39 protein-coding genes and 7 pseudogenes (1 of these 46 running past the window's edge) are annotated in these 57,671 nt (G+C 68.9%); 24 read left to right on the top strand and 22 right to left on the bottom strand.

Features of this window, described 5'->3' with window-relative positions; translation table 11 throughout:
• From Q8A52_RS43535 to Q8A52_RS43525, 3 genes are all read left to right on the top strand, one after another.
• Positions 1-437, top strand: the 3' portion of a protein-coding gene (locus Q8A52_RS43535; protein ID WP_316762904.1) for an AfsR/SARP family transcriptional regulator. 2,230 nt of this gene lie to the left of the window's left edge; only the last 437 of its 2,667 coding nucleotides appear in the window; its start codon lies off the left edge, out of view; its stop codon occupies positions 435-437.
• 136 nt (positions 438-573) lie between these two features.
• Positions 574-1,905: a DUF2637 domain-containing protein gene (locus Q8A52_RS43530; RefSeq protein ID WP_316762983.1), complete on the top strand. Its 1,332-nt coding sequence runs from the start codon at positions 574-576 to the stop codon at positions 1,903-1,905.
• Positions 1,906-2,133: 228 nt separating this feature from the next.
• On the top strand, positions 2,134-5,139 hold the full coding sequence (locus Q8A52_RS43525; protein ID WP_316762902.1) for an AfsR/SARP family transcriptional regulator: 3,006 nt from the start codon (positions 2,134-2,136) through the stop codon (positions 5,137-5,139).
• Between the two features lie 334 nt (positions 5,140-5,473).
• On the opposite strand, the pseudogene Q8A52_RS43520 reads toward Q8A52_RS43525, so the two are convergent.
• From Q8A52_RS43520 to Q8A52_RS43510, 3 genes and pseudogenes are all read right to left on the bottom strand, one after another.
• A pseudogene (locus Q8A52_RS43520) lies at positions 5,474-6,672 on the bottom strand (RNA-guided endonuclease InsQ/TnpB family protein).
• A 345-nt stretch (positions 6,673-7,017) separates the two neighbouring features.
• Positions 7,018-8,019, bottom strand: coding sequence for an alpha/beta hydrolase (locus Q8A52_RS43515; protein WP_316762980.1), 1,002 nt, complete (start codon positions 8,017-8,019; stop codon positions 7,018-7,020).
• A 182-nt stretch (positions 8,020-8,201) separates the two neighbouring features.
• Positions 8,202-10,850 carry a penicillin acylase family protein gene (locus tag Q8A52_RS43510; RefSeq protein ID WP_450825180.1) on the bottom strand — a complete coding sequence of 883 codons (2,649 nt, stop codon included), beginning with the start codon at positions 10,848-10,850 and terminating at the stop codon, positions 8,202-8,204.
• Positions 10,851-11,472: 622 nt separating this feature from the next.
• On the opposite strand from Q8A52_RS43510, the gene Q8A52_RS43505 reads away from it, so the two are divergent.
• The 3 genes from Q8A52_RS43505 (at position 11,473) to Q8A52_RS43495 (ending at position 13,740) form a co-directional block, all read left to right on the top strand.
• Positions 11,473-12,663, top strand: coding sequence for a DUF4185 domain-containing protein (locus Q8A52_RS43505; RefSeq protein WP_316762900.1), 1,191 nt, complete (start codon positions 11,473-11,475; stop codon positions 12,661-12,663).
• 203 nt (positions 12,664-12,866) lie between these two features.
• Positions 12,867-13,580: an LGFP repeat-containing protein gene (locus Q8A52_RS43500; protein ID WP_316762898.1), complete on the top strand. Its 714-nt coding sequence runs from the start codon at positions 12,867-12,869 to the stop codon at positions 13,578-13,580.
• Complete coding sequence (locus tag Q8A52_RS43495; protein ID WP_316762896.1) at positions 13,492-13,740, top strand: LGFP repeat-containing protein; 249 nt, start codon at positions 13,492-13,494, stop codon at positions 13,738-13,740. Before Q8A52_RS43500 ends, Q8A52_RS43495 begins: the two co-directional genes overlap by 89 nt.
• Before the next feature lie 627 nt (positions 13,741-14,367).
• On the opposite strand, the gene Q8A52_RS43490 is transcribed toward Q8A52_RS43495, so the two are convergent.
• The 5 genes from Q8A52_RS43490 to Q8A52_RS43470 form a co-directional block, all read right to left on the bottom strand.
• Entirely contained in the window at positions 14,368-14,709 is a 342-nt protein-coding gene (locus Q8A52_RS43490; RefSeq protein WP_316762893.1) for a YbaY family lipoprotein, read from the bottom strand.
• A 391-nt stretch (positions 14,710-15,100) separates the two neighbouring features.
• Positions 15,101-16,294: a Dot/Icm T4SS effector Zinc-dependent metalloprotease LegP gene (gene legP, locus Q8A52_RS43485; RefSeq protein WP_316762890.1), complete on the bottom strand. Its 1,194-nt coding sequence runs from the start codon at positions 16,292-16,294 to the stop codon at positions 15,101-15,103.
• Between the two features lie 342 nt (positions 16,295-16,636).
• Positions 16,637-17,866: a beta-ketoacyl-[acyl-carrier-protein] synthase family protein gene (locus Q8A52_RS43480; protein WP_316762887.1), complete on the bottom strand. Its 1,230-nt coding sequence runs from the start codon at positions 17,864-17,866 to the stop codon at positions 16,637-16,639.
• Positions 17,866-18,135: an acyl carrier protein gene (locus Q8A52_RS43475; protein ID WP_316762885.1), complete on the bottom strand. Its 270-nt coding sequence runs from the start codon at positions 18,133-18,135 to the stop codon at positions 17,866-17,868. Before Q8A52_RS43475 ends, Q8A52_RS43480 begins: the two co-directional genes overlap by 1 nt.
• Positions 18,136-18,175: 40 nt before the next feature.
• A complete protein-coding gene (locus Q8A52_RS43470) occupies positions 18,176-19,015 on the bottom strand; it encodes a class I SAM-dependent methyltransferase (protein ID WP_316762882.1) in 840 nt (279 codons plus the stop codon).
• A gap of 258 nt (positions 19,016-19,273) precedes the next feature.
• On the opposite strand from Q8A52_RS43470, the gene Q8A52_RS43465 reads away from it, so the two are divergent.
• Both Q8A52_RS43465 and Q8A52_RS43460 read left to right on the top strand, forming a co-directional pair.
• Positions 19,274-20,632 carry a condensation domain-containing protein gene (locus Q8A52_RS43465; protein WP_316762879.1) on the top strand — a complete coding sequence of 453 codons (1,359 nt, stop codon included), beginning with the start codon at positions 19,274-19,276 and terminating at the stop codon, positions 20,630-20,632.
• A gap of 37 nt (positions 20,633-20,669) precedes the next feature.
• Entirely contained in the window at positions 20,670-22,034 is a 1,365-nt protein-coding gene (locus Q8A52_RS43460; RefSeq protein WP_316762976.1) for a condensation domain-containing protein, read from the top strand.
• A 428-nt stretch (positions 22,035-22,462) separates the two neighbouring features.
• Here the strand turns inward: Q8A52_RS43460 and Q8A52_RS49505 are convergent.
• The 3 genes and pseudogenes from Q8A52_RS49505 to Q8A52_RS43445 all read right to left on the bottom strand — a co-directional run bounded on the left by Q8A52_RS49505 (position 22,463) and on the right by Q8A52_RS43445 (position 24,929).
• Positions 22,463-23,539, bottom strand: a pseudogene (locus tag Q8A52_RS49505) (IS630 family transposase).
• 73 nt (positions 23,540-23,612) lie between these two features.
• A pseudogene (locus tag Q8A52_RS49500) lies at positions 23,613-23,851 on the bottom strand (ATP-binding protein); the annotation flags it as partial.
• A gap of 604 nt (positions 23,852-24,455) precedes the next feature.
• Positions 24,456-24,929, bottom strand: a complete 474-nt coding sequence (locus tag Q8A52_RS43445) for a hypothetical protein (protein WP_316762875.1) — start codon at positions 24,927-24,929, stop codon at positions 24,456-24,458.
• A gap of 263 nt (positions 24,930-25,192) precedes the next feature.
• Between Q8A52_RS43445 and Q8A52_RS43440 the strand changes: the two genes are divergently transcribed.
• The 5 genes from Q8A52_RS43440 (at position 25,193) to Q8A52_RS43415 (ending at position 31,081) form a co-directional block, all read left to right on the top strand.
• On the top strand, positions 25,193-26,401 hold the full coding sequence (locus tag Q8A52_RS43440) for a M20 family metallopeptidase (protein ID WP_316762872.1): 1,209 nt from the start codon (positions 25,193-25,195) through the stop codon (positions 26,399-26,401).
• A gap of 27 nt (positions 26,402-26,428) precedes the next feature.
• The gene (locus tag Q8A52_RS43435; RefSeq protein ID WP_316762870.1) at positions 26,429-27,475 is read left to right on the top strand and encodes a DUF5937 family protein; all 1,047 of its coding nucleotides are present in this window, start codon (positions 26,429-26,431) and stop codon (positions 27,473-27,475) included.
• A gap of 13 nt (positions 27,476-27,488) precedes the next feature.
• Entirely contained in the window at positions 27,489-28,016 is a 528-nt protein-coding gene (locus Q8A52_RS43430) for a hypothetical protein (protein ID WP_316762868.1), read from the top strand.
• A gap of 1,539 nt (positions 28,017-29,555) precedes the next feature.
• Complete coding sequence (locus Q8A52_RS43420; RefSeq protein WP_316762865.1) at positions 29,556-30,431, top strand: sensor histidine kinase; 876 nt, start codon at positions 29,556-29,558, stop codon at positions 30,429-30,431.
• Positions 30,428-31,081 carry a response regulator transcription factor gene (locus Q8A52_RS43415; RefSeq protein ID WP_316762863.1) on the top strand — a complete coding sequence of 218 codons (654 nt, stop codon included), beginning with the start codon at positions 30,428-30,430 and terminating at the stop codon, positions 31,079-31,081. The genes Q8A52_RS43420 and Q8A52_RS43415 overlap by 4 nt, the downstream gene beginning before the upstream one ends.
• A gap of 138 nt (positions 31,082-31,219) precedes the next feature.
• On the opposite strand, the gene Q8A52_RS43410 is transcribed toward Q8A52_RS43415, so the two are convergent.
• The gene (locus Q8A52_RS43410) at positions 31,220-32,017 is read right to left on the bottom strand and encodes an ATP-dependent nuclease (RefSeq protein WP_316762861.1); all 798 of its coding nucleotides are present in this window, start codon (positions 32,015-32,017) and stop codon (positions 31,220-31,222) included.
• A 49-nt stretch (positions 32,018-32,066) separates the two neighbouring features.
• Here Q8A52_RS43410 and Q8A52_RS43405 point away from each other — a divergent pair, with 49 nt between their 5' ends.
• The 4 genes from Q8A52_RS43405 to Q8A52_RS43390 all read left to right on the top strand — a co-directional run bounded on the left by Q8A52_RS43405 (position 32,067) and on the right by Q8A52_RS43390 (position 35,527).
• Positions 32,067-32,288 carry an IS3 family transposase gene (locus Q8A52_RS43405; RefSeq protein ID WP_316762858.1) on the top strand — a complete coding sequence of 74 codons (222 nt, stop codon included), beginning with the start codon at positions 32,067-32,069 and terminating at the stop codon, positions 32,286-32,288.
• 318 nt (positions 32,289-32,606) lie between these two features.
• On the top strand, positions 32,607-33,287 hold the full coding sequence (locus Q8A52_RS43400; RefSeq protein WP_316762855.1) for a hypothetical protein: 681 nt from the start codon (positions 32,607-32,609) through the stop codon (positions 33,285-33,287).
• Between the two features lie 414 nt (positions 33,288-33,701).
• Entirely contained in the window at positions 33,702-34,769 is a 1,068-nt protein-coding gene (locus tag Q8A52_RS43395) for a hypothetical protein (RefSeq protein WP_316762852.1), read from the top strand.
• A gap of 248 nt (positions 34,770-35,017) precedes the next feature.
• Positions 35,018-35,527, top strand: a complete 510-nt coding sequence (locus tag Q8A52_RS43390; RefSeq protein WP_316762851.1) for a GNAT family N-acetyltransferase — start codon at positions 35,018-35,020, stop codon at positions 35,525-35,527.
• A 326-nt stretch (positions 35,528-35,853) separates the two neighbouring features.
• On the opposite strand, the gene Q8A52_RS43385 is transcribed toward Q8A52_RS43390, so the two are convergent.
• Positions 35,854-36,138, bottom strand: a complete 285-nt coding sequence (locus tag Q8A52_RS43385) for a hypothetical protein (protein WP_316762849.1) — start codon at positions 36,136-36,138, stop codon at positions 35,854-35,856.
• A gap of 60 nt (positions 36,139-36,198) precedes the next feature.
• On the opposite strand from Q8A52_RS43385, the pseudogene Q8A52_RS43380 reads away from it, so the two are divergent.
• Positions 36,199-37,038 (top strand): annotated as a pseudogene (locus Q8A52_RS43380) (IS701 family transposase); the annotation flags it as partial.
• A gap of 136 nt (positions 37,039-37,174) precedes the next feature.
• Here the strand turns inward: Q8A52_RS43380 and Q8A52_RS49495 are convergent.
• A pseudogene (locus tag Q8A52_RS49495) lies at positions 37,175-37,417 on the bottom strand (helix-turn-helix domain-containing protein); the annotation flags it as partial.
• Here Q8A52_RS49495 and Q8A52_RS43375 point away from each other — a divergent pair.
• A complete protein-coding gene (locus tag Q8A52_RS43375; RefSeq protein ID WP_316762848.1) occupies positions 37,378-37,749 on the top strand; it encodes a MerR family transcriptional regulator in 372 nt (123 codons plus the stop codon). The pseudogene Q8A52_RS49495 and the gene Q8A52_RS43375 sit on opposite strands and share 40 nt — an antisense overlap.
• Before the next feature lie 461 nt (positions 37,750-38,210).
• Here Q8A52_RS43375 and Q8A52_RS43370 read toward each other — a convergent pair whose 3' ends face one another.
• The 6 genes from Q8A52_RS43370 to Q8A52_RS43345 form a co-directional block, all read right to left on the bottom strand.
• Positions 38,211-38,894: a TetR/AcrR family transcriptional regulator gene (locus tag Q8A52_RS43370; protein WP_316762846.1), complete on the bottom strand. Its 684-nt coding sequence runs from the start codon at positions 38,892-38,894 to the stop codon at positions 38,211-38,213.
• 73 nt (positions 38,895-38,967) lie between these two features.
• Positions 38,968-40,671 (bottom strand): allophanate hydrolase, encoded by a 1,704-nt coding sequence (locus Q8A52_RS43365; RefSeq protein WP_316762973.1) that lies wholly within the window; start codon positions 40,669-40,671, stop codon positions 38,968-38,970.
• Between the two features lie 5 nt (positions 40,672-40,676).
• Positions 40,677-44,267, bottom strand: a complete 3,591-nt coding sequence (gene uca, locus Q8A52_RS43360) for an urea carboxylase (RefSeq protein WP_316762844.1) — start codon at positions 44,265-44,267, stop codon at positions 40,677-40,679.
• Positions 44,264-45,082, bottom strand: coding sequence for an urea amidolyase associated protein UAAP2 (locus Q8A52_RS43355; protein ID WP_316762842.1), 819 nt, complete (start codon positions 45,080-45,082; stop codon positions 44,264-44,266). The genes uca and Q8A52_RS43355 overlap by 4 nt, the downstream gene beginning before the upstream one ends.
• A gap of 1 nt (position 45,083) precedes the next feature.
• Positions 45,084-45,995, bottom strand: coding sequence for an urea amidolyase associated protein UAAP1 (locus Q8A52_RS43350; protein WP_316762839.1), 912 nt, complete (start codon positions 45,993-45,995; stop codon positions 45,084-45,086).
• A 71-nt stretch (positions 45,996-46,066) separates the two neighbouring features.
• Positions 46,067-47,662: an amino acid permease gene (locus tag Q8A52_RS43345; protein ID WP_316762838.1), complete on the bottom strand. Its 1,596-nt coding sequence runs from the start codon at positions 47,660-47,662 to the stop codon at positions 46,067-46,069.
• Positions 47,663-48,705: 1,043 nt separating this feature from the next.
• Here Q8A52_RS43345 and Q8A52_RS43340 point away from each other — a divergent pair.
• The 4 genes and pseudogenes from Q8A52_RS43340 to Q8A52_RS43325 all read left to right on the top strand — a co-directional run bounded on the left by Q8A52_RS43340 (position 48,706) and on the right by Q8A52_RS43325 (position 55,784).
• Positions 48,706-50,916, top strand: coding sequence for an NACHT domain-containing protein (locus Q8A52_RS43340; protein ID WP_316762835.1), 2,211 nt, complete (start codon positions 48,706-48,708; stop codon positions 50,914-50,916).
• Positions 50,917-51,106: 190 nt separating this feature from the next.
• Positions 51,107-51,643, top strand: a complete 537-nt coding sequence (locus tag Q8A52_RS43335) for a hypothetical protein (protein ID WP_316762832.1) — start codon at positions 51,107-51,109, stop codon at positions 51,641-51,643.
• Positions 51,644-52,038: 395 nt separating this feature from the next.
• A pseudogene (locus Q8A52_RS43330) lies at positions 52,039-54,633 on the top strand (Helicase associated domain protein).
• 533 nt (positions 54,634-55,166) lie between these two features.
• Positions 55,167-55,784 carry a class I SAM-dependent methyltransferase gene (locus Q8A52_RS43325; RefSeq protein WP_316762830.1) on the top strand — a complete coding sequence of 206 codons (618 nt, stop codon included), beginning with the start codon at positions 55,167-55,169 and terminating at the stop codon, positions 55,782-55,784.
• A gap of 187 nt (positions 55,785-55,971) precedes the next feature.
• On the opposite strand, the pseudogene Q8A52_RS43320 reads toward Q8A52_RS43325, so the two are convergent.
• Both Q8A52_RS43320 and Q8A52_RS43315 read right to left on the bottom strand, forming a co-directional pair.
• A pseudogene (locus tag Q8A52_RS43320) lies at positions 55,972-56,493 on the bottom strand (transposase); the annotation flags it as partial.
• A gap of 225 nt (positions 56,494-56,718) precedes the next feature.
• Positions 56,719-56,925 carry a hypothetical protein gene (locus Q8A52_RS43315; protein WP_316762826.1) on the bottom strand — a complete coding sequence of 69 codons (207 nt, stop codon included), beginning with the start codon at positions 56,923-56,925 and terminating at the stop codon, positions 56,719-56,721.
• Positions 56,926-57,091: 166 nt separating this feature from the next.
• On the opposite strand from Q8A52_RS43315, the gene Q8A52_RS43310 reads away from it, so the two are divergent.
• Positions 57,092-57,671 (top strand): IS701 family transposase (locus Q8A52_RS43310; protein ID WP_316762823.1); only part of this gene is annotated, 580 nt, incomplete at its 3' end.

Here is a 57,671-nt window from a genome sequence, read left to right as displayed (position 1 = left end):
ACCTCACCCAACACGCCCTGCCGGAAGAAGAGAATCTGCCCCAGCTGGAAACGGCACTCCAGCTCGTCCGCGGCCGCCCCTTCGACGACCGCCCCCTGCCCTGGGCCGAACCCCACCAACAGGAAATGACCACCTCAATCGTCGACGTTGCCCATACCGTCGCCACCCAGCGCACCCCACCGGGCCCCCACCACAACCTCAGCCTCGCCCGCCAGGCCATCGCCACCGGACTCGATGTCGACCCAAGCGCCGAAAAGCTCTACCGCGCCTGGATGCTCATCGAACACACGGCCGGGAACCGGTCGGGCCTCCACATGGCGATCTCCCGCCTGCAGCAGGTCAACGCCAGCCTGGGCTGCCCCCTGGAGACGGAAACCACACACCTCGTCAACGAGCTGCTCCACGACAGCGGTCCGAAACGGGCCAACCACGAATGACCCCCAAGGGAGCACCACGCGCCGAACCAGCGCCGCGGCGCACACCAGTTACCCGCCACAGCCTGACTGGGCACGACACGCCCACGCACACCGAGAAAGAAGGCAACGATCCCCTGCAAGGCATGGCACTCCCCGAATCCTCAGCCGCGCCCAGCGCGTTGTCGCCTGCACGGTCATCACCGGCACCGTCACCATCGCCAGCATCGGGTTCACCGGCTCCTACCAAGCCATCCGCGAACTGGCCGGCAAGAAGAGCTTCGGAACCTTCTCCTACCTCTTCCCGATCGGCATCGACGCGGGCATCTGCGTCCTGCTCGCCCTTGACCTGCTCCTGACCTGGATCCGCATCCCCTTCCCGCTCCTGCGCCAGACGGCCTGGGTCCTGACGGCTGCCACCATCGCCTTCAACGGCGCGGCCGCCTGGCCGAACCCACTGGGTATGGGCATGCACGCGGTGATCCCGGTCCTGTTCGTGGTCGCCGTCGAGGCGGCCCGGCACGCGATCGGCCGGATCGCCGACATCACCGCCGACAAGCACATGGAGAGCATCCGACCCGCCCGCTGGCTGCTCTCCCCGGTGCCCACCTTCCTCCTGTGGCGCCGTATGAAACTGTGGGAGCTCCGCTCCTACCAGCAAGTCATCAAGCTCGAGCAGGAACGCCTCGTCTACCAGGCCCGGCTCCACGCCCGCTACGGCCGCGCCTGGCGCCGCAAGGCCCCCATCGAGTCCCTGATGCCCCTGAGGCTGGCGAGGCACGGCGTCCCCCTGACGGAAACGGCCCCGGCAGGCCTGGCACCGGGCATCGATTCCGCCTCCCTGCCCCCGGCACCGGAACCGCCCGAGCTCGCCGCGGCGCGCACACGGGAGCCGACCTCAGCCGATCATCCGGCGCCATCGCGCATCGGCACCCAGCAACCCGAAGCACCCCCACAAGATCGCAAACGCCTCCAGCCACCACCCGCGGCAAGGAAACATCCCAGGCCGTCGGCTCATACGCCCCAACCGGCCACCGTGGACCGGTACTACGCAGGCTGGCACCACTTCACACAGCAACACGGCCGAGAACCAGACACCACCGAACTCTCAACCCACCTCGCCCACCACCGCGTACTCACCAGGCAAGGCCAACCCATCAAAGCAAAAACACTCGCCCGCTACCTGCTGGGCTTCCGCATCTACACCGTCTGGGCCCAGCACCGATCCACCACACCAAACCCGCACCTCGGCCACGTCGCAGCGGAACTCGCACAATCCGCATCACCGGCCAATACCACCAACCATCACCGAAACAGACCTCAAACAACACCACGACACCTTCGAACGCCGCTGGCTGGCACTCGAACACAGCTGATGCCGCACCAGGCAACGCCTGCCAGCCACGCCTTGACGGACTGCGCGGAGCCGGTGCAGCGCAAGGAACTGCCTGCGTGGACCTGTGCTGTGGGTGTGATGCCGGAATTGGTGTAGGCCCGGCCGGTCACGTCGTCCGCCCCGCCGGGGGATGTCCGTTGACGGCGGTCGCCGTCGACGGACATCCCTCACCATCCGGACACATCCGCAGCCCGGCGGAACGTACCTGGCTTCCTGACCGGCCTGCGCGATGTGCCCGGCGCGGTCGCACGAACGAGAGAAGGGCCGTCCACTTGACGACCATGTCCCCGGGGAACGGGGGATCCTGGGCCTATACTCCCCTGCGTGTCATCGAAGGGGGAGTTATCAACGGGCGGCAGCCAGCTGCGGTTCGCTGTGCTCGGTCCGCTCCGGGCCTGGCGCGGCAACGTGCAGCTGGAGCTCGGTCCGGTTCGCCAGCAGGCTCTGCTGACGGCGCTGCTGCTGCGGCCCGGCACGACCGTCAGCCGGCAGCAGCTGCTCGACGGAGTATGGGGTCCGGAGCCGCCGGGCACGGGCGCCAAGGTGATCCCGGTCTATGTGCACCAGCTGCGCAGACGTCTGGGCACTGAGGGAGCGAGCCCCTCCGGCTCCGTGATCGTCACCGACCGGAGCGGCTACCGGTTCGACCCCCAGAATGTCTCGATGGACGTGGCTCGGCTGAAGGAGATCGTCGCCGAGGCACACGCCGCGCGGGCCTCCGGTGACCTGGACGCCGCGGTGAGCGCGTGGTCCACCGCCCTGGAGCTGTTCCTGGGCGATCCCCTGGCCGAGATCCCCGGCCCGTTCGCCCAGGGAGAGCGCTTCCGGCTGGCGGAACACAGGCTCGCGTTGGTGCAGGACAAGGTGGAGTGCCAGCTGCAGCTGGGCCGCCACGCCGAGGTCGTGGGAGAGCTGTTCGCTCTGACCGAGACGCATCCGCACAACGAGTCCCTGGCCGCCCTGTTGATGCGTGCCCTCTACGCCGGTAACCGGCAGGCCGATGCGCTGGCTGTCTTCGCCACGGCGCGCCGCCGTCTGGTGAGGGAGCAGGGGGCGGAGCCGGGCGGTGAACTACGGCGGGTGCACGAAGCGGTGCTGCGCGCTGACGAAACGTTCCTCATCGGTGCGTCGCCGGGGCCGAGCCGGTCGGCGGACGGCTCATCGCCACGGCCACGCCGATCAACGGACCGGCGGCCCTCAGCCGCTCGCCCACTCCGACGCGCGCGTTATGAACTGCCAGTGGATGTCGGCGGCTTCACGGGGCGGGACCGTGAACTCGACCTGCTCCGCGCGTCGGCCGATGAGCAGGTGGTGACGGTCCGCGCGGTGGACGGCATGGCCGGGGTCGGCAAGACCGCGCTCGTGGTGCGCGCCGCGCGTGCGATGCGGGAGCGCTATCCGGACGGCTGCTTGTTCGTGGACCTCCACGGTCACCGCGAGGGGCGGGAGGCAGCGGTCCCGCACCGCGTGCTGCGCCGATTGCTGCGGGCAGTCGGCGACGCCGGAGAAGGCGACGACGAGTCATTATCGGAGGACCTCGACGGGCTGGCCGCGTCATGGAGGGCCGCGACCGCCGCCCTGCGGCTGATCGTGGTGGTCGATGACGCATCCGCTGCAGAACAGGTGCGCCCCCTGCTGCCCGCCGGTCCCGGCAGCCTCGTGCTGGTGACCAGCCGTCAGCGGCTGACCGGGCTAGACGCCGACCGCAGGATCTCGCTGGCGCCGCTTCACATCGACGAGGCCGTAGCCCTGCTGACCCGCATTGTCGGCGGTCCGGGCTCCGACCCCGAGCGTGCGGCGGTGCGCGAGCTGGCGCGCCTCTGCGACCGGCTACCGCTGGCCCTGCGCGTCGTCGGGGCTCGCATACAGAGCCGCCCGTCGTGGGCGCTGGAGCGCATGGCGGCGCGGCTGGCTGACGACGAGCAGCGGCTCGGCGAGCTCGCTGTGGAGGACCGCAGCGTGGAGGCGGCCTTCCGGGTCTCCTACGAGCAGCTTCCGGACGCCGAACGGCGCGCGTTCCGCGCGTTGGGCCTGTCGCCGACCGTAGAGTTCGACCGGCTGACGCTGGCCGCCATGGTCGACCTCACACCACCGAACGCCGAGCGTGCCCTGGAGAGCCTGGTCGAGGCAAGTCTCGTGCAGCAGGCGGGCACGGGCCGCTACCGCCTGCACGACCTGGTCGCGGTCTACGCCCGGCGCGTCGTCGGCGCGTACCCCGCGGAAGTCGTGGCGGCCCGGACCGGGGTGTTCCGGCTCTACGTGCTCGCCGCCCGTCGCGCAAGCGATTGGGGCCCCTCTGCCTTCCCGACCGGCCCGCGGCCGGACACCGCGCCCTTCGCGGACTGGGAGGAGGCGTCGGCCTGGTTGGACGCGGTGGGCGGCGAGCTGGTCGACGTGGTCGGTCACGCCGCGGCCATGGGGCAGGTGGACGACGCCTGCTGGCTCGCCGAGGGACTGTGCGACTACCTCACCCGACAAGGCCGGTACCACGAGTGCCGTGCCGCCATCGAGATCGCGCTGCCGCTCACGGAGCAGGCCACCGACCAGCGGATGGTCTCCGAACTGCGCACCTGTATGGGCATAGCGCACGGCCTGCAGGGACACTACGAGCAGGCGCGCCGCTGGCTGAGGGATGCCCTGGAGATCAGCCGCCGGACCGGAGACCTGATCGAGCAGGCCCGGGCCGTGGGTTCGCTCGGGATCTTCGCCAACGCGGCGGGGGAACCGGCCGAGGCCGCCGCGCTCCTGGCCGAATCCGCGGGCCTTGCCCAGGCAGCGGAGGACGACTGGCTCACCGTCATGTACCTGGCCAACGTCGGCGCCGTCCACCATCAGGTGGGGCAGTATGAAACGGCGCACGACTGCTACGCGGAATCGGTCATCGTCGCCGAGAAGATCGGCAGCCCCAGAATCCTGAGCAAGACGCTGTTCCGCATGGGAACGCTCCAGCTCGACCGTGGGCGGTGCGCGGAGGCTGCGGACGCGCTCCGCAGGGCCGCCGGACTCGCCGAGCGCGTGGGGGACATCCCGTTGTACGCCGCGGTCCTCGGCAGACTGGCCACCGCCGAGGAGCGCCTGGGCAACCTGGCCGAGGCAACGGAACTCCATAACCGGGCAGTCGCGGCGGTCGGCGAACGGTCCGGTACCAGGCTGGAGGCCGAGATCCGCAACCGGCTGGGCTGGCACCACGCAGCGACGGAAGACCTCATCCAGGCGCGCGACCGATTCGAGCGGGCCGTCGCCCGCTCCCGCACCGACCCCGGGGAACTCGCCCGCACCGTCGACGCCCCGGACCATCGCGGGAATAAGCCGGGCCCCCGGCGGTTCTAGCCTCCCGAAGGCGCCGACCGTGTTCGACCGTGCCCGCCGCCGCCTGCCCGACGACGTGAGGATTCCTCCGAGCCGGATGCTGCCACGCACCAGATGATCCTGCGCGGAAACCAAGCCGGCCTCGGTCTTACGGTCGTCACACAGGCGCCGGCCCAGGTGAAGGTGTTTTGTTGCTGCGTGTGTGCGAGCACCCGCCGCAGGTGCCGTCGGATCAGGGCGCCGCCAGGGCCCGGCGGCGAAAGCCTGGGCGACGAGGCGGTCCGACATGCGGTGGCGGGTGCACGGTCTGCATGGCCAGGGTGACTCCTCCCCTCATGAATGAGGCGGCTTCTCGCTATGCCGGTGCGGCTTTGCGACGGACCAGCCCGGCCCGTAGAACGTTCAGGGCGCCCACCGTGTCCGCGTGCGCGTTGTGGCCGCACGAGACGCAGTGGAACTTTGCCTGTGTGGGCCGGTTCTCCTTGGCGGTGTGCCCGCATGCGGGGCACTGTCGAGAGGTGTTGCGGGGGTTGACGGCCATCACTTCCCGTCCGGCGCATTCTGCCTTGGCGGTGAGGATCTGAAGGAACACCCCCATCCGGCATCGGTTATCGAGCGGTTCAGCCCGGCCTTTGCGGCTGCCCCGTTGGGCAGGAAGCTGCCCGGCCTCTCGGGGGCCGGCCTGGCCTCGGGTACCCGGCTCATGTTGCGGATCTTCAGGGCTTCGTACGCGATGAAGTCGTGTGCGCGTACAAGACCAAGCGCGGTCTTGTACGCGTGATCGAGCCGCTGACGGCGCACCTTGCGGTGCAGCCGGGCCACCACCTCCACGGCCTTGCGACGACGCTTACTGCCGCGCTTGCACCGAGAGAGGGCCTGTTGCGCGGCTTCGAGTTTCGCGGCGGCCTTCGCCCCGTGCCGGGGGTTGGCGACAAACGCACCGCCTGAGTCGGCGAGGAAGTGGGCTATGCCCAGGTCGATGCCGACCACGCTGCCCGTCACCGCAAGCGGCTCGGGCTGGTCCTGGTCAGCCGTCAGGATGACGTACCAGCGTGCGCCTTCCCGCTTGACCGAGATCGTCTTGACCTTGCCGGCCACGGGCCGGTGCTGGTGCACCTTGACGTGGCCGATGCCTTGGAGCCGGACGCGGGTCACGGGGTCGTGCGGGGTGGAGTCCCAGCGGCAGCCGTCGCCGTCCCTGGAGAACTCCACCGTGTCGAACCGCCGACCCGATCGGAAACGGGGATAGCCGGGCTTCTCGCCGGCCTTGACCCGGCGGAAGAACGCGGCGAACGCCCTGTCCAGCCGCCTGAGCGTCGCCTGCTGGGAGGAGAACGACCAGCGGCCCTGCCCTTCCGGGTCGAACACCCGGATGTCCTTGAGCTGCGCGGACTGCTGGCCATACCGAACCGTCGTCTTCGAACGGTGCCGGTAGGCGTCACGGCGCTCCTGCAACGCCCCGTTGTAGAGCGAGCAGTGATCACGCAGCATCACAGCGAGCGCGCCCTGCTGGCCCACGGTGGGCCGCATGAGGAACTTGTACCCACGGATCATCCGGCCCACCCCCCTTCAGCGCCTGTGCGAGCAACATAGTGCAGGCCACTGACAATGCAGTGACCTCCGCCGCTTCACGGCCCCGAGCCAAGGATGCGATTCCCTCCCCGGCTGAAGCCGGGGATACCCACGCAAGATCAACGGATGGTGCCATCCACCTCTAGCCTCGTACTTCGCAGGTCACCCGATCGTGAAGATCGGGCGGTCGTAGTCGATCGCTCACCGATCGGAACCGTAGTGGCGATGACTGCCCCGGTCTGAGCCGGTCGAGATCGGACGCTGTGAGGCCGCTGCGAGGAACCTTTTCGGCGACCTGCGAAGTACGGGTCTAGCCGCTCTGGACGGTCAGGATGCGAAGGCCTTCTCCAGCCTGGGGATCAGGTCCCGGAGGTCCTGTTCCCAGCAGCCGGCGTTGTGGTCGCCGTTGCATTGGGTGCCCCAGGCGGAACCGTCGCCGTAGTCGACGTAGTAGTAGGGCATGCCCAGAGCGTCCATGCTGTCCTTGGCATGCTTGGCCGCGCCTTCGAGCCAGAACTCCAGTCCTACGTTGCCCACGTAGATGGAGACCCCGACTCCGGCGAGTTTGTCCATGTGCGCTGCCGGGTCGACCTCGTTCCACCGCCAGTCGGCGTTGAACACCGGGTAGGGCGAGCCGAACAGAGCATCGCTGTCCACGCCGGGCTTGTAGGCGGAGTTGTCAGGGTCACAGTATCCGGATGACGAGCCGCAGATCGCGCCGAACGCGTCGGTGACGGAGGCGACGACGGCCAGCCGCAGGTCCATGGACTTGGCCGACATATCGGTGTCTCCCGACAGGGATGCGGTCTGGCTGAACAGGTCGGGACGGTCCTGGGCGTAGTGGAAGGCGCCGAACCCGCCCATGGAGACACCGGCGATGGCCCTCGCCTTCTTGGTGGGAATGGTCCGCAGGTTCGCGTCGATGAACGGGATCACCTGCTTGAGGTGGAAGTTCTCCCAGTTCTGGGCACCGAGCTGAGTCTTCTGGTTGAGCCAGTTGGCATACCATCCCCGAGCGCCGCCGTCCGGAATGACGGTGATCATCGAGTCCGACATGGTCAGCGCCGGATAGGTCTGCTGAATCGGGTCGTCAGGCGAACCGTGCAGGAAGTACAGCACCGGGTAGCGTCTGTCCGGGGTGTCGTAGTAGCCGCTCGGCAGGATGATTTTGATGTGGTGCTTGCCCGTGACCTCGGGTGTGGTCACCGTGATGTGGAAATTGGTGGGACCTCCTACGGCCGTGTCGACCTGGGTGAGTCCAAATCCGTTCGCCATCGGTGGCGGAGCGGTGCGGACGGCGGCCTGTGCCGGACCGGCCGGCATGATCATGGCCACGGCGGCGGCCATCCATGCCGCAACCAGTCGCCATCCATTCGATGTCCTTGCCACAGCGTGCCCCTTCGTGAGCCTTTTTGTTGTGCGGCGTGAGATGCATCGGGAAGCGGTGAGGCTCCGATGAAAGAGCACGCCGGAGAGCGCCTTCGACGTTCCGGCGTGCTCACCTGTCGATCTCAGTTCAGGACCTTGACCTCCAATGCCGGTGAGGCCGCGATTTGCTCCTCGGTGAACCGCTCGGTCACCCACTGGCCCGCCGAGAACAGCTTGGTCTGATCGGCGTAGTGCGGCGAGTTCGGGTTGGCCGACTGTGAATAGGCCAGTACGGAGGAGGTCTGTGGCGGACCGTCTGCGGTGAACCGCACCTCCTGGATGAAACTGGACCCGAAGACCACGTCCAGTTTGCCGTCGACCTGACCGGGAGTGATCACGTTCAGCACGCCGAGTTCGCTGATCGAGCCGTGGATCGGGATCTGCTCACCGTTGCGGGTGATCTTCTGGATGTCCGAGAGCGGCGCGTTCAGCGGAATGCCCGCCTTGCGCAGCGCGAGAACCGCACGGCCCAACGCATCGCGGACGGCGGAGCTGCCCGAGTCCAGCGAGTTGGGCGTGTGCACTGGGTCCTTGGGGTCGAAAGGAACCCGCCACGGCAGTTTCTCGATGCCCTGCCCACCGAGCAGGAAGGACCAGTAATACGCGAACAGCCAGGACCCCCGGCTGCCCGCCGTGTAATCGTGATCCTTCCAGGCGGCCAGGATGGGACATGCCTCACTCACATTGACCAGGTTGCCGTCCACCAGGATGGTCCCGAAGGGTATGTTCTGACACATCGTCACCGTGGAGTTGAGGGCCAGATCGGCCGCCCTGCTCTTGTCGGCGAACAGCAACTGCCGCATGTTCTCCGGTGTGAAGCCCTTGCCGGCCAAGCCGTCGGTGCCGTTGATCCGGTTCTGCGCGGTCAGGATGAGCTCCTGGGTACGCAGCGACCGGGGCGCTGCCGTGTCACCCATGACCCTGGGGAAGGACAGCGGCTGCTCGGGGTTGGCCAGCCAGGCGCTGTCGTTGGCGTTGCCCACGAAGTCGGACCGGATGAGGCGTGGCTGCTTGTGCGGGTCCAGCAGCCCGGGCGCGACCGCGTTCGGATCGTTGGGCCAGTCGCACTCGCTGCGCTTGCCGTCGAGGATGGAGATCGGCGGCACGTTCGGCAAGCGTAGCGCCTGGTTGAACAGCAGTTTACCGGTCTCGGTGAGGCACGACCGAGCGTGCTCGTCGGTGATGTTCGCGGTGGCCTGGATGTCCGCGTACAGCGCGTTGCCCTTGCGGTCGGAGGCCACGGTGTTGAAGAACGGGACGCCCTGGGTAGTCTCCAGCGTGTTCACCACGTCGTTGACGTCCTTGGCCTGGTCGAGGTGGAACCAGGTGTTCAACGCCCGCAGGTTGTCCATGTTCACGTCGCGTACGGCGTGCGCGCTGACCACCCAGGGCAACGGGACGCCCTGGATCGATGTGGTGATCGGGCCGTAACGGGTGGACCACAACGTCCTGGTGACCTTGCCGATGGAGCCGTCCGCGTTCAGCACGTCGACACCGACCTGCTGCGAGGTCATCTTCTGCCAGGTTCCGTCGACCAGGTAGTTGGTCGGGTTCAGCGGATCCACCTGCACGTCGAACAGCCCGAACGGCGCTACGGTGGCGATCGTGTGGCTCCAGGCGACGTCGTTGTCGTGCCCGATGGTCACAGCGGGCAATCCCAGCAGGCTGGCCCCTGAGACATTGATCTTTCCGGGGATCGTCAGCTGGCTCTGCCACATCCGGTTCTTGCCCTGCCACGGAAAGTGCGGGTTGGCCAGCATCATGCTGGTGCCGCCGGACACGCCCTGCGAACCGACCGCCAACGCGTTGCTGCCCATGCTCTGTTGCCGGCTCTTCGCCATCGCGTCGCGGATCTTCTTCGCGGTCCGTGCGGCGGAGAGCGTCGGCGGCGCGGCGGCCGACGTCCCCGGGGGTGCGGCGTTCACCTCACCGTCCAGCAGCGCATCGGCACTGCCCATGATGATCTCGGCGTGCGCGTGCCGGTAGACGTCCATCTCCGTGATCGGCCGCACCCAGGCCGCACCGCGGCAGGCCGGGTCGGAGATGTTGTTCACGCCCGTCTCGGCCAAGTACCTGTTGTACCCCTGGACATAGCCGCGAATCGCCTCTTTGACCTCCGGCTCCGGCCCGTTGGGTGCGGGCTGCTCGACCAGCCGCTCCACCACCCGGTTGTCCTTGATCCGCTGGAAGTACAGGTCGCTGTTGAGATTGGTGGTGGTGTTCTGGTGCTCGCCGGGGCTCGTCTTGCCATCGGGCCCCAGATAGCGGGACCTCTGGGCGTTGACCATCAGATACGTGTCGGCCAAGGTGCAGATGTTGTCCTTGGCCGCGGCATATCCGTAGCCCGTTCCCAGCCCCTCCCAGGTGGAGGCGATGATGTGCGGGATTCCGTACTCGGTGTAACGGATCGTCGGCTTGTCCGGCCCCTGTTCGGCGGCCGGTGACCCGGTAGCCGCCATTGTGCTCATCATGGTGACCGCGGCTATGACCGCCATCGGTAACCTCGATCTGAATCTTCTCCGCGCCATCACGCCGTCCTTCCCCTGCGGTAACGGCCTTTGTCCGAACGCGGCCAGGCTAAGAAGAAGCGATGAAATCTCGGTGATGCCGCCGCGCCCCGGGGTGCCATCGCCGCCCGATGATCTACACGACCTCGAGTGACCAGCAGGTACGCAGGCGCTGTCCCGTCGGCTGGAGGTGAGCCTGCATTGTCCGAGGCTCCACCCCAGCATGGCCGCAGGCGTCGGCGAATGCCCGGCTTGTGCACGGGGCGCCGGGGGCGGTGTGCACGATGGCGCCGGCCGGCGGGAGACACATGATGTCGCCGACGTACTTCGTGTTGACCATCGAGGCAGTGAAGTTGGGCCGATCGGGTCGGCTGCCTTTGCGGCGGCCAGGTCCGCGTCGGTGGTGGGTGCTTGCGGTGCAGCCGCAGTCCGGCCAGGCCGATCCGGCGCATGACGCGGGCGATCCTCTTGTGGTTGACGCACTCGCCCAGACCCCACAACGTGATTAGCGCCTCGCGAACCGCCATCACCGACCGGCACAGGCCGGGGGCGTACAACTTCTTCCGCCCCCGGCCTGCTTCACGGTGGCCCCTTCTTCTCTCCGCACCGCCGCATCCGGGCGCTGAACCGGTATTTCATCGTCTTTTCAGCGCCCCTCGCCAGGATGAACGGGCCGCTGCGGACCGCACGAACCGTTACCGGAGCCGTGACGCAGCGAGCGCCCCGTGATGCCCCGGCGCCGGCGGAAGCGTGAGGAGACACGGAACACCCAGCACAGCGCTCGCGGACTGCATCCCCCAACTTGACACCGTGTTCGCCGCGGTGAGCCGACCCTGGAGGTCCGACCATGTCCAACCCCGCACGCCCCGACCGCCTCCCAATCACCCGCAGATCGCTGCTGAGGGCCGGCGCGGGCGTCGCCCTGAGCGCCGGCGCACTGGGCAGCTCGATCGCCGCCGCTCCCCGCGCCGCCGCGGCCCAGCGCGGCACACCCTTGTGCGAACAGCCCGGCGACTCGGCGAGCTCGCAGGGGCTGGGATCGGGGGATCTCGCCATCCCCTACTACCGGGAGCACGACAACACCTGGGGCTACGTCTTCGGCGACTCCTTCACCGAACCAGGGTTGCGAGGCGACTACCTCGGCTCTCCGGTCATGCTGAACCAGGCCGCCTTCGATGCCTCCGGCGCGACCCCGATCTCGTTCACCTGGGCCATGCCCACGGGAGGCGCCGCCCGGCAGCTCTTCGACTACCAGCACAACGCCGACAACGGGCACGGCTTCGAGGTGAGCCGCATCCCGAACGACTGCATCGAGTTCGGCGGCCGTACGTACATCCAGTACACCTCCGTAGAGGTCTGGCAGCCGCCCGCGGGCTACGACGGCTCACGGATGTCCGGCGTCGCCTACTCCGACGACCACGGCGTGACCTGGCAGGACTACCCCTACCACTGGGCGGGTGACACCCAGGGGGTGAACGAGTCCCTGTACGGGATGTGGTCATTCGCGGGCATCGACCCCGACGGCTGGCTGTACATCTTCTCCAAACGCTGGAACGGCAGCCACCGCAACACCGGTGACGGCGGGGCAATCCAGCTCTTCCGCATCTGGCCGGAAGAGTTCCGCGCAGGCAACTTCGGAGCCCAGGAGAACTGGGCCTACCTCGACGGCCGCTGGCAGTGGACCCGGGCAGTCCAGCCTTCGATCATCCTGTCCGGGAACAACATCGGCGAGTTCTCGGTGAAGCGCATCGGCAGCACGTACTGCATGAGCTACTTCGACGTCACCGACTACTCGATCTGCACCCGCACCGCTCCCCGGCCCGATGCCGTGTGGAGCGCGCCGAAGCCGCAGGTCGTCGGCAACGCCTCCTGGCCGCCGAACCATTGGGGCAAATCCCAACTCCCTTTCCTCTACGGCGGATACATCCATCCGGGCAGCGCCGGCCCCAACTCCCTGACCTTGATCGTGTCGCAGTGGAACGGGCAGCCCGACCAGTCGCCATACCGAGTACTGCAGTACGACGGCGTCAACCCGTAGTCCGCATTCCGCAATCCCCCTTCGGCGCACATACCCGGCACAGGAGGAACAGATGAGCGGCACCGGCTCACGACGCGCAAGACCGGTCAGCATAGCCCTGCTCGCCCTCACGGTCCTGACCGCACTGAGCGGCAGCCCGGCGAGCGCCCGGAGTACAAGGCCCCTGAAGTACATCCCCCGCCCCCTGAGCCGCCCCCGCCACGATGTACTGTTCTGTCCCTCCGGAGCGGGACATCGCGGTCACCCGCAAGGTCTACGAGGTCGGCCAGCGCATGAACGTGTCCGAGAAGGTCATGCTCGCCGGCTTCGAGACAGGCTGGGTCGAATCCCGGATGAACAACCTGTCGTGCGGGGACCGGGACTCGCTCGGCGTCTTCCAGCAGCGCCCCTCGCAAGGCTGGGGCACCCCCGAACAGGTCATGGACGTCGACTACGCGGCGGGAAAGTTCTTCGAGGTGGCCCTGCAGATGGAGGCCGGCATGGAGGGCGGCACCGCCGGGCAGCTCGCCCAGGCCGTCCAACGCTCTGCGTACCCGGAGCGGTACGACCAGGCGGAGGACACCGCCCGGGCGCTGCAGGACGAGGCGTTCCAGCCCTACGGCACGATCGGGGCGAAATACGACAGCATGGGCGGCCCGGGCAGCGTCCTCGGCCGGCCGCTCCGGGCGGAGGATGCAGCCTCGCTGGGCGGGCGCTTCCAACAGTTCGAGCACGGGATCATCCTGTGGCATCCGGATGTGGCCTACACGGTCTACGGCGACATTCTGAGTACGTTCTGGGCGACGGACGCGGAGCGGCGCTGGGGCTTCCCGACCATGGACGAAGCCGATGCCGGACGGAACCCGGGGGCGCTACCAGTTCTTCGAGCGGGGGCTGTTCCTGTGGCCCCCGTCCACCGGCACCCATGTCGTGCATGACGCGATCTACGACGCCTTCCACACGGCGGGGCACGAGAGCGTCCTGGGTTACCCGACCACCGACGAGATGGACGAGGCCGGCGGCGGTAAAGCGCAGCGCTTCCAGAAGGCCACCATCCACTGGCACCCGGACAAGGGCACCTGGATCACCAACAACTGACGAAAACCATCAGCACATTCCTTCCTGACCAGGAGGTCATGTTGCGTGACGCTGTGGACGACCACGGACGTGGACGCTACGACGAGTTGCCAGAACCGTCCGCGCCATCGACCTGGCCGGCCCCTCGCCGGCCCCGGGCCCGCCTTTCCAGATGGCGGATACCCTCTCTGCCCTCGCCGTGCCGCCCGACGCCACTCGCCTCTTCGGGGCCGACGCCTCCGGCGGCACCGTGACGGTGTTGAACACCGGTACCGGGACGGTCGGCAGCCCGGCCGCGGTGGCCTCGGCAGCATCTGGCCCGGTCGCGTCGCCCGACGGACGGCGGCTCTCTGTTGCGGACTCGGCCGCCGACGCGGTTCTCGTCGTCGGTGCGGCCACTCTGAGGGTGACCGGACGGGTGAAACTGGGCCGTACTCCAGAGCCGCTGGCGGACACCGCCGACGGACTGACCCTGCCCGTCACGTTGTCCGCTGCAGGCGGCCTGGGCACGGTCAGCACCACATTCCTGAGCGTCGTGGGCGAGACGATTCCCGTGCGCGCCCGGTGTGACAGCTCGTTCGAGAACCCATCACGAACTCGCGTCCCGAAGCACCCTGGCTTCAGCCTTACGCGGCCGAAGCCGGGCCCTCAGACCGCGCGGACGGGAGCGACGAGCCGGTCGGGCCTCTCCACCGGAACCGGGCTGACCTGCGTGTTGATCAAGTCTCCTGATTCCACTAGGCCTGAACCCTCGAGGTCGATGTGCACGCGCAGCCCGTAGGAAGCACGCGGGTCGAGATCCGGCACCTCGACATGGAAGGGAAATCGGCCCCCCGGCCTCAGCGGCACGTCGGTCTGCACCTGTGTCCCCACGACCACCGAAGGTGCGTCGGCCGCTGACACGTCACGTACCTCGACCAGCACTCGGGCCGCTCTTCGCTCCGGCGCATCGGCGGGCAGGGACACGAGGCCACGCACGGAGGCGCTCATCCCGTCCTCCCCGCCAGGCGCCGAATCGCTGTGGTCGGCACCAGGCATACGCGTTCGACGAGCGACAGCCCGGCTGCCTCTGCCGTGATCGGCAGAACGAGGCGTACCCCCGCATGGAGCGACGGCCCCGCCGGGTTGGCCTCGACGCATAGTCCGTCGAGGTACCCGCACGGGGCGCCCGCGCCGTCCGCCAGACCAGGACGGCGCATGAACCGCAGCGGTGCGTCGGTGAGGCACGACGGGAGTATCACCCACGCACCGCCGTCTCGTCCGCCCGGACGGTGCCGACCCGTAGGGCGAACCCGTGGCGCAGTTGCCCGCCCGCGCGTCGAGCGAGCGTAATGCGGCCGTGCGTCGAAAAGTCGGCCAGGGCGGCGCAGGACCACCTGGGCTACCTGCTGCCACTCGCCATGAGCGAACCGAACTGGGAGGCCAGGCTGTTCTGGTTCGCCATCACCCGGGACAGGCCATGCTGCAGCGTGCCGACAAGTGCGGTCAGCTGGCGTACCTGTTCGGAAAGGCCGTCGGGCTGCCCGACCAGCGCCGGGGCCTGAGGGGGCATGGCCAAGACGAACGGAGCACTCGTCACCGGCTCCCGCGGATCCTGGAGGAACGACGTGGCGAAAACGTCGGTGACCGGGCGCTTGGCGACCTCATTGACCATGATGGCAGGTGCCGGATACATGGCGTGAACACCGTCGATGTCACCCTGCGACAGGCCGGTGCGCTGGCCCATCACCACGCCGGCAGGCAGGGGCTGACGTGCGATCAGGGTTGGTCGATTGCTGTCGATCGCGAACGCCGTTGGCGGGTAGTGCATGATCGAGCCGTAGTCGTAGGGGCCCAGGTCGTCGCCGTCGGTGATGTGCTGCAGGAAGTTGTGTTGGATCGACGGGTCGATGTTCGAGAAATCGACCGTGACGAACAGGTCACGGTCCTCCCGGCTCTGTTCGTGCCACAGCCCCACGGTGTGACCGATCTCGTGGATGGCATTCCCGGTGGAGCAATCGGGGCCCAGCGTGACGAGTTGCAGGCCGCCACTGCGACCGACATGGGAGGAGCATCCGTCGCCGGGGACGAACCTCACAAAGTCGGGGAACTGGGTCTCGTTGGCCGAGGTGCGCTGCACAAAGCGCATACGGGTGTGGGATTCCCAGTGGGCAATGGCGTTCGTGACACGCTGGGGGTCGGGGAAAGCGGTATCGATCTCGAAAGGAACGATCGCGTTGGGCCAGCGGAAATTCTGTCCGGTTACACCGACCGCGGTGGGGAACATCGTGTCGACGCCCATCGCGGCCGCTTTCCGCAACTCCTGCACGGTGCCGAGCACGATGTCGCCCTCGAAGACCGCCAGCCCGTCGACCTCCGCGTACTGAACTCCTTTGGCGCTGAAGGTCACGCCGCTCAGCAGCGCGGTACCGGCGACCGGACCGGACCGGCGCTCGCCGCTGACGTCGGGACCTGCACCACCCGCGTTGTCCGTGCGTCCCGACCGCCCGGTGGCTGTCTTGCGGGACGCCGTCGTCTTGCGCGCGACAGTCTTCTTGGAGCGACTCTTTGGGTCCGGCGTTTTTGCGGCCATCATTCACCTCGATGCAGCGAATCGGTGGAGGTTGAAGGGAAGTCTCACGCGCCATCCGTTCCCCCTGCATCGGACAGTCATCGCACCCGTCCGGGTGAAGGGCACCCACCGATCGGCTGCTGAGGCAAGGGGCCTCTGTCCGGCAGGCGCGGTCGACCAGTTCCGCCACGCCCGCCTCGCCCACACCTACCACCGGGCACCCCGCGCCTCCCGGCGGTCGGCCGGGCCGGGCCGCGCCGCGTCGACGCGACAAAGGCGATCCCCGCCGCGCCGTGGTCGTGCCGAGTACGCGTTACTCTTCGCTGGTCGCCGTCCCGACCTCAGAGTGTTGACCGTTCGGTACTGTCACGCGGCGCCGAACACAACCACAGAGTTGTTGCCGCCGAATCCGAAGTTCTGCTTGACGGCGACGTCGATCGAGGCGGGCCGGCCCACACCCGGGGTGTAGTCCAAGTCGCAGTCGGGGTCGGGGTTCTCCAGGTTCGCAGTGGGCGGCACGTACTTCTCGCGGATGGCCATCAGCACGCCGACGCTCTCTATCACCCCGCACGCACCGCAGGCGTGACCGATGACCGACTTGGGCGCCGTGATCGCCACCTCTCGCGCGTGAGAGCCGAAAGCAAGCTTGATGGCCGACGTTTCGGCCCGATCGTTGAGCGGGGTCGACGTTCCGTGCGCGCTGACCAGGTCCACGGCGGCGGGGTCCAGGCCGGCGTCGGCGCAGGCCAGCTCGATTGTCCTGGCCGCCACCGCGCCGTCTGAGCGGGGAGCCACGGGGTGGTGGGCGTCGCAGCCGGACGCAGCGCCGAGCACCTCGCCGTACACGGTCGCGCCGCGGCGCAGCGCAGATCGCTCGGACTCCAGCACGAGCGCGGCGGCGCCTTCGGCCGGCACCATGCCGTCCCGATCGCGGTCGAAAGGCCGGGACGCGACCACCGCCTCCGCCGCGGGTCGCCGGGAGAGTGCGTCCAGCAAGCAGAACGACGCCAGGCACGGCAGGTCCAGCCAGCTCTCCACACCGCCGACGAGGACCACGTCGGCCATGCCGTCACGCACCACGCGCATTCCGGCTCCGATGGCGTCCGTCGAGGATGCGCAGGCGGTCGAGATGGTGAGCACCGGACCCGTGATGTCGAGCTCCTGGGCGACGAGCCCGGCGGCTTGGTTGGGCAACAGACGGAGCAGGCCGAGCCGGTTCATCTGGGACCACCCATTCCGCCGCAGGACGGTCACGAGTTGCGCGGTTTCGTCAAGCCCACCGCCGCCGGTGCCGACGTACAGCGCCCCCGGCGCCATGCGAAGCCCCGCGTCCGCCCGTGCCTTCATCGCTGCGGCGAACAACAGCTGCTGAAAGCGTGAGGTGCGGCGGGCCTGCTGGGCGGACATGTGCTCGCGGGGGTCGAACCCATTGATGACGCCACCGACCTGGCATGGCAGCGGCTGCTCTAGTTCCAGTGCCGAGATCGCGGGCCGCCCTGCGGACAGGGCGCCCCACAACTCGTCCGGCGTGGCGCCCGCGCACGACTCAACGCCGATGCCCGTCACCAGCACGCGGTTGCGCGCCGCCTCGGACATCACACCGCCCCCCACATCGCATCGACCACGTCCCCCACCGTGCGGAGGTCGGCGATCCTGATAGTGGTGTCCGCCAGCTCGACCGAGAATTCCTTTTCCAGGACGGATATCAGCTCAAGCGCCTCCATGGAGTCTAGTCCCAGGACCGGTTGATCGGGATTGGAGGCATAGAACAGGGCCGACTCACGGGTGATTTCCGCTTGGGATCCGCCCAGGTCCGGCCGGATGCCGATAATGGCTCGGATGACGACGTTCAACACTTCGGTCATGAAGCATTCCTTTCGTGGTCTCGTGATCTTTCTGATGTTTTCACGGCCGGGCCGCAGAGAAGTACACGCAGCGTCGCGTGATCGTGAACGGGGCGCGCTCGTATTGCTCTTCCATCGTCTCGGCGAGAAGTTCCGCAGCGGTGTGTCGGTCGATTCCGGGTAACGCGGCGGCGGCGAACATCGGGGTCGAGCACAATGCGGCGAGAAACCGCGGGCCGAGGCTGAACACCCGCTCGGTGGTGACCACGCCGGTGAAACCGGCCGTAGCGAGGGCAGCCTGGTAGTCCCCGACGCTCCTGCGCAGCCCCGAGGGCCGGCCAGCGGCCGACCGGGCCAGTGGGAGCCCGCGCATCCGGGCGACGTGGCGGGCCGTGCCGACCAAGTCGGCGTACAACGGCAGGTCGGCCGCGGTCTCTGCGCCCGAGTAGAAGGCCGAGTTGAACACCAGGCGTCCGCCACCGGTGAGGACGTGTCCGATCGCGGCGAGCGCCTCGTCGAGGTCCGGGACGAGATGAATGCAGTTGGCCAGCACGACGGTGTCGAAGGCGCCCGGTGGAAAGAGCCGGGAGGCGGAGACCGCGTCGCCCACCACGAAACGGGCACGGTCGCCCAGACGGGCCTGTGCCGCCTCAAGCAGGGCCGGTTCGGGGTCGGCGCCGACCAGGGACATGGCCGGGTCGCGCAGCAGCAGCTGCTCGCTGACGGCTCCGTCTCCGCACCCCAGGTCAAGGACGGCCGACCCGGAGCCGACCAGGACCAAATCGAGCAGCGCGCGGTTCAACTCGGCGTATTCCGGGTCGCGGCGAAGCGCCGCATAATCCGTGGACGGTTCTGCATCGCCCATGACTCCGGAGGATTCGGTGTCGGCTCGTGCGTTCATGAAATTCCCTCCGTCGGTGCGATGAAATTGGCGCAGTGCGGAATGAATGCGGTGCGGAGTGAATGCAGTACGGGACGAATGACGGGAGCCGACGCTACCAGCGCATTCAAGGAACAACAAGGGGCGTCTGTTTCATCGTTGCTTCATCCATGCTTCATCGCCACCGGATAGCTTCAGTGCGCTGCACCGAGGCGTCATAAGGAGAGCATGGTGATAGTGATTCGTGGTCGGCGTCGCACTTTGTCGGGTCGGTAGAAATTGGAGTTCACAGAACTGGGTGACAGCGCTGTTCCCGCAGGCCGACTGGTGTTCTGGACGCCGACCGCCTCGGTCTCCGCCTGGGCCGACGACCCGCGACCGCCGGCGCTCGTCCACGAGCACCATGTGCGTGCCGCGGCGGTGCGGGGACCGCGGCATGTGGATCCGGCGTGGGTCGGGGTGTCGTTCGGCGTGGGCCGGGTCAGCCGGCACCAGATCGGTGCCGCGTTGTCGGCTTTGCTACGCGGGCACGAGCACCTGCGCAGCAGGCTGGTGCCGACCCCCGAGCGCTGCGTGCGCCGCACGCTCCCCGCGAGCGCGGTCATGCTGCGACGGGAGGATGTCGGCGTCTTCGCCGACGGCGCCTCGGTCCGACGACAGATCGAGGCCTTCTTCGACCGCAGCGCCACCCCGCTGGGCTGGCCGCAGGTGGTCTTCGCGACGGTCGAGGACGCAGACGGTGCGACGGTGTTCGCCGGGGCGGATCACGGCATCGTGGACGGCTTCACGCTCGCCATGATCCCGGGACAGATCCGCGGCCTCCTGGCAGGCCGCGGCGAGGACATACCCGGGCCGACCTTCTTGGACTTCGGGGCCGAGGAACGGAGTCTGGTCGACCGGCTGCCGACAGGGCCCGAGCATGTGGACCGCTGGCGGACCCTGCTCCGCAACACCCACGCCGGTACGCCGGTCTTCCCCATGTCGCTCGGCGCGACCGAGGTGCCGCTCATGCAGTGCAGCACCTACCGTTGGCTTCTCGACGGACCGGCGACCACCAGGTTCGCCGCCGCGTCACGCGCAGGCGGAGGCACGACCGCCGCAGGACTGCTCGCCTGTCTCGCACTCGCTGCGGCGAAGGTCGCGGGTGAGCGGCACCTGTCCGTGGTGAGCCTGGCCAACGCCCGGCCCGACCAGTGGCGAGCGGCACCGGGCTGGTTCGTCGGCCTGCATCCGGTTCGTATCCCGACGACTCCCGGTTCGGCCTTCGCTGACACCGTCGCCCTCGCCGCCGCCGAACTGCGCCGTCATAGACCGGGGCCGGGCAGTTCGCTGCCTCACATCAGCCAGATGCTGCGCAGGGAGATCCGCCCTCGGTTCGTCGTGTCGTATCTCGACGTACGCCGAGTGCTGGGCACCCCGCCTCAGCAAGAGGACAAGATGCTGCGCAGCCGAGTCCGCAGTCCGGCCGAGGTGTACGTGTGGCTGACCAGAGGCGACCGCGGCGTGCATTTGTCCACACGCTTCCCTGATACGGCCGTGGCACGCACGAACGTCACGCGCTTCGTCCTGGCCGCCGCGCACGCCGTCGCCCGTGCCGCGGACGGCCCTCGGGCCGAGGCCGTGCCCACGCCCGCCTAGCCGATCGCCCCATGGAAGAGGAGACCCAACCGTGCGTATGACCCAGATCCTCGACTGGCGACCCGAGCCGGGTGAAGTGGTCGAGTTCAAGCCGATCACCAACCGGGCGCCCGTACCGCACGACGTGCCCGCGTCGCACTTCCAGCAAGTACACCTGCAGTTGGCGGCCGCAAACCGCGTCGCAGGACGACGGCAGTCACCCTGGGTAGCCATGGCGTTCGACCTGGCGGGCCGGACCGATCTCGACGCGCTCACCAACGCGTGGCAAGGGATTGTGCAGCGGCACGAGGCATTCCACACCTGGTACGAGTCGGACACCGGAAACCTGACCGGGTTCCGCCTGCCACCCGATTCCCTCACGATGCGTCCGGCGCGCGTGGGCGACTTCACGAGCACGGGTGACCTGCGCACCTATCTGCATCAGCAGATCGACGAGCAGACCACGGCGGGCTGGCCGGGTCTGCTGGCCGGAGTGATCCGACGGGACACGGCGTCCACGGTGTTCTTTGCGATCGACCACGCCTATTCCGACGGGCACTCCCTGGCGCTGCTGTTCGATGAGATCCGCACCCGGTACCACGCGGCCCGCGACGGCGCCTCGATCGACCCGGCACCGGCACCCGGCTACCTGGACTACAACCGCCGCGAGCGGGAACGCTCCGCGTCGCTGACGGCAGCTGCACCGGAACTCGCCCCGTGGTCGGAGTTCCTGGCCGCGGGGGACGGCGGCTTTCCCGGCTTCCCCGTCGGGTTGGGCAACGAAACCGACAAACTGCTGACCGGCACGCAAGTTCAGTACCCGCTGCTCACGGGTGCTCAGGCGCACGCGTTCCGCGCCTACTGCGCCCGGCACGGCGGCGGGTTCGGCGCGGGTGCCTTCGCCGCGCTGGCCCTCGCGCAGCGTGAGTTCACCGGCAATGACGTCTACCGAGTGCTCACCGTCCTGTCGACCAGGGCCTATCCTCGGCTGCTCCAGGTACACGGCTGGCTCGTCAACTGCGTGCCGCTGCTGTTCCGGTTGCCCGCCTCGCCGACTCTCGCCAGCGCGATCGCCGCCGCGCAGCAGGGCTTCCAGCGCGCCCGCGCGGGATACGACGTGCCGCTGCACCGAGCGCTCGAACTGCTGGGCGGTGACGTCCCGTCCATCCCACCCATGGTGTCCTATCTGGACGGACGGACCGCGCCGGGCTCCCGTGACTATCTGAGCGCGGACGCGACCGTCCTGACCGGCCCCGACAATGCCAGAGGTGTGTCGCTGTGGTTCAACTGGTTCCCCGATCGGGCCGACCTGGTGGTCAGCATGCCGGACACCACGCAGGCCGCGACGGGTGTGCCGAAGTACCTCGACCGCGTCAGGGAGATCATGCTCACCGCATCGGCCGGTCCTCGGCCGACATCCTGAAAGTGACGGGTGTGGTTCTTCGGAACCTCAGCAGCCCTGTCCAGGGGGTGTGATGGTGCTGCTTGGTGCTCGTGCTGGTCGTGGGCGGTGGTCCGGGGTGTAGATCATCTGTCAGCGTGCGATCTCGAGGTTGGTGCGGACGAGGAGGGCCCCGTAGGGGGTGGCGAGCCGGGCGTGAAGGCGGAGCTTGGTGAGGAATAGTTCTTCAGGTGGGCGAAGGCGTGTTCACAGGAGCGCGTTCGGCGGCGAGCAGCTTGTTGACCCGTTTTCTTCGCCGTGGTGAGGGGTTTGGATCGGACGGCCTTGAACCCTGTGATAATCACCGGGTTGTCGGGGTCGTCGTCCAGGCCGGTGAAGCCGAAGTCGGCGATCGCGCCGAGCCCGGCTTGCCGCAGCCGACGGGTGATGTCGTTACTGACTTCGGCTCGTCAAGGTGACGCTGGTTCGTCGAGGGCCAGGCCGGTGCCCGCTATGAAGCCGTCGAGGATGCCGGACCGGTACTGAAGGCGCTTGAGCCGGTTGCGTACGAGTGCTTCGAGCCGGTCGAGGGCGACGACGGCGAGGTTGGCCAGGCTGCGCTTGACGTGCGCCCATACCCACTCGACCGGGTTGAGGTCGGGTGAGTAGGCGGGCAGTAGGAATACCGTCAGCCACTCACGCTCGGCGATCAGCTCGCCCATGGCGCGGGAGACGTGGGTGTTCAGGCGGTCCCACACCAGCACGATTGGCGCCTTGACGAGATGGTGGACGCCGTCAATCAGCGAGATGAAGTCCCGCTCGCCCATGCTGCGACGCTTGCCTTTGCCGGCTCGGTGGGTGCGCAGGCGGTGGCACAGCCGTCCGGGAGCCGGGCCGCATGGCGATCATCCCGGCCACGGACAGTCGTCCCGAGCGTCGTCCGCTCACCGTCACCTGCGGGGTGTGGCCGCGCCGGCCCCAGGTGCGTCCCCTGGGCGGTCGGCGGGTGAAGCCTGCCTCGTCCTCGAAGCAGAGGTAGCCCCCACAGGCCGCCCGGGCTCTTTTACCTCCGCCCAGGTCGCCTCCTTCCACACAGTGACGGCCTGCTCGTCGCGCTCGGCAACCCGTCGCGCAGGGACCTGCGGGCTGAAGCCGAGCCGGTGCATCAGCCTCGTCGCACCCGAGACGCTGTAGGAGACGTGAAACTTCCTGCCGATCAGCGTGGCCACCCTCGCCGCGGTCCACACCTGGTCCTCTGTCCAGCCGTGCGCGGCCGGACCTTGCTCGAGATACCTGGCGAGCCTCACCAGACAGCGCGGCGACAGGCGACACCGGCTCCCGCTCGGTCCTCGCGAAAGCAGCTCGTCGGCACCGCCTTGCCGCCACAACTGCTGCCACTGGTAAGCCGACTTCAGACTCACACGCAGCTGCCGGGCCACCTCGGGCGGTCTGACCTGCTGAGCGAACAGCTCCGCCGCCTGTATCCGCACCGCTTCCCGACGACGCCGTGCTGCAGGCGTCAGCCCGCCCCCATCCGCGTATCTCACACACCACGGACTACCGACAACGCCACACCCGCATCAGCAAGTTCAGCAAACATCACCCTAACGAGCCGAGATCAGTAAAGTCGAAGGCCTCCAGGGTGGCCTGCTGCTCGAACTTCCCTCTGCGGCAGGCGCCGTTCGAGCGCGACGGACTCACGGCGGGTGATCTCGTCCTGGCAGAGGACCTGGAGGAAGTCGAGATGCCCGAGCTCGCCCTTCTGGGCCTCGGGGAGGCGGGCGATCGAGGGTTTGCAGCATGCCGGACAGCAGCAGCGTCTTCAGCGACTCGCGCAGGGCGGTGGTCATCACGCTCACCGGACGGCCTCCTCGGCGCCGGCGTCGGTGTGCCCCTGGTCGTCGTGAACCTGGCACCGCGGCCGGGAGGGTGAATGCCTGGTGACGGTACGGCGCGGTACGCCCGGCCGCCGACTGCCGCTCGATAGGCATTTCGCATGACCGCACTCCGCCCACGTCGGCGCGTCGCCGCCGTGACGCTGGCTGCCGCAACTCTGCTGCCCACCGCCGTGGCGTCGGCCACGCCTGCGTCAGCTGATTAGGGCGCCACCAGCATTCATAGCGAGGCGAAAGATCCGAGCCGTGATGCGTTGCGCCTGTTGGCTCAGCCGCCTTTCCCGCCCACCGACTTGAGTCTGCTGAACACGCAGACGTATCCCCAAGGGCCGCCCATGGAGCCAGCGGCGCCCCGCGAGATCACCGACCAGGAGCTGGTTCGCGAGCTCCGGGTCACGCTCAGGCCTCGCGGCCGCCGCGCGGTCGAGGAAGGGTTGGCCGTCTTCCGCAGCCAGCGGATCTCCGCTGTGGTGCCGGACCGTAACTTGCGTGCTGCCCTCGCCTCTCTGGCAGGTAGCCCTGCCCGGGCCAGCATCACCGCGATTCGCGACGGCGTGTTCCACCGGGTCTACTTCGGCTCTACCAGGGCCTCCACCAGTCGGGGCTTGATGCCGAGGGCCAGGAACGCGACGCGCCCGGCACCGCGCCGTTCGATCTCGAATCGGTGGAAAGCCAGGAGGAGCGTCGGGTTGGCCATCCACTTCAGCTCGGTCACCTCGCTCCATGCCACCGCGTGGCGCACTCGGCCGAAGGTGCCGGTGACCACCAGGCCGCGGGTGTAGAGGTAGCACCTGCGCAGCCCGAACCTGGCGCTGATGCCGCGCCAGGCCAGCGTGAGACCGAACAGTGAGAGCATCACGGTTCCCATCGTGATGACGCCCTTTTGGAATCGCGGCGAGATGACGACCATACAGACCAGCAAGGCGACGAACAGCCCTGCGAGGAGCCGCCGTGCGAGCTGTGCGAGGGCGCCCCACAGCCCTGCGACGGCATAAGTTCCTCGCTCCTCGCCGAGACCGAGTGCCTCCGCGCGATCGCGCACGCAGGCCTGTCGTCCCTGTTCCGAGCCCATGCTCCCCCTTCACAACATTCGGCGTCCCGAGTCAAACGGCAGGACCCGGGCCGGCACCGCTGAGTTCGCTTCGTTACGGAGGCATCCTGTCCGTCCGGAGCGCGCGGTCCGCCTGGGTTACCTGCGGCGCGGTAATCGCGGGCCGGCGACGCGAAGGCTGCCGCAGTCTCGACGCACACCGTGACAGCTCATTCCGTACGTCCCGATGCTCGACCCGTTCGACGGAGGCCCACATGCCCACCACCGCGCCGCCCCCGCTGGGGGCCCTGGCCGCTGAACTCGCCGCGCTGCGTCCCCGCATGGAGGCGGTGAGCCTGGCGATCCACGCGCGGCCGGAGCTGAAGTTCTCCGAGTTCCACGCCCAGGCGACGCTGGCCCGCTGGCTCACGGAAGCCGGCTTCGCCGTGACGGAGGCGGTGGGCGGGATGGACACCGCGTTCGTGGCCGTGCACGAGGGCAGCCGGCCCGGCCCGTACGTCACCGTCCTGGCGGAGTACGACGCGCTGCCCGGCGTCGGGCACGGCTGTGGGCACAACCTCATCGCAGCCGGGTGCGCCGCGGCCGCGATCGCCGTCGTACGGGCCCTGCCGTCGCACCCGGGAACGGTCGCCGTCATCGGCACGCCCGGCGAGGAGATGGGCGGCGCCGGCAAGGTCCGGCTGGCCGAGGCCGGGGTGTTCGAGGGCGTGGACGCGGCGATGATGTTCCACCCGGCCGACCGCTCGGTCACCACCCAGCACTCGCTGGCCGCGGCGCACCTGCGCATCGCCTTCACCGGCGTGAGTGCGCACGCCGCGAAGTCACCGTGGGAGGGCCGCAGCGCACTGGCCGCCGCCCAGTTGTTCCTCACCGCCCTCGACGCGCTGCGGCAGTTCGTCCCGCCGACAGCGCGCCTGCACGGCGTCGTCACGGACGGCGGGCAAGCCCCGAACGTCGTTCCCGCCAACGCCGCCGTGGAGTTGTACGTACGGGACCGTACGGCCGTCTCGGCCGGGGCCCTGGTCGAGCGGGTTCGCGCGGCCGCCGAGGGAGCGGCGCTGGCCACCGGAACCGCGGCCGAGGTGTCGGAGACAGGACCGCTCTACGCACAGCGCCGCGACAGCACCGTGCTCGCCGAACGGTTCGGGCAGGCCGTGCGCGCACTGGGCCTGGACATCGCGCCCGCCGGTCCGGACAGCCCCGCCGGTTCCTCCGACATCGGCAACCTCTCGCAGCTTCTGCCGGTGATCCACCCGTACATCCAGATCGCCGAGTCGGGTACGCCCGCCCACTCCGAGGCGATGCGCGAGGCGGCGGCGACCTCGCTCGCCCACGACCGCACCGAGATCGCGGCGACCGGTCTGGCCCGCACAGTCGCCGATCTGCTCACGGACGAGGAGCTGCTGGCGGCCGTGAGAGCGGAGTTCGCACAGGTCGCTGCGGGAGCCGAGGTGCTGACGTGAGCGGCCCGCGAGCCTACACTTCCCGTCATGCCGGTCGTGATCGTCCTGGAAGGGGCCGCCCCCGACCGCTTCACCGTCACCGTGTCGCCGCTCGCGGAACTGGCAGCATGCCTGCACGTCCTGACAGAACACACCCACCACACCGAACACGCGCCCTGGGCCGAGGAGACCACCCGCGACGCCCCGCCCGCGTTCCGAGCCGGCCTGCGTCGCTTCGCCCCGCTGTGGACGGCGCTGCGTTGGCGGGGCTTCTACCCGGGGCTGAACGGCCCCCTGCGGGAACTGACGACGGATCGGTTCGCCGAACTCACCGCCCATACCTGTGCCAGCGGCTACCGCGGCTTCGACTTCAGCCGCCTGCTCCACGACCCGGCACAGGCCACCGCGCTGCGCCGGGCGGCCTCCGGTCTGCCGGAACCGCACCCGACCCTCGCCGAAGACCTGCTGCGCGACCCGGAGCAACTGCGCACCGACATCCTCGCCTTCCTCGACATGTGCCGCCGCGTCTTCTTCGCCGACCTGTGGGCGACGACCGAGCCCGCGCTCGCCCGTGCCGCGCACCTCGTGCGGCAGCGGCTCGCGGACGAGGGACCGGAGGCGGCCCTGCTCTCGCTCAGCCCGTCCAGCGCACGGCCGGCCGGTCCGTCGCGGGTCGTCTTCGACAAGGTGCACCACGCGGTGATCAGCCCGGCCCGTACGCCGATCCTGCTCATCCCCACCCGATACGGCGCCCCGCACCTGCTGGTGAAGGACGAACCGGGGCTCCCACCAGTCGTCCACTTCCCGGTGCGCGCCCCGGAGATCGGGGTCACCCTGGCTCGCAGCCGCATGCTGGCGCTCACCGATCCTCGCCGGGTCCGGCTGTGCCGGCTCATCGCCCGCCAGGCGATGACCACGGCCGACCTCGCGGACCGGCTGTCGATGACTCGCCCCCAGGTCTCCCGTCACCTTCGCACCCTGCGCGACCTGGGGCTCGTGCGCGTGGAACGCAACGGCCGCTACGTCCACTACGGTCTCGACCTCGCGGCGGTCAAGCGCATCGGCGGGGACGTGGCCACGGCCCTGCAGTACTGAAGGAGGCGGCGGCGTGACGACCCGGTACCCGATCCTCCGCCACCGCGAACTGCGGCCCCGGCTGCGGTGGAGCGCGTGGCGCCAGCGGCACGCTCCATTGGTCGCGCAGGCGGGTGAGATCCTCGTGCACGAGATCGACGGGAACCACCGCACGGGGGCCGTCGACCCGGCGCGGGCCACCGCCGTGACCCTGGTCGACGTCCGCCCCGACGTGCAGCTGTTCGCCACATGGCACCTGACCACGTCCGACTCCGCGGCGCGTTTCCCCGTCCGGGTGACCTACCACTGCACGGTCATGGACCCCGTCACGGTCGTACGGGGCCGTCGCACCGGCCTCTGGGACCCGAGCTGGGTCCTCGCCCAGGACCCCCGGCCTCACCACCTGCACGCGAGGCATCCCGAAGGCGACGAGAACGGCCTTCGCCGGTCCCTCACCGCCCTGCTCTCCCCGAGCCCGGCCCCGCCGCTCCCCGGGATACGCGTGGAGCTCGGCCATGTGGACGTGGGGTCCGCCTGGCCGAACGACATCGATGAGGCGTGATCGTCTGGAGATGCACCCAAAGCGCAAGATGGATGCGGCTGGAAGCCTCGCTGAGGCGCATCGCCAGCCGCCGACGGCGGCGGCCGTCACGTTGGTGGTCGGCGCAGCGGCACGACGTTGTCGGCGGCGGATGCCGTCTGCTGATCGTCGTCGTGGATGAGCACGGCGCTGGCGAGGGTGAGTCTGGCCACCAGCTGGCGGAGCTCTTCGATCTCGGCTTTCTGTCGGGCGACGGTCTCCTTGAGCAGCGCAGAGCCGAGGTAGAACGCAGCACAATGTCGGGCTGCGAAATCACACTCCGCGTTCCTTCTACGACCGCAATTCCCGGCTCACGCGGAGGTTCGAACATGCCCGAGATCACAGCCTTGCCGAACCGCTGCTGGTAGGAAAACATGGAAAAGGAGGCCGAGGCTTTCGCGGCCAACCTCCCCCACGTAGCGGCGCAGCTGCACGACGCGGACCCCGAGCTGCACCCGGCGACGATCTGGGCGGATGTTCGCGGCTCGATGCCGGATCTGGTCCAGGCGGTGGGGCGGGCACTGCGGATGCATCCCGGCGAAGGCAAGATGGCCTCGCTCGTGGTGCCGGTGCTGCTCGGGCCAGGGGAGACGCCGGACAAACCCTCGGCTCACCTTTGTTGGGTGACCAAGAACAGTCAGCCAACCAGTCCATCTGCACAATCCCAGCTCACAGCCCTACTCGTTGCGCAGAAAAACCGGCCGCTGACACCCGACCGCCAAGTCCCCTGCAGCCAGGCCGGCACCCGTAAACAACCCTGCACAATCGCACCACTCACCGGGCGACGGCTGCGCATCGCGCACCGCCACCGAGGAGGCGGTAGAGATCCGATGTCGGCCGGCGGACGATGCCCGGGATGGATGCCGGATGGGAATCCGGTGGTCTCCACCCCGGGGTGGAGACCACCGCCTTATCTCCGTCCAGGCGCTCACGCGTGGAACCCCTGCAGGCGGCAGGGTGGTCGTCGTCTGATGGTCCCGACGAGGGGAATTCCATGATCTACGCATGTATCGCGACGGCTCTCGGACTGGTGGGTCTGGTGGCCTACGTCGTCCGCTCGCGGCGGCGCTCCGGCGGGGGGACCCGGTGAACGCGCCGACCGTTGAGCGTCCGCCTGCCTCGGTGGATCAGGCGGTGATGCCGGATGCGATGCCGCCCGTTGTCCCACCGATGCCCCGGGGCGATACGGACCGGGGCATCGGGGAGGGGACTGTGGCTCGGCGTCCCGAGCGACGGGGACTGGCTACGGTCATCGGTGCCTTCGCCATCTGCCCGTGCCACCTGCCGTTGACGTTGGCACTACTGGGTGCCGCGCTGGGAGGCACCGCCGCTGGTGTGTTCCTGCGTGAGCATGTCTGGCTCGCCGGTTCGGTCATTACCCTGGTCTGGGCGGCGCTGACGTGGCGCGGGCTGTGGTTGGTAAGCAAGGGGAGAAGCTGTCCGGTCCCGGGGACGAGGGGGTCCGGGATGTGGGCCTGGTCGCTGTGGCGGCCCGGAGCGCGGCGAAAGTAGCTGGACTCGATGAGCGAGGTGGGCATGGTGGTGGTGACGCTGGGCTGCCTGGCAGCGGCCGCCGCCGGCCTGCTCGCGCCCCGGTTCGGTGCTCCGCTGGCGGTCGCGGTCGGCATGGGGCTTGTCGGTGCCGGTTTCCTCCCGGCGGTGGCGCTGTCACCGATATGTGCCTATCTCGTGGTGGTGCTGAGCCGCACGGTCATGCGCGAGCGGGCGACACGCCGCCGGCTGGAGGCATCATCCGCGGCCGCGCGTGCCGCGGAGACCAGGGAGGCCGTGCTCGCGGAGCGCACGCGAATCGCCGGCGACATCCACGACGTGGTGGCGCACACCGCCAGCGCGCTGCTGGTCCAGCTGATGGCGATGCGCTCCCTGCTCGAGGACGACCCGGTCGATGTGCCGCGGCTACGCGCGATGCTCGACCGCGGTGTCGAGGTCGCCCGGGCCTCGATGCACGAGACTCAGACGGTGCTCAGCACATTGCGCGGCGGCGGCCCCGCATGGACACAGGTGCATCAACTGGCAAACGACTTCGCGATGACCTCCGGCTTGCCCTGCGAGATTGTCCTGCCCGATCCGGCGCCCGCGCTGGACCAGGACGTGGCTCTCGCGCTGTACCGCACGGTGCAGGAGGCGCTGACCAACACCGTGCGCCATAGCGCGGCGGAGCGGGTTCGTGTCGAGGTCACGGTGCAGGATGGGCGGGTGCTCGCCACCGTGGAAGACATCGAAGGGCAGCGGCGGCAGCCACGCCCGGAGCTGCCCAGCAGCGGCCGGGGGCTGACCGGACTGCGGGAACGGGTCGCCGCAGCCGGCGGAACGCTCGTCGCCGGTCCGACCACTACCGGCTTCCTCGTCCGGCTGACCCTTCCGGTGGCGCGATGAGCGTGCGCGTACTGGTCGTCGACGACCAGGAGCTGGTGCGCGAGGGGCTGGTCATGCTGCTCGAACGGGCATCCGGTGTCGACGTCGTCGGCAGCGCCGCAGACGGGCACCAAGCGCTCGCGTTCACCCAGAGCCTGCGCCCCGACATCGTCCTGATGGACCTGCGCATGCCCCGCATGGACGGCATCGAAGCCACCCAGCGTATCCTCTCGGCCCACCCAGGCGTCGCTGTCCTCGCTCTGACCACCTACCCCGACGACCGCTCGCTCTTCGCGGCCCTGCGCGCCGGCGCGCGCGGCTACCTGACCAAGGACGCGACTGTCGAGGAGATCGTGGCCGCCCTGAACACCGTCGTCAACGGCGGCACCGCGCTCGCGACGACGGTGCAGGGCCGGGTCGTCGCCGTCGCCCTAGGCAGCGACAGCCGCCACGACCGCGCATCGCACGACCGGCTCACAACGCGGGAGGCGGAGGTACTCTCCTCGATGGCCGACGGGATGCGCAACGAACAGATCGCGGACCATCTCGGCATCAGCGTGGTGACCGTGAAGACCCACATCAACCACATCTTTGCCAAGCTCGGAGTCGTCGACCGGGGCCAGGCAGTCGCGTATGCGTACCGCACCGGCCTGGCACCTCGCGCCAACTGACCACACAGCAAAGCACCGCCACAACATCAGCCACCGTCAGCATCGCCATCCTCCGACCAGGCGCCGGTACGCATGAAAAGAGCGAGCGCGACCGAGAGCGCACATGAGGTGTGCGGTCGGGCTGTAGATCTCGGGCGGCTACGCCAGTCCCTTGTTGATAGCCGCAAACAGCTTCTGCCATGCGGCTTGCTCGTCAGGCGTCAGGTCGTTCCAGCCGTGGTCGGTCAGCCAGTGCAGGAATGCCTTGGTGAGCTTCCATTTCGAGAAGTCCGATATTTCAGTCTTGAAGATGTCGACGATGTGGCGCTTCTGCTGGGTGGTCTCGGTCGCGCGGACGTCCCAACCGAGTTGGTCGAGGGCGACCTCTACCAGGGTGGTGCGTAGAAGGTCCTCGACCTCCGGTCCGGGAACGGAGCCGGTGTAGTAGTCCTTGGCACGCAGGATCTGGTTGTTCTTCAGCAGGCGGACGAGGCCATCTTGAGTGGCGGCCTTCTCGCCGGCCGCGTCGGAGTCGAGCAGGGCGCTGACTTTCAGCTTCTGGCTGTGCAGCAAGGTGCAGTAGTAGATGACCTTGCTGGAACTGCCCGCGGGCACGATGGCGATGTTGTCGCGCATCGTGGGCAGCCCGGCTTCGCGCATGGCACCGGCGAGACCCTCGAGGAACCACATGTCGGTCAGGCCCTCGGTGACGAGGTTGCGGCGCTGGCTGAACATACTCTGGGCGAGGCCGTAGCCGAGTGCGGTCTGCAGTGGGAAGACCGAGCGAGGATCGTCGGACACAAGCTGGGTGTGGATCCTGGTGCCGGTGGCCCGGTCGACCATCTCCACCAGGCGTACCCGGTGGAGTTCCTCCGGTCCGACCATGAAGGGCGAGTGGGTGGTGTAGAGGATCTGGTTGTCCTCGGCCAGCATCTCCACGGTCTTCCAGGCGTCCATGGGCTCGGTCGGCGACTCGTACGATAACGCCCTCGCTGAGAACCTCTGGATGCTCATCAAAGCCGAGTGCATCCGCGGCCGCACCTTCACGACCCGCGCCGAGGCCAACCTCGCGCTCTTCGAATACATCGACGGCTTCTACAACTCCCGTCGCATCCAGAAGCGGCTCGGCTACCTCAGCCCCGTCAAGTTCGAGGACAAGCACTACGCCGACCAGGCAACGGCCGAACGAACGAACCTGAAACCCCATCAACCCGCCCTGACCAGCTGATCAGCACCTCCCGCACGCCGGGGGAACCTCACCAGTACCGAGGCCGGTCTGGAACCGCGGTGCCCATACAGGGCATCCTTGGCTTACCGGCTATTCGTGCTCATACTGCGGTCCGGCCGGGCGAGAGGGTGCAGCATGGACGACGATGACCGTCCGGAGCCGCGTTGGTGGTCCACTACATCACCTGCGGAGCTCGACCGACTGGCACATGGGGTGCTGAGGGCCACCCGTGGCGCAGCCCGGGAACTACGCCGCAGCCCTGAGGACCCGCACAGGCAGACATGGGCTCTGGGCGTCCTGGCGGGACAGGTCCAGGCGATGCTGGGCCCCGATGAGCCATTCCCTCCGCCGACCGGGACTACGGAACAGGAGGAGTTCGTCCGGACCGCTCTCGCGCTTGCCGTGCACGTACGGGCGCACAGCTGGGCACAGGCCGACCTCGACCCGGACGGCGTGAAGGGCCGGTCCGACGTACCGCACCCCGGGGAGCGGCAGGCGGCCGACGCCTTCGACGTCCTGGGACGGCTGATGCTCCCGCATTCCTCGCCCGAGGGCTGGACCGCCACTCTCGTCACCGACTGGGCCCGCGGCAACGAAACACTGGAGGCAGCGGTCAAGCTGGGCAAGTACATCCTGCACCCCACCTTCCTCGGCTTGCTCGACGACACGACCCGCATGGTCGGCGAGGCCCTGCACAACATCAACGTCGATCGCCTGCACGAACTGGCCGGCCAGCTGCGGGCCTGTGCCGGGGATCTGGATCCCAGGACCGACCCCCTCGCCACCCTGGTGGAGGACCTTGATGCCACTCAGGTGGACGACCAGCCAGCGCCCGTCCCGGAACCACGAGAGAAGCGGCAAGTGGACGTGCTGCCTGACGACGAAGAGGAACGGCCACGGCGATTCGGTCGCATCTCCGCCAAGGAACTCGAATCCCTCCAGAGGGATATCGACCCTGACATCGACCCCCCTGGGCTTGACGACCGCACCAGCATCTGACCGGCGCCTTCGGGGGCGTACTTGTGCATCGGCCAAGTCAGCCCTAACGATCACTCAAGCATCGCCCGGCACCTGGCCCGACGGATACATCTGCCGAACTTGCTCGGACCGCGCTGTTCGGACACGGGGCACCTGCCCAGGATGCGGCCAGGACCATGCTCTTCCAGGGCTCCGTCCTGGTGACGGGGCAGCGATCTGCACTACCTGTGCCGGCTTCTCCCAGACTTTCGACTGCTCGCGCTGCGGTTTCGAGGGCAAGCTCCTGGGCGGGCGGCTGTGTGAACGCTGCACGCTCACCGACCGCCTCACCGTGCTCCTGGACGACGGCACCGGCCGTATCCGTCCCGCGCTGGTCCCGCCGTTCGATCTGCTGGTGGGGATGGAAAGCCCAGAAGCGGGCTGGCCTGGCTGGAGATGCGCCGCGGCCAGCCGGGAAACGCCTCACGGCTGCTCCGGCGGCTCGGCCTCGGCGAGATCCCGCTGACCCACGACGCCTTCCACGAGCTCCAGCCCTGGCGGGCCGCCGCTCACCTGGAAGAACTCCTGATGACCAGTGGAGTCCTGCCCGCGGTCGACAAGTACCTCTGCTCCTTCCAGCGCTGGCTTCCCGGGCATCTGGCCAGCATCACCGACCGCGAGCACGTCAAGACGATCAGGCTCTTTGCGACCTGGCGCGTCCTCGCGCAACTGCGGGCCCGCGCCGAGCGGAGCCACATCACACCCAGCGTCCGACGATTCGCCGCCGAGCAGATCAAGTACGCGACCACCTTCCTGCAATGGCTTGGCCAGCGGAAGCGCACCCTCGCGTCCTGCGGCCAGATCGACATCGACGCCTGGTATGCCGAGAGCAGCGAACACGGCCGCACCTGTCTGCGAGCGTTCCTCAACTGGGCCATGCAGACCCGTAACTGCCCGCGCTCCCTCTCCGTCCCCGCGATGAAGGTCTCCCGGCGGGCCGCACTGAGCGAAGACGAACGCCTTGATGCCCTTGGCCGGCTGCTGACCGACACGGAGATTCCGACGCGTCTGCGTGTCGCCGGGGTCATCATGCTCCTCTACGCACAGCCCGTGAGCCGCATCATCCGGCTCAGCGTCGACGACGTGATCCACGACGGCGACACCGTGCTGCTTCGGCTCGGCGAACCCGCCTCACCCGTACCCGCACCAGTCGCTGTCCTGCTGCTGGAGCACATAGCGGACCGCGACAACATGAACACCGCCACCAACCCCGCTTCCCGCTGGCTCTTCCCGGGCCGCCGGGCAGGACAGCCAGCCCGCCCCGACCACCTGTCCGCGCTCCTGAACGAAGTCGGGGTCCCGGCCGCCGCTGCCCGCGGCGCCGCAATCCGCCAGCAACTCCTCGAACTACCCGCCTCCGTCGTCGAAGACGCTCTCGGCTACCACGACAAGTCCACCACCCGGCTCCTCAAGGAGGCCGGCGGGACATGGAGCCGATACGCCCAAGGCGACCACACACGTTGACCATGCACGCGCCCAGACCAGTGCCCGCGGTCATGCGAACGGCGGGCTCGCGCACTCACCTGCTAAGATCCCCGCCAGTAGTGAGCCTTCCCGGCCCGGATACGACATCCACCGGGGAGGCTTTTTTCATGCCCTGGGCCGCTTGTCCGGGGACCAGCACTGATCAAACGGGCGTCAGCCCCGAGCCTCGTTATCGCCGATCCGGCCATGCGGGGCGCGCCGGTTGGCCACCTCTGCAAAGGAGTCTCGTGCCAGACGTATCCATTCGCCTCGCAGGCATCGCCGACCGCCCCGTAGTGGAGCGGCTGTGGCTGATGTTCCGCCATGACATGTCGGAGTTCCAGGGTCTGCTGCCCAACGCTGACGGAACCTTCCGCAGCGACTGGCTCCACATGGCCTTCTCTGAGCCTGACTGGGCGCCATACCTCCTCACAAGCGGTGACAGCCCTGCTGGGTTCGCGTTCGTCCGCAGTTTGAACGACCCGACGCGCGTGCTGAACAGCTTTTTCGTGGTGCGCGGGGCACGGCGGGCAGGGATCGGGCTGAGCGCTGTTCAGGAGATCGCGGCCAGGCACCCGGGCTCGTGGGAAGTCGCGTTTCAGGATGCCAACATCACCGCGGTGCACTTCTGGCGTCGCGTCGCCACGAAGATCGCCGACGACACATGGACCGAGGAACGCAGACCGATACCCGGTCGGCCCGACTTGCCTCCTGACGTCTGGATCTCGTTCAACACCCCTGCGGTCACTCACGACTGAGCATTAAGCCAGGGAAGCCGCCGAACACACTCGGCGGCACCGCCCACGCCGACCTGGGCAAGGCAACGGGCCAGCGAGCTGCTTTCGCTACACACGGTCACCATCGCTCTCGCTTCCCCCAACAACTGACGATAGACGATTACGCCACCCCACCAGTACACCAGCGTCAGTTCAGCGTGCAGACTCCTCGCCCGCCCGTCTTAAATCACCTTCGGCCCGACCTGAGCTCGACGACCAGATTCTCGGTGGAGGCGGCGTCGTCGACATGCTGACCAACTTGCCGTCCGTATGGCGCGCCCATCTCCGTCTGCGTTCGTTGTTCGTCCCTACCTGATCCGCAACTCTTCCGGATGGATCAGGAGGGGCAGCCGTCCCTGGCTCGCGGGCCCGACAAAGATCAGAGCGAGCCAAACGCCGTAGGCCTGGCATTCCATCAAGGTCTGGAGCGGCTCAAACCGGTCCGTGACGGCCGCCAGGATCCTAACGAAGAGCCAGGTTCCGTACACGCTGGCGAGGTCGGCATGGATTCCTTCGAACGGGTTCGAAGAGATGTCGACCGTGTGGTCATTTTCCCGAGCCATTCGCGCCATCTCGTGCAGATTGGCGTGCACTGCTTTAGTAGGACTCCGTTAGGTCTTCCGGTTCTGCCGGTTCCTGGGCATGTTGGATGGGTGGACGCGCATGAAGTGAAACGGGTTCGGGCGAAGTTGGCGTTGTACGTAGCTGATGTCTTTGCATCGGTGCCGCGCAAGGACCGGCGGGCCAAGGGCGACTGCTACCTGCGGGGGCTGATGCTGGACGGCCGCCGCAAGTCGATCCAGGCCATGGCCGCTCGGCTGCCGGACGGCAACGAGCAGAACCTGCAGCAGTTCGTGAACCAGTCCACCTGGGACCCGGTTCCCGTGCAGCGTCGGATCTGCGAACGGATGCTGCCGCTCGTCGCCCCAACGGCCTGGGTGATCGACGACGTGTCGGTACCCAAGGACGGAAGAATGTCGGTCGCGGTAGCTCCGCAGTACTGCGGAGCCTTGGGCAAACGGGCCAACTGCCAGGTCGCGGTCAGCGTCCACGCTGTCACCGATACCGCATCCTGCCCGCTGCAGTGGCGGCTGTTCCTGCCCAAGGAGTGGTCCTCGGACACCGACCGCCGGGCCCTCACCCGCGTCCCGCCCGAGGTCCCGCACCGGGAGAAGTGGCGGCTGGCCCTGGACGTGCTCGACATGCTGGCCACGTGGGGCATGACGCCGCCCGTCGTGGTGGCCGATGCCGCCTACGGCACCAATGCCCAGCTGCGAGCCGGCCTGGCAGACCGCGGAATCGACTATGTGCTGGCCGTCCGCGCGGACGTCACCGCCCACCCGTTCGACGCCGAATCGGAATCCCCCGACCGCAAGGGCCCCGTCGGGTGCTGGCCCCACCCCCGCTACCGCCACCCCGCCCCCTCGGTGGCAGCCCTGACCGCCGGCCTCGGACAGGAAGCGTTCACCTCCCTCACCTGGCGGCAGGGCACGTCACCCTCTACCAGACCCTCGACGCCCTCCCAGACGTCCTGAGGTGCTCGACCGGCATCTGCACTACCTGCCACCAACCCATGCCCAGCAGGCCACATACAACATCAAGACCGAGACAGACCAAACGGAGTCCTACTAGACAGCGCGGCGACAGGCGACACCGGCTCCCGCTCGGGCCTCGCGAAAGCAGCTCGTCGGCACCGCCTCGCCGCCACAACTGCTGCTGCCACTGGTGGGCCGACTTCAAACTCACACGCAGCTGCCAGGCCACCTCGGGCGGTTTGACCTGCTGCGCGAACAGCTCCGCCGCCTGTATCCGCACCGCTTCCCGACGCCGCCGTGCTGCAGGCGTCAGCCCGCCCCCATCCGCGTATCTCACACACCACGGACTACCGACAACACCACACCCGCATCATCAAGTTCAGCAAACATCACCCTAACGAGCCGAGATCAGTAATCGGTGAACTGGCCGCGGAGACAGGAACCACCACCCGCGCCCTGCGCTTCTACGAGGAGCAGGGCCTCCTGGAGTCCGACCGGAAACCGTCGGGCTATCGCGTGTACAGCCCGCACGCGGTGACCCGAGTCCGCAACGTCCGCGACCTGCTCGCCTCTGGGTTCACCGTCGAAAACGTCCAGTCCTTCGTGCGGTACCTCGACACCGATCTGCCCGAGGTGTTCGAGTACTCGCCGTTGTGGGCCGCCGGCTAAGGCGTCGGCGCACAACGGGTGGCCGAGCTGGAGGAGAAGATCGCAGCCCTGACACGGCTGCGCGACGTCCTCGTTCATCGGATGCCCTGGCTGGCGACGCCCGGTGATGCCACGCAGAAAGGGGCTGCCTGATCCACCTTCTGACGTCCTTCGCTGAGAGGGCAGCTGGTCGCCGCCGCGATCCACCGGCCCGGCGGGCAGGCCGGACCGCGGTCTGCGACCGTGGCGGTCCACAATTCGTCGTTGATGGGGTGTCAGACGGCCAGGCTGGGTGCGGGGCCACATCGCCGGTGCGGGAGTGGCGGCAGCGGCGAGAGCGGCATGCCTGAGCCGTTCGGCAGGTAGCCGGGCCAGGCTGCCTGCAACTGTGCGGCAGGTACCCACCCGCTTCCCCCGCCCCGGTCGCGTCGCATCGGGTGAGCGGGCCCGTCATCACCGGGCGCAAGGCCCGACAGGGCCGGTCATGCCAAGCGGCTCTGCAGGCCCCGTGCCTCGTCCCTGGCGGTGCCCACCGCAGATTCATCGAGCCCGCACAGTCGCAGGCACGACGACGCGATGGCATCCGTGTCGGCCGGTTCGGGCTCACGGGAACGACGTATCTGAATGACGACTTCCACCAACTGGATCAGCAGCTCCCCGATCCGCTCGGCGGGCACGCTGCGGGCGACGCCCTCGGCCGCCGCCTGCGCGCCGAGAGTGCCGTAGCTCTCCTGCAATCGGCCCCGCTCTTCACGGAAGGCGTCGAACCGCTCGGACCGCACTTCCGGCAGCAGATAGAGCGTGCCGATGTTGTACGGAGTGCGGCAGAGGGTGCGGACGTCCATCGCGGCCATCACGTAGAGCGCCGCGGCTGGATTCGCGTGTTCGGGCACCAGTGCCTGGATCTGTTCCACCATCTGCAGACTGGGCCGCACGGAAGTGGCCAGCAGCTCGGCGAGGATCTCCTCTTTGGTGGCGAAGTGGTAGTAGAGCGAGGCCTGCCTGATGCCCACCCGCTCGGCGATCATCCGGGTGCTGGTACTGGCGATCCCACGTTCGACGAAAAGCGCCCCGGCGGCGTCGAGGATCTGTTCCCGGGCGGAGGTGCCAGGGTCGGACGGCGGTGTGTGCCGGGGTCTGCCTTGGCGGGGCCGCGTGATCGTCATGTCCCCATCCTGCCACCCCGGTGGCGGACACTCTCTCGTTCCCGCACCGGGGTTGTGGCCCTGTGGCCTCCGGTCATGCGGACGCCTGATAGGCCCTCCAGCCACCGAAGCGGGTGATGTCGGGTGCGCCCTGGACGGCGTAGGGCTCCACCAGGAAGCCGCTGATCTGCCGCCCGTCGGTCAGTTCGACGGTACCGATGGTCATCGGCGGGGGAACGGCGGCGGTGAACGCTCCGAATCCGGAAGCCGGCAGTCGCCAGATCTCGCCGTCGATGCCTGTTTGTGCGCCGCTGCCTGTTCCAAGGCCGCGGCCCGGCCCGGTGTTGGCGCCCGGTCTGCCCTCGGACACCCGGACCAGGCCCGGCTTGGGCGGCTCTGTGGTCAGGGCGTACAGGCGGTAGTCGCTGGTGGTGCGTGCCAGGCCCACCAGCGTGCCGCCCGCCTGTACCAACTGGGCGTTGAGCGGCTGCCCCGTGAGGTGGGCGCCGACCACGAACAGGTCGAGCCCGGGGTTGGCGAACCGCTCTGCCAGTGCGGCCAGCGTGCGGTCGGAGAACGCCGGGCCGGTGAACATGACGCCGAAGGGCAGGCCGTCCACGAAGCCGGCGGGCACGGCGAGAGAGGCGCAGTCCAGCAGGTTGGCGAAGTTGGTGAAGCGCCCCATGCGGGCATTGGCGCCGACCGGGTCGGCTGCCACTTCGTCGAGGGTGGGGTGCCAGGTGGTGGTCGGGGTCAGGAGGGCCGCGCAGCCGTCGAGGGCGGCGCGTCCGGCGGCGCCGAGGGCGGCGAGGCGGGCGGTGTCGGCGGCCCAGTCGGTGGCGGTCTTTTCGCGGCCGGCCAGCACGATGGAAGAGACGGTGGGGTCGAGGTCCGTTCCGATCAGGTGGCGGTTCTTCTCCAGGTGCTCGCCCACGGCGGCGTAGCGCTCGGCGACGAAGGCGCCGCCGTACAGCAGTTCCGCGGCTTCCAGCAGCGGGGTGATGTCGGCCTCGACGATCTCCGTCCCGGTGCTTGCGAGGCGGGCGACCGCGGCGTCGAAGGCCTGGCGCCAGCCGTCGGCCATGCCTTCCAGGTGGTGCGTACCCGGGATGGCAACTCTGGCGCGCGCGCGTGGTGGCGGGAGTTGGGTGCCGGTACGGGAGAGCGGGTCGGCCGGGTCCGGGCCCTCGACGATCTCCGCGGCGGTGCGGGCGAGCCGCAGGTCGCGGGCGAAGACGGTCACGCAGTCGAGGGTGTAGCAGGCGGGGACCACCCCGGTGACGGGCACCAGGCCCTTGGTGGGCTTGACCCCGACGATGCCGTTGAGGGCTGCGGGCACGCGTCCGGAGCCGGCTGTGTCGGTGCCGAGTGCGATGTCGGCGATGCCCATCGCGACCGCGACGGCGGAGCCGGAGGACGACCCGCCGGAGATGCGGGCGGTGTTCCAGGCGTTGCGTACGGGGCCGTAGGGGCTGCGGGTGCCCACCAGGCCGGTGGCGAACTGGTCGAGATTGGTCTTTCCGAGGACTACCGCGCCGGCCGCGCGCAGTCGCGCTACGGCGGGCGCGTCGGCCCGCGGCCGGTAGGCGTATGAGGGGGCGCCCGCGGTCGTGGGCAGGCCGGCCACGTCGATGTTGTCCTTGACGGCTGCGGTCAGGCCGGCCAGCGGCAGTGCCGGGTCGATTGCGGCAGCCTCGGCGAGCACCTCGTCGCGAGGTCTGAGGTGGATCCAGATCTCGGGCCGGCCGGCGCTCTCGATGCGGCCGTAGGCGGCCTCGACGCGTGCCGCCGGTGTCATGGCGCTCATGCCCTCACCGCCGCGAGGACCTGGCCGGGGGCGACCTGTTCACCGGGCTTGACGTAGATCTCCAGTAGTGTGCCGGCAGCGGGGGCGCTCACCTTCGACTCCATTTTCATCGCCTCCAGGCTGAGGATCGGGTCACCCTCGGCGACGACGGTGCCGGGCTCGGCGACGGTCTGCCAGACGGTGGCGGTGAACGGCGCGGTGACCGGGACCGCGCCGTCCGGGACGGCGACCGCGGCGGTACCCGCGGTGGCGGGTTCGGGATCGTCGCGCCGGTCGAACTCGCCGGCGGCCTGCCATCGGTTCTTCTCGGCGTCGAAGGCGGCGCTTTGGCGTTTGCGGAAAGCGGCGATCGAGCCGGCCTCGGCGGAGAGGAAGGCGTTGTAGTCGGCGATCGAGAAGACCCCCTCCTCGGTCTGGCAGGCGCCGCGGCCGGCGTCGGTCTCGGCGCGCAGTTCGAGCAGTTCCTCTGCGGTGACGGGGTACCACTGGATGCGGTCGAAGGAGCGCAGCGCCCACGGTGAGTCCTGGAAGAGGCCGCCCTTGCGGAACCGGTTCCAGATCTGCACGGTGCGGCCGACGAACTGGTAGCCGCCGGGCCCCTCCATGCCGTAGATGCACAGGTAGGCGCCGCCGATGCCGACGGAGTTCTCCGCGGTCCAGGTGCGTGCCGGGTTGTACTTGGTGGTCACCAGGCGGTGTCGCGGGTCGAGGGGGGTGGCGACGGGGGCGCCGAGATAGACGTCGCCGAGGCCGAGCACCAGGTAGGAGGCGTCGAAGACGGTGCGGTAGACGTCATCTGCGGTCTGGAGGCCGTTGACGCGGCGGATGAACTCGATGTTCCAAGGGCACCACGGAGCGTCGTCGCGCACTCCTGCCATGTATCGCTCGATGGCGAGCCGGGTCGCCGGATCGTCCCAGCTGAGTGGCAGCCGCACCGTGCGGGAGGGGACCACCAGCTCATGGCTGGGCGGGACCTCGTCCTCCAGTTCGCGCAGCAGGGCGGTGAGGTCGCGGGCCTTCAGCCGGCGGGCGTCGGTGTGGACCTGCAGTGAGCGGATGCCCGGGGTGACGTCGATGATTCCGTCGGGCGCGTGCACGGCGAGGGTCTCCTGCAGGGCGTGCACGCGCATCCGCAGGCCGAGATCGAGCACCATGGGGCCGTATTCGACGAGGACGTTGTCGTCGCCGTCCCGGCGATAGGTGACGCAGGGGCGGGCGTCGGTGGCCTCCAGTCGGCCGAGTATGCCGTCGTCACCGTCTCCGCCCGCACTGATCAGTGCGGGGGAGGCACGGCGGGTGTCGAGGGCGGCCGCTTCGGCTTCCTTGACCGGTACGAAGCGGACGGTGTCGCCGGGGCGGAGCTGGCCCAGCTTCCACAGTTCGCCGCTGGCGACCACCGCCGGGCAGACGAAGCCGCCGAGGGACGGCCCGTCGGGGCCCAGGATGATCGGGGTGTCGCCGGTGAAGTCGAGCGCACCCACGGCGTACGGCGTGTCGTGGATGTTGGAGGGGTGCAGCCCGGCCTCGCCGCCGTCCTGGCGGGCCCACTGGGGTCGGGGCCCGATTAGGCGGATGCCGGTGCGGGCCGAGTTGTGGTGCACCCGGTAGTCGCTGGCGTAGAGGGTGTCGATGTCCTCGCGGGTGAAGAACTCGGGTGCCGCGTGCGGGCCTTCGGTGACACCGATCTGCCAGTGCGGGGTGATCGCGGGCCTGCGCTCGGGTGGGGTCGGACGGCCACGGGCGGGTACGGCAGCCTTGGGCCGCAGGACGTCGCCGGCGAGCAGTGCCCGCCCGCCGTGCCCGCCGAAGCCACCGAGGGTGAACGTCGAGGTACTGCCCAGGTATTCGGGTACGTCGACGCCGCCTTGGACGGCTACGTAGCTGCGCAGGCCGGGACCGTGGCAGGCGCCGAGGACCAGGGTGCCTCCGGCCGGGACTGCCACAGGCTCCCACAGGGCGGCCGTGGTGCCGTCCACCGTGACCGGGACGGGGGAGCCGGTGACAGCGACCATGCCGGCGGCCGAGAAGCGCAGGCTCAGCCCGCCCCCGGTGACCTCGAGCGCCGGCGCCTGGGCCGGGTTGCCGATGGCCAGGTTGGCTTCGGCGAAGGAGACGGGATCGAAGGGCCCGCTCGGCGGTACGCCGACATGCCAGTAGCCGAGTCGGCCGGGAAGGTCCTGGACGGTGGTCATTGCTCCCGGCACCAGCACGTCTATGCGCGGCTCGGGGTCGGCGGTGGTGGCGAGGGTGCTGGTGCTGTGCGCGGCCTCGCGCACCTCGCCCCGCACGGTCAGCGAGCGCAGCAGGCCCAGGTTGGTGACGACGCCGTCGACTCGGCTGGCCGCCAGGGCCTGGCCGAGTACATCGAACGCGGTGTCGCGGTCGGGGCCCTTGGCGATCACCTTGGCGAGCATGGGGTCGTAGTACGGCGAGACCTCCAGGCCGGTCTCGGCGAAGCCGTCGACGCGGACGCCGGGGATCTCGTCGGCTCCCTGGCCGGGGAAGGCCGCCCGGGTGATCAGGCCCGAGGAGGGCGTTGAGTCCTTGCCGGGGTCCTCGGCGTAGACGCGGGCCTCCACGGCATGTCCGGCGGGCCTCCACTCCCGCTCGAACACCGAGTCGTCGACCCTGCCGTCGCGGGCCAGGGTGAGCATGAGTTCGACGAGGTCGACGCCGTACGCCTCCTCGGTCACCGGGTGCTCGACCTGGAGCCGGGTGTTGACCTCGAGGAAGGCGGCCTCCTCGCGCACGGGGTCGTAGACGAACTCCACGGTCCCCGCGCCGCGGTAGCCGACCGAGGCGAGCAGCCGGCGCGACGAGACCTGCAGCAGTTCGCGGACCTGGGCGGGCAGGGCTGGGGCCGGGGCCTCCTCGATCACCTTCTGATTGCGGCGCTGCAGCGAGCAGTCGCGGTCGCCGAAGACGGCGATCCGGCCGGTGCCGTCGCCGAAGACCTGCACCTCGACGTGGCGGGCCGGCCGCACCTGGCGCTCCAGGAACACCCCGGCCGACCCGAAGTTGGACTCGGCGAGCGCGGCCACACGGGCGAAGGCGTCGCGCACCTCGTCGGCGGTGGCGCAGGCCTGCATGCCGATGCCGCCGCCGCCACCGGTGGCCTTGACCATCACGGGCAGCCCGATCGACGCGGCCGCGGTGACGGCCTCCTCGGGGCTCGCGAGCAGCTCCGTCCCGGCCAGCAGCGGGACTCCGGCCGCCTTGGCCAGGGCGCGGGCGGTGTGCTTCTCACCGAAGGCGGTGATCTGTTCGGCGGTCGGGCCCGCGAAACGCAGGCCGGCCTCCTCGACGGCACGGGCGAAGGCGGGGTTCTCGGAGAGAAATCCGTAGCCCGGGTGGACGATGCCGACGCCGTGGGCGAGCGCGGCCTCGATGATCGCGTCGCCTCGCAGATACGAATCGCGGGCGGGCGCCGGGCCCAGGCGGACCGCATGGTCGGCCTCGCGGACGTGCGGGGCGGCCCGGTCGGCGTCGGAGAAGACGGCGACGGTGCCCAGGCCCATCTTCCTGGCGGTGCGGATGATGCGGCGGGCTATCTCACCGCGGTTGGCGACGAGAACAGCGCGGGTCACGCGGCATCCCCCGGAGTACGCGGCGTCTGCTCGGACCGTGGACTGCGCGCCGTGGGGCCCGGGCGTGCGGCACCTGCCGGGTCCACGACGATCATCCGCAGCGGGGTCGGGTTGAAGTCGTTGCACGGGTTGTTCATCTGCGGGCAGTTCGACACCATCACCAGGACGTCCATCTCGGCCCGCACCGCGACCCGGCGGCCGGGCGCCGACATGCCGTCCACGATGCCCAGCGCGCCGTCCGCCTCAACGGGCACATTCATGAACCAGTTGAGGTTGGAGACGATGTCCCGCACCCCCAGACCGCGCCGGCAGGCCTCGGCGAGGAAGTTCTCGCGGCAGCCGTGATGGAACATCACGTGGTGGCCGTAACGCAGGGTGTTGGACTCCTTGCCGCAGGCGCCGCCGATGGTGTCCTGACGATCGATCTCGTTGGCGACGACGGTCATCAGCGGGCGGCCCTCGCCGCTGCGCAGCACGGTGCCGGTGCGCACATAGGCGTTGCCCTGCCAGGCCAGGGTGTCGGGGACGCTGTAGCGCTCCTCGGGCTCGTCGGCGTTGTAGAGCAGACAGTCGGCTGACTGGTTGCCGCCGACGTCGACGATGGTCAGGACGTGGCCCTCCTTCACCACAGCCGACCAGGGCCCGTTAGGGGCCACTTCGTCGTCCAGGACGACAGTGCCCTCGACCAGGCTCGCTCCCCAGTCCAGAGTGGAACTCTCGGCGTACAGCGCGCCGACCGGGACGGTGGAGGCGACGGTGCCGCCCGAGGTGGTCGGACAGGTGGTCACCATGTTCTCGGTCTGAGCGGTCGCCATGTCACAGCCCCCAGGCTTCGCAGTAGTCGACGGTGTTGAGGTAAGCCCGGTGGAGCTCGGGCGTAGCGGTGAACCGCGGCTCACCCGGACCGGTGGCGGCGCCGCGCCAGGCGTGCACGCGCAGCGGTCCGACGACGTAGCCGGGACGCGGGTCCAGCGGGTGGGCGACATTGGCGACCAGCACCAGAAGGGGCATTTCCGCGACGAGTTCGACATACGCGCCCGGACCCGCGCTGCCCCGCCAGGCGAGGGCGCCGTCCGCCTCGACGCGTACGCCCTGGAAGAAGGACAGGCTGGGCGGCAGGTCACGCCGGCTCAGGCCGTGCTTTGCGGCCGCCTTGAGGAAGAGCCCGCGGCCGGACGGGGACGGCCCGTGGGAACGGGCGTCACCGTACTTGCGTTCGTTCCAGGCGTCGGTGGTGGTGCCGCAGAAGGCGTCGTGCCGGCCGGAGGAGTCACCGGTGACCACGGCCATGACCCGGCCGTCACCGGACAGCAGGGGGTGGTTCTCGCCCAGGTACGCCTGCCACGGGACCTTCTGGGTGTCGGCGACATTGAGCCGCTCCACTGGTTCCAGCGCGTTGAAGAGCAGCAGATGAGCGCAGGCGTCACCGGTCGGGTCGTCGAAGCGCAGCCGGGTGCCGCGGGCGAGGACCTTGTGGGTGTAGCCGCCGGGCGCCACCGACTCCGCCCACACCAGGGCGGCCGGGTCCACCCCCGGCGGGCAGTGCGGGCTGCCGGACGCCGGAAGGTACGGCATCCACTCGCCGGCCCGTCCGCCCTGGGCGCGGGCGTCGTCCCGGGCACGTCGGACACTGTCGGTCAGGTGCAGATCACGAACGCTGGCGGAGGCCTGCCTGGTGGGGTGCTGGTTGTGCGGTCCGCTGGCCGTCGCCCCTTCGGCTGTGGTCATGGATGTCCCGCCGTCCCTTCGTCGGTGCCTATCAGTACGTCTGGGTCGCGTCCCGCGGGCCGCCGAACCCATCAGGCGGGCTCGGTGACGGTCACGGCCTGGGCAGGCGGCTCGAAGTGCGTGTGGGGCACGTGCCTCAACTCGATGCGGCGGTGCAGCCGGCGACCGAGGAAGTAGGTGGCGCCGACGGCAAGGCTGAGCCCGATGAAGAGCAGGGCGCTCCACCGCAGCCACCATGTGCCGTCGGTGAGGTCATAGATCTCCGGACGAGGCCAGATCAGGTTGACGGTCATGCCGGCCTGGTAGAGCACGGCGAGCGCGTTGACCGCCATCCCCCAGCGGCCCAGCGAGAACAGCGGCCGGCCCGTCTCGTCGACGCCCCCCGGTAGCCCCCGGTACCGGATCCGAGCGACCAGCTGCGGCAACGTCACACCCAGATAGGCCAGGTACAGCATGGCGATGCAGAGGCTGGAGAGGGCGGTGAAGATCGCCGACTGGCGAACGTTCACCACAAGCGCGATCGCGGCGCCCACGCCCACCACGATCGACGTGGTGATCGGCGTGCCGGTACGGGTCGAAACCTTGCCGAGGTGTCGGTGGAACGGCAGGGCGCCCTCGCGCGCCATGGAGTACATCATCCGTGCCCCGGAGGTCTGCACGGCCAGGGTGCAGGCGAACACGGCGACCGCGACGCAGCACAGCAGCAGCCGCCCCAGAACGTCTCCCAGCCGGTCGGTGAGCACCCAGGAAAGACCGCCAACGGCCAGGTTCCCGTCGGTCAGGCTGCTCGCCGCCATCAGTCCCGAGAGGATCAGCAGCGCGCCGCCGACGCCCGAGATGACCAGTGCCCGCAGGATGGTCCGGGGTGTGGTCCGGCGCGGGCTGTGGGTCTCCTCCGCCAGTTCGCCCGCCGAGTCGAAGCCGACCATGACGTACGCCGCCATGAGCGAGGATGCGAGGAAGGCCCCGAAGTAGCCGCTGTGACCGGCCCAGCCAGTGTGGTGGGCCACCACTTGTGGGCCGCGCTCGGGCAGGAAGAACAGCACCAGCACCAGTGCGATCACGCCGACGATCTCGACCGTGACGCCGATGCTGGTGGCGGCGGCCATCTGGCGGATGCCCAGGATGTTCACCAGCGTGGTGACCACCAGCAGCAGGCAGCCCAGAAGGACCGCATTCTGCGCGCCGGTCGCAGAGGCGACCGACGGGTCGGCGCCCGGCCCGCCGACGAGCTGGAAACCGGACCAGATGCCCGGCAACACCGCCTGCGCCGCGATCGCGGCCGCCGCGACGGTCAGGATCTGCCCAATGATCATGATCCAGCCGACGAACCAGCCCGCCGTGGTGCCGGCCAGTCGGCTCGACCACTGATAGATCGATCCGGAGATGGGCCAGCGCGCCGCCAGTTCGGCGAAACAGAGCGCGACCAGCATCTGGCCCGCGAAGACGAGCGGCCAGGTCCAGAAGAACGCTGCCCCACCGAGGCTGAAGCCGAGTCCGAACAGCTGGAAGACAGTGGTGAGGATCGAGACGAAGGAGAAGCCCGCGGCGAATGACGCGAAAGCGCCCACTCCCCGGCGAAGTTCCTGCTGGTAGCCGAGGGGAGTAGTACTCGTCGTGACGCCACCGTTGGGGCTTTGCCCAGGGGTGAGTTCGGGCTGACCCATCACGGCACCTCCGATCTGCCAAGGATTACCTGTCAGATGACAGGTATTGCGATGGTGGGGCGGACCGGTCTCACGCCTGGGTCGCAGAGGTAAACTTCGTGTATCCGGGGCCACTTGCTGTGTGACCTCCCGTTCCATACCCGCCGCCCGCTTGCTCCGCCTACTCAAGATCGTTGAGGGATGGCGAGGGCCGCCCCAGCACATGCCGACGGTGTCGCGGTCACGGGACCGCTGACGCCCGGTTGGCACAGTCCCTGCTCATCGCGTCCTCGCCACGCGGGCAACGGTGCCGACAGCAGTGCAGGCGGTCGAAACCGTCGTCGGCGAGAGCGAGGTGAGCGCGGCCCTGGACGACCGGGCGCTGGTGTCGGACCGGGCCTGTACCACTGGCGGTGGTTGCTCCCCGAACAGTGGCAGGCCAACGCGCGAGTCTTCCTGGAGAACCGGCAGGTCACCGGAGGAGCGCTGCCCTCGACCGATCTGCCGCAGCAGTCCTGGCCGCACGTTGCGAGGTCGTGTCCCGCGTCGTGGTGCCGGGATCAAGCGTTGCGCGGCGCTCCGGTATGAGGCCCCTGACGATCTCCACAGAGACGGCAGGCAGCCACGAGGCGCCCTGCTGCGGCGAGTCACTCCGCACCTGGACCTCACAGCTACCGGCACCACGACGCTAGGGTCCTGATCATGGTCACTCGTTCACAGCCAGCCCCGAAGATCGCTAATCGGGGCCAGAAGGCCCGTTCCCCTGGAGCCAGAAGACTCGTTCGAAACCAGTGGGCGTTATCGCTCTGTTGGACCGGCCACAACTCCTCGCCATCCAACCGCAACTCGCTCAACGTCATCTCGGTTTCGACCATGCGCTGAACAGCCTTCTCGAACTCCTCGGCGTAACGGAATGTCAGCCCGAAGCGCGGAACGGGTGGCGCCGTTTCCCGGTGCCTTGCCACGCGTGTCAGGTACGGGCTGGCTGCCGGGGTGCTTGTCCGCTTGGTCACAAATAGGAGAAGTCGGCTTTGTGTCGGGAGAGCGGTGGTGATGATGGAGGGATGGCCGGACTCGGGGGATGCCGCCAGCGGCGCAACTGGCAGCTGATCGGCGCCCTGTGCGCCCTGGCAATCGTGGTGTGCAGCGTGTACGCGGTGCGGGAGATCATCCATGGCGGGCTCCAGCCGGCCGACACCGCGGGCCTGCTCGGCCTTCCCCTGGGCGTGGCCGGGCTCGTGGCCGCGGTGGTGGCGCTGCGCAAGCCGGTCGAGGGCAACGACGCCGAGCTCGCCCGTGGCTGGGCCGCGACGCTGGCTGGTCAGGTCGAGGCCGGGGAGAGCGCGGTGTGGCGGCAGTTGCTGGGCGATGACACCCGGCGCATCAACCTCGCCTACGTCCTGCACCCGGCCGCGGTCCGCCCGGCCGCTGCCCCGGCTGCCGGGCGCCTGTTCGCAGACGGCCCAAGTCTGGCGACGCTGCCGGACATCGTCACCTACTACCGCGACACCCGCCCGCTGAGGCTGGTTGTGACCGGTGCCGCCGGGGCCGGGAAGACGGTCTTGGCCCTGGAACTGCTGCTGGCCCTCATCGACGGCCGCGCCGAGGACGACCCCGTCCCGGTCCGCATCCCGCTGTCCTTGTGGGACACCGAACGCCAGTCCCTGACCGAACTGCTGCAGCAGCGGCTGGTCGAGGCCTACGATTGGCCCGCTGACCTGGCCGCCGGCCTGGCCCGCCACCACCTCATCCTGCCGGTCCTGGACGGCCTGGACGAGATGGACCCCCCGGCCCTCGACGGCTCCCCCGACCCCGCCGCGCCCCGCGCCACCGCCGTCATACGCGCCCTCAACGCCTACCAGCAAGGCCGCTACGCCGGACCCCTCATCCTGACCTGCCGCACCCGGCACTACGACGCACTCGCCCCGCACACCACAGTCCTGGACGCCGCCCGCATCACCGTCGCCCCCGTCGACACCGACGACGCTCGGGACTACCTCACCGGCCGCGCACTCGACCCAGCCCGCTGGCAGCCCCTCACCGACCACCTGACCGCCCACCCCGAGGGGCCCCTGGCCACCGTGCTGTCCACCCCCTGGCGGCTCTGCCTGACCGCCACCGCCTACCACCACCACGGCGACCCCGCCGAACTCCTCACCCTCCCCGACCCTGACGCCCTGGACCGCCACCTCCTGGCCCGCTACATCCCCGCGGCCACCCGCACCACCCCCAACCCCCACGGCTACACACCACAGGACGTCCACCGCTGGCTCCACCACCTCACCACCCACCTCGACCCCACCGGCACCCCCCAAGCCACGGCCACCACAGGCTCGGAAGCCACCGACCTCGTCCTGCACGAACTGTGGCCCCTCGCCGGACGCACCCGCGTCCGCACAACCGACACCCTCCTGACCACCCTCGCCGTCCTCACCACCCTCCCCCTCGCCTGGACAACCCCCAAGCCGGTAACAGGCGTGCTCGCCGCCGCGATCTGCACGCTTGCCGTCCTGACGGGAACGGCCGCCGCCCTCACGACGACCGACAGCCCTCATCGTCTGCAAAACCCGGTCAGGAACCCTCAAGCACGCAGAGACCTCGCGGCCTCGCTCGCGTACGGGCTCGCGCTCGGGCTCACGCTTGGGCTCACGGCCGGGCTCGCGCTCGGACTCGGGTTTACGCTCCTGGACGGGCCCGCGGCCGGGCTCACAGCCGGGCTCGCGCTCGGCCTCGGGCTCGGGCACACGCTCGGGTTCACGCTCGGGCTCGGACTCGGACTCGGACTTGCGCGGGAGCCGGACACAAGCCTCGGAGCCCAGGCCAACATCGTCAGCGACGCCCTGACCAGGCTCCGGCCCGGGCTCGGATCCGGGCTCGCACGGGAGCCGGACACAAGTCTCGGAGCCCAGGCCAACGCCCTGATCAGGCTCATGGTCGGGGTCACGGCCGGGGGTGCGCTCGGGATCTTGGGCGGGGAGATGGCTGGGATCACGTTCGGGATCACGTTCGGAATCACGTCCGGGCTCCCGGCCGGGCTCACGCTGGGGCTCACACTCGGGCTCACGGTCGGCATCGCGGCCGGCGCGCAGGCTTCGCGCCGGTATCTGGTGTTCCTGATCTGCTCGCGCCGCCGTCTGCCGTTCCGGCTCGGCCTGTTCCTGGACTGGGCCGTCACCGCAGGACTCATGCGCAACAGCGGATCCGACTACCAATACCGCCACCGCGAACTCCAGCACTGGCTCCGCCAACACCCCCACCCCCCACCCCTGCCCTGACAGCACAGCCACGCCGGAAACGATCAGCTGGCCCCTGCTGCGCAGCGCCGCGTTCCCCTGCCCTCCCCGCTCGCCGAGGCCTTACGCCACCGTCGAAGGGTGCGGCTCCTTTGGAGGGGCCCTGTACCGGAGCCGGTCTTGGCGGCTACCGGGCTGGGGCGCCGCGTCAGTCCCTGGCATGATCACGCCTGTGGGTGTGATGTATGACTACTTCTCCGCGGCATCGGACGAGGCGGCCGCCACGACCATCGACTTGCCCGGCGGGCCGGATGGTGCAGGGGAGCCGCTGCCGATGCCCGTCCCGGAGATCGTGCGACGTTATGGGCGCGACGGCCTTCGCGAGCTCCTCAGGCCACGGCTTCGGCTGGCCGAGACGGGGTTCCATGTCGTGGCCACCAAGGGGTTCGACTCGACGACCGATCTCGGAGCGATCGAGGGGATTCTGACCGGGGTCGACTTCGACGAGTTCCTGGCACGGCCCCGGACCTCCCACGTCGTCGCCGAACGCGACGGAGGCGAGCGCCTGGTGCTCACCCTCAGCGACGAGCTTCAAGGCGCCCTGGCAAGGGTGGAGGACGCCGAACTGACTGCGGCGGCACGGCACTGGGCCGCAGAGCAGGGGTCTGGTGATACCGACGCGATCGGCGGCCTGCTGCACGAGTTGGCGGAACTCGCCCGCGGGGCACAACAGCGCGGGGAACGGCTGTACTGCTGGACCTGCGTCTGATCGACCCGAGTCCCGCACTTACCCCGGAGGACGGACGCGTCGGCTTTGTGCTGGTAGGACCGTCCCTCCAAAGGAGCCACACCCACCGTCGAACCCGGCCTTGCCAGCCCGGAGAACTGCCTACTGTCGCCCTGGTCAGGGGCGACGACGGAAACTACAGCGTCCAGCCGCACCGGCTGGTCCAGGTGGCCTCCCTGTCCCCCGCGCGCCCGAGCGGGGTGCGGAGATCCTCATCACCGATACTCCGGGCGTCGCGCCCATCTGCGGGACCCGGCTGCCCAGCTCGGCCGTGCCGCCGATCCCCCAGCGGCACTACACCGTGAAGTTCAGGTCCACGTCTGCTCGGGTTCGATACTCGAATACGCTCGGAAAACGGATCAGGGGAGATTTATGTGATGCCGGGTATTCAGCTTCGAGAACACCAGATTGCCGCGAATTCCTGCATCCGGGATTGGGTGGGATTTCCTGCACGCTGTGCGGTGCCTCCTCGGGGGCGCGGGCCACGCTGGTGTCCGCGACCGGATCGGGGAAGACGATCACGGCTGCCGCGGCCGCGCTAGAACTCTTCCCGGCCGGGCGAATCCTGGTCATGGTGCCCACCCTCGACCTGCTAGTGCAGACCGCGCAGGCCTGGCGGCGGACCGGTCACCACGGGCCCATGGTCGCGGTGTGCTCCCTGGAGGGCGACGCCGTCCTGGACGCACTCGAGGTGCCCACGACCACCAACGCAATCCAGCTCGCCCTGTGGGCGGGATCCGGGCCGGCAGTGCTCCTGGCGACGTCGCCTCTCTCGTGGACCGGAACGACCCCGACGACCCGACAGGCCAGGCGGCCGTGCCCGGGCCGCTGGAGACGGCGCTGGCGGGCGGGCCGCGGCTGTACGGGCAGACCATGCAGCCCTTCGACCTCGCCGTCAACGACGAGGCCCACGCCACCGCCGGCGCCCAGGGCAAAGCCTGAGCCGCCATCCACGACCAAGCCCGCATCCCCGCCGACTACCGGCTCTACCTCACCGCCACCCCCCGCATCCTCGCCTCCCCCCCTGCCCGTACACGGCCCGGACGGGCACGAGATCGAGATCGCCTCCATGGTCTCCGACCCGGACGGACCGTACGGGGAGTGGATCTACGAACTCGGGCTCGCCGAGGCCATCGAACGCGGCATCTTCGCCCCCTTCGAGATCGACGTCCTCGAAATCCACGACCCCGACCCGCTCCCCGACGACGCCTCGGAGGAGATGGTGCGCGGCCGGCGCCTGGCCCTGCTGCAGACCGCACTGCTCGAACACGCCGCCGCCCACAACCTGCAGACCGTGATGACGTTCCATCACCGGGTCGAAGAAGCCGCCGCGTTCGCCGAGAACCTGCCCAAGACCACCGCCGCACTGCACTCGATGCCGGCCGCCATGTCCCGCCCCACCGGGTATGGTCGGCGTGGCTGTGCGGCGACCACCTCGTATCCGAACGACGCGAAACCATCCGCCAATTCGCCAACGGGCTGGACAGTGAGAGGCGGCGGGTCAACTGGGCATTCCTCGCCTCCGTCCGCGTCCTCGGCGAAGGCATCGACATCACCGGCGAACGCGGCGTGGAAGCGATCTGCTTCGCCGACACCCGCGGCTCCCAAGTCGAAATCGTCCCAGAGCATCGGCCGGGCCCTGCGACCGAACACGGACGGCACGACCAAGGTCGCCAGGATCATCGTGCCAGTCTTCCTCCAGCCCGGCGAGAACCCGCAGGACATGGTCGCCAGCGCCTCGTTCCGCCCCCTTGCGGCGGTGCTCCAGGGCCTGCGCTCCCACTCCGAACACCTCATCGAAGACCTCGCCTCCCCCGCCACCACCAGCGGACAACGCACAATCCACCTCCGGCGCGACGCCGACGGACACATCATCGCCGCCCTTGCCGGCGCCGAGGGCGAGGGCCCGGCCGACGAGCGTGGGCGCGGTACACGGCCGACGCTGCTCCACTTCTCCAGCCCCCGCAACGCAGCGACCATCGCCGCGTTCCTGCGCAACCGCGTCTACCGACCCGAATCACGCGTGTGCCTCGAAGGATTCCAGGCCCTCAGGCGCTGGCGCACCGAGCACGGCATTACGGGGCTGTACGCCGTCCCGTACGACACCGATGTCCCCACCGGCGTCACCGACTCGTACCCGCTCAGCAGGTGGGTGCACCAACAACGCAAAGCCCGCCGAACCGCAGACCTCGACCTTCACCGGATCCAGCAGCTCGACGACGAAGGCATGGTCTCGGGAACCCGGCGAAGAAGCCTGGGAAAACCGGCTCGCCATCCTGCGGTCCTACCACCGCGCCCACGGACACCTCGCCCCACGCCAGGACGCCCTGTGGGAAGGCCCCGACCCAGACGGCCCGGACGGCACAAGCGTCCCCATCGGCCAGCTCATGGCCAACCTCCGCCGCCCCCACGGACTGGGCAAAAACCCCGAACGGGCCCAGACCCGAGCCGCACAGCTGACCGCCATCGACGCCGACTGGAACTGCACCTGGCCACTGGACTGGCAACGCCACTACCGCGTCCTCGCCGCCCTAGCAGGCGACGAACCCGGCGGCCGACTCCCCGACATCGCCCCCGGCGTGATGCACGAAGGCGACGACCTCGGCACATGGATCACCCGGCAACGCCGCAACTGGACCGAACTCACCAAAGAACAACAGCAACGGCTGTCCAAGCTGGGCATCACACCCGTACCCCGGCCCGAACCAGCTGCAACAGGCACCAGGGGCGCCAGGAATACGGAGAAGAAGCCTTCACCGTCCTTCCAGCGCGGCATCGTTGCCCTTGCCCAGTACATCGCCCGCGAAGGACACCACCACGTCGGGCGCCACCACCGAGAAAGGGTCGTGCTCGAGGGCCAGGAACACGAACACAAGCTCGGGGTCTGGTACGCCAACCAAAAGCAGCGACGCAACTCACTCACCCAGCAGCAACGCGCTGCGCTCGCAGAACTCGGCGTGGAATGGGCGTGACACCATCTGCGAGCATTCGATTAGTCGGTAGGTCAAGCGAGGTGCACAGCATGGGACTCCGGGACGTCAAGGCAGGTACCCGGGGCCTCGCGCTTCCTGACTTCTGTTGCATTCCCTCACAGGGCGTCGGGGCCCGGTTGAAGTGAGGCGTTGACTCCACCTATGTCTCATATACGTCTTCGGTGCGGGCTCAGCACCACCAGCCCGGCGTCGACGGAGACCAGGGCCCTGAACACGTCCCGTTTCGGATATGCGCTGTTGAGCTGTCCACGAGCTGTCGGCCGGCGTCATGCCGCGGCACCGAGATGGCGCCGTTCCCGGAGGTCGTAGCCGGGGCCGCGCAGCTTCCGGGCGCGACCGCGCTGGAACGGCGAGCTGGTCATGTGGGAGGAGGGCCGGTTCACCTTGGAGCGGCTGCAGAACCGCCCGCACCGGCGCGGCACTTCGCGTTCCTGGGCGTGGTTCGTGCCGCTAAGAGGTCGCACGGTTAGGCGGCAGGGCTGTCTGGCAGGTGGGCAGGCACAGGTTCTGTGATGTTGGAGTTGCTGACGCTCTGTGACGGTTCGATCCGGCTCACCGGCTGGGCTGCCACCAGCGCCGGATCGGTAGCGAGCTTCGGCGGGTTCCTGGTGGGGCCAGCTGACTATGGGGTTGAAGGCGTGTCTCATACTGGCCGGATGGACAGCACCTCCATCCGGGACTCCTACGACGCGGTCGCGGACGTGTACGCACAGGGCTTCACTGCGGATCTGGCCTCCAAGCCACTGGACCGCGCCATGCTGGCGGCCTTTGCCGAGCAGGTTCCGAACGAGGGCCCTGTTGCTGACGTGGGATGTGGACCTGCCCAGGTGGCGTGTTTCCTGGCCGACCTCGGAGTTCCGGTCCTGGGCTTTGATGTGTCCCCAGGCATGGTGGACGTGGCCCGGGCACGGAGGCCTGGCCTGGATGCGCGGGTCGGATCGATGCTCGACCTTCCACTGAGCAACGGAGAACTGGCCGGTGTGGTGGCGTTCTACTCGCTGATCCATCTCCAGGTCGAGGAGCGGCCGCTGGCCTATGAAGAGTTCGCCCGGGTGCTGCGGCCGGGGAGGCCTTGTCCTCGCTGCCTTCCACGCGGGCCAGGAGGTTCGGCATCTGGACTCCTGGCTTGACCATCCAGTCTCGCTCGACTTCTTCGCTCTGCGCCCCGAAGAGGTGGCCGCGGGCCTTGCTGCTGCCGGGTTTGCAGTAGAGGCAACACTGATGCGCGGGCCGTATCCGGGCGAAGCGGACACCGAGCGCGCGTATCTGCTGGCCCGCAGGTTGGGATGACTCGCGGGTGCACAGATTGGTGGCCGATCAGGGCCGGCGTTGGGGGCGTGCATCCCAGCGGTGGGTGGTCCAGGCTCGCCGGATGAGGCTGCGGACGGTGATGATGGTGTCGGCGAGGTCGAAGAAGGCGTCGACGACGGCAGTGCGGCGCTCGTAGCAGCGGGCGAGGCGGTGGAAGGCGTTCTGCGTGCGTCCGACATGCCACCGCTGACTGGCCTGGATCGGCGCTTTCTCGCCCTTGTGAGCGATGCGGCCGCGCAGGTTGCGGGCGGTGAGTTCGGTGCGGGTCTTGTCCGAGTCATAGCCGGCGTCCAAGTGCACCGTGATGTCGACGGGTAGCGGCCCGAGATCATCCAACAGGTCCAGGGTCGGTGCGAGTAGCGGAGAGTCGTGGCGGTTGGCGCCGACCAGGACCCGGCCGAGGGGGATGCCGTAGCCGTCGGTCATCCCGGAGCGCTTCATGCCCTGTTTGCCCCGGTCGACCGGTGAGCGACCGGCCGCCTGGCCGCCGCCAGACGCCTTGGTGATCGCGCCGTCCACCGCGATCTTTCCTCAAGGATCTCCCCCTCTGAGTATGTCGATGCCGGGCAGCAACGCCTGTCGGTGAGTTCCAGCAACGACTGGGTGGGGTCGGCGTCTGGAATGTCGATGAGTTTCAGCAACGCCGCCGGGGCTGCAGTCAGTGTCCTCCGACGCCGAACCTTGACCGATTGCCACTTGAAGTTTGACCGACGAGTTTCATCCGGGGGACAGCGCTCCAAGTTCGCCGTCGGGTTACTGTGCTGTGGCTTTGCGCTCCCTGCGGGACCGCAACCACGGGACCAGGTGCCAGGAGGCCACCACCGCCGCGGACGTCACCGCTGTGGTCAACCAGCCCCTGTAGATGTCCGCGAGGCCGGTGACGAAGCGCATGAAGACGGTGAACACAGCCCAAACCATCAGCCAGCGAGCCGCCTTGACCATTCGTCCCTGTCGTCGCATGGCGCGAGCATATCCGCGGGCCTGAAGGGGAACAGACGAAGGGGCGTGGCTCACACAGAGGTCAAACTTCAGTGGCAATCGGTCACGTTTCAGCGTCAGAGGACAGTCAGGTAGTAGGACTCCGTTACGTCTGTGTGTCGGCCTTGTTCAGGGGCAGTCTGAATGGGTGGACGCACATGAAGTCAATCGTGTTCGGGCGAAGTTGGCGTTATTCGTGGCGGATGTGTTCGCCTCGGTGCCCCGCAAGGACCAGCGGGCCAAGAGCGACTGCTATCTGCGGGGACTGATGATGGACGGTCGCCGCAAGTCCATCCAGGCCATGGCCTCGCGGCTGCCGGACGGCAACGAGCAGAACCTGCAGCAGTTCGTGAACCAGTCCCCGTGGGATCCGGTGCCGGTGCGTCGGCGGATCGCTGAACGGATGGTGCCGCTGATCGGCCCGGAGGCCTGGGCGGTCGACGACGTGTCGTTTCCCAAGGACGGTCAGATGTCGGTCGGCGTCGCTCCCCAGTACTGCGGTGCGCTGGGCAAGCAGGCCAACTGCCAGGTCGCGGTCAGCGTGCACGCGGTTTCCGACGCTGCCTCGTGCCCGCTGAACTGGCGGCTGTTCCTGCCCCAGCAGTGGGCGCATGACGCCGTCCGACGAAAGCGGACCGGTGTGCCGGAGGACGTCGGGCACCGGGAGAAGTGGCGGATGGCCTTGGACGCCCTGGATGAACTGGCCACATGGCGCCTTGTGCCGCCGG

It is taken from the genome of Streptomyces herbicida (assembly GCF_032656585.1).
GTDB classification, from domain to species: domain Bacteria; phylum Actinomycetota; class Actinomycetes; order Streptomycetales; family Streptomycetaceae; genus Streptomyces; species Streptomyces herbicida.
Note: the sequence above shows the minus strand (reverse complement) of the source record. Positions and strands in the feature narration are given on the sequence as shown.

Excerpts from the sequence above, each read along its gene's own strand:
- Q8A52_RS43470 (WP_316762882.1), bottom strand. The coding sequence starts at position 19,015 with ATGAACGCACGAGCCGACACCGAATCCTCCGGAGTCATGGGCGATGCA.
- Q8A52_RS43510 (WP_450825180.1), bottom strand. The coding sequence starts at position 10,850 with ATGCTGGGGTGGAGCCTCGGACAATGCAGGCTCACCTCCAGCCGACGG.
- Q8A52_RS43490 (WP_316762893.1), bottom strand. The coding sequence starts at position 14,709 with ATGAGCGCCTCCGTGCGTGGCCTCGTGTCCCTGCCCGCCGATGCGCCG.
- Q8A52_RS43500 (WP_316762898.1), top strand. The coding sequence starts at position 12,867 with ATGTACTGTTCTGTCCCTCCGGAGCGGGACATCGCGGTCACCCGCAAG.
- Q8A52_RS43460 (WP_316762976.1), top strand. The coding sequence starts at position 20,670 with ATGACCCAGATCCTCGACTGGCGACCCGAGCCGGGTGAAGTGGTCGAG.
- Q8A52_RS43435 (WP_316762870.1), top strand. The coding sequence starts at position 26,429 with ATGCCGGTCGTGATCGTCCTGGAAGGGGCCGCCCCCGACCGCTTCACC.
- Q8A52_RS43315 (WP_316762826.1), bottom strand. The coding sequence starts at position 56,925 with ATGCGACGACAGGGACGAATGGTCAAGGCGGCTCGCTGGCTGATGGTT.
- Q8A52_RS43395 (WP_316762852.1), top strand. The coding sequence starts at position 33,702 with ATGCGCCGCGGCCAGCCGGGAAACGCCTCACGGCTGCTCCGGCGGCTC.
- Q8A52_RS43505 (WP_316762900.1), top strand. The coding sequence starts at position 11,473 with ATGTCCAACCCCGCACGCCCCGACCGCCTCCCAATCACCCGCAGATCG.
- Q8A52_RS43440 (WP_316762872.1), top strand. The coding sequence starts at position 25,193 with ATGCCCACCACCGCGCCGCCCCCGCTGGGGGCCCTGGCCGCTGAACTC.
- Q8A52_RS43495 (WP_316762896.1), top strand. The coding sequence starts at position 13,492 with ATGCCGGACGGAACCCGGGGGCGCTACCAGTTCTTCGAGCGGGGGCTG.
- Q8A52_RS43365 (WP_316762973.1), bottom strand. The coding sequence starts at position 40,671 with ATGACACCGGCGGCACGCGTCGAGGCCGCCTACGGCCGCATCGAGAGC.
- legP (WP_316762890.1), bottom strand. The coding sequence starts at position 16,294 with ATGATGGCCGCAAAAACGCCGGACCCAAAGAGTCGCTCCAAGAAGACT.
- Q8A52_RS43475 (WP_316762885.1), bottom strand. The coding sequence starts at position 18,135 with ATGACCGAAGTGTTGAACGTCGTCATCCGAGCCATTATCGGCATCCGG.
- Q8A52_RS43420 (WP_316762865.1), top strand. The coding sequence starts at position 29,556 with ATGAGCGAGGTGGGCATGGTGGTGGTGACGCTGGGCTGCCTGGCAGCG.
- Q8A52_RS43405 (WP_316762858.1), top strand. The coding sequence starts at position 32,067 with ATGCTCATCAAAGCCGAGTGCATCCGCGGCCGCACCTTCACGACCCGC.
- Q8A52_RS43340 (WP_316762835.1), top strand. The coding sequence starts at position 48,706 with ATGGCCGGACTCGGGGGATGCCGCCAGCGGCGCAACTGGCAGCTGATC.
- Q8A52_RS43325 (WP_316762830.1), top strand. The coding sequence starts at position 55,167 with ATGTTGGAGTTGCTGACGCTCTGTGACGGTTCGATCCGGCTCACCGGC.
- Q8A52_RS43350 (WP_316762839.1), bottom strand. The coding sequence starts at position 45,995 with ATGACCACAGCCGAAGGGGCGACGGCCAGCGGACCGCACAACCAGCAC.
- Q8A52_RS43400 (WP_316762855.1), top strand. The coding sequence starts at position 32,607 with ATGCTGGGCCCCGATGAGCCATTCCCTCCGCCGACCGGGACTACGGAA.
- Q8A52_RS43415 (WP_316762863.1), top strand. The coding sequence starts at position 30,428 with ATGAGCGTGCGCGTACTGGTCGTCGACGACCAGGAGCTGGTGCGCGAG.
- Q8A52_RS43515 (WP_316762980.1), bottom strand. The coding sequence starts at position 8,019 with ATGATCATGCCGGCCGGTCCGGCACAGGCCGCCGTCCGCACCGCTCCG.
- Q8A52_RS43345 (WP_316762838.1), bottom strand. The coding sequence starts at position 47,662 with ATGGGTCAGCCCGAACTCACCCCTGGGCAAAGCCCCAACGGTGGCGTC.
- Q8A52_RS43355 (WP_316762842.1), bottom strand. The coding sequence starts at position 45,082 with ATGGCGACCGCTCAGACCGAGAACATGGTGACCACCTGTCCGACCACC.
- Q8A52_RS43410 (WP_316762861.1), bottom strand. The coding sequence starts at position 32,017 with ATGGACGCCTGGAAGACCGTGGAGATGCTGGCCGAGGACAACCAGATC.
- Q8A52_RS43370 (WP_316762846.1), bottom strand. The coding sequence starts at position 38,894 with ATGACGATCACGCGGCCCCGCCAAGGCAGACCCCGGCACACACCGCCG.
- Q8A52_RS43480 (WP_316762887.1), bottom strand. The coding sequence starts at position 17,866 with ATGTCCGAGGCGGCGCGCAACCGCGTGCTGGTGACGGGCATCGGCGTT.